Annotated in this window: 54 protein-coding genes and 1 tRNA gene (1 of these 55 running past the window's edge); 37 read left to right on the top strand and 18 right to left on the bottom strand. The window is 44.2% G+C overall.

What is annotated here, in order from left to right:
* The 10 genes from ndk to L1D50_RS01090 all read left to right on the top strand — a co-directional run.
* Positions 1-33 carry the 3' end of a nucleoside-diphosphate kinase gene (ndk, locus tag L1D50_RS01135; protein WP_010377338.1) on the top strand. It extends 399 nt beyond the left edge of the window, so the window shows 33 of its 432 coding nt (coding positions 400-432); its start codon lies off the left edge, out of view; it ends in the stop codon at positions 31-33.
* A gap of 195 nt (positions 34-228) precedes the next feature.
* Entirely contained in the window at positions 229-1,365 is a 1,137-nt protein-coding gene (locus tag L1D50_RS01130; RefSeq protein ID WP_128728682.1) for a bifunctional tRNA (adenosine(37)-C2)-methyltransferase TrmG/ribosomal RNA large subunit methyltransferase RlmN, read from the top strand.
* A 142-nt stretch (positions 1,366-1,507) separates the two neighbouring features.
* Positions 1,508-3,001: a type IV pilus biogenesis/stability protein PilW gene (pilW, locus tag L1D50_RS01125; protein WP_239965341.1), complete on the top strand. Its 1,494-nt coding sequence runs from the start codon at positions 1,508-1,510 to the stop codon at positions 2,999-3,001.
* An 8-nt stretch (positions 3,002-3,009) separates the two neighbouring features.
* Complete coding sequence (locus L1D50_RS01120) at positions 3,010-3,861, top strand: RodZ domain-containing protein (RefSeq protein ID WP_239965340.1); 852 nt, start codon at positions 3,010-3,012, stop codon at positions 3,859-3,861.
* Between the two features lie 5 nt (positions 3,862-3,866).
* Complete coding sequence (gene ispG, locus L1D50_RS01115; protein ID WP_010377346.1) at positions 3,867-4,985, top strand: flavodoxin-dependent (E)-4-hydroxy-3-methylbut-2-enyl-diphosphate synthase; 1,119 nt, start codon at positions 3,867-3,869, stop codon at positions 4,983-4,985.
* Positions 4,986-5,164: 179 nt separating this feature from the next.
* Positions 5,165-6,442 (top strand): histidine--tRNA ligase, encoded by a 1,278-nt coding sequence (gene hisS / locus L1D50_RS01110; RefSeq protein ID WP_128728679.1) that lies wholly within the window; start codon positions 5,165-5,167, stop codon positions 6,440-6,442.
* Between the two features lie 9 nt (positions 6,443-6,451).
* Positions 6,452-7,069: a tetratricopeptide repeat protein gene (locus L1D50_RS01105; RefSeq protein WP_095728661.1), complete on the top strand. Its 618-nt coding sequence runs from the start codon at positions 6,452-6,454 to the stop codon at positions 7,067-7,069.
* Positions 7,070-7,078: 9 nt separating this feature from the next.
* Positions 7,079-8,260, top strand: a complete 1,182-nt coding sequence (bamB, locus tag L1D50_RS01100; protein ID WP_239965338.1) for an outer membrane protein assembly factor BamB — start codon at positions 7,079-7,081, stop codon at positions 8,258-8,260.
* 74 nt (positions 8,261-8,334) lie between these two features.
* Positions 8,335-9,804: a ribosome biogenesis GTPase Der gene (gene der / locus L1D50_RS01095; protein WP_138581197.1), complete on the top strand. Its 1,470-nt coding sequence runs from the start codon at positions 8,335-8,337 to the stop codon at positions 9,802-9,804.
* Between the two features lie 206 nt (positions 9,805-10,010).
* Entirely contained in the window at positions 10,011-10,397 is a 387-nt protein-coding gene (locus tag L1D50_RS01090) for a VOC family protein (RefSeq protein ID WP_128728676.1), read from the top strand.
* 43 nt (positions 10,398-10,440) lie between these two features.
* Here L1D50_RS01090 and L1D50_RS01085 read toward each other — a convergent pair whose 3' ends face one another.
* The 4 genes from L1D50_RS01085 to L1D50_RS01070 form a co-directional block, all read right to left on the bottom strand.
* Entirely contained in the window at positions 10,441-10,797 is a 357-nt protein-coding gene (locus L1D50_RS01085; RefSeq protein WP_010605663.1) for a DUF2750 domain-containing protein, read from the bottom strand.
* Positions 10,798-10,808: 11 nt separating this feature from the next.
* Positions 10,809-11,387, bottom strand: coding sequence for a glutathione S-transferase family protein (locus L1D50_RS01080; RefSeq protein WP_128728675.1), 579 nt, complete (start codon positions 11,385-11,387; stop codon positions 10,809-10,811).
* A 99-nt stretch (positions 11,388-11,486) separates the two neighbouring features.
* Positions 11,487-11,768, bottom strand: coding sequence for a peptidylprolyl isomerase (locus L1D50_RS01075; RefSeq protein ID WP_010377362.1), 282 nt, complete (start codon positions 11,766-11,768; stop codon positions 11,487-11,489).
* A 64-nt stretch (positions 11,769-11,832) separates the two neighbouring features.
* Positions 11,833-12,384 carry a glutathione peroxidase gene (locus L1D50_RS01070; RefSeq protein ID WP_026000907.1) on the bottom strand — a complete coding sequence of 184 codons (552 nt, stop codon included), beginning with the start codon at positions 12,382-12,384 and terminating at the stop codon, positions 11,833-11,835.
* Between the two features lie 67 nt (positions 12,385-12,451).
* Here L1D50_RS01070 and L1D50_RS01065 point away from each other — a divergent pair, with 67 nt between their 5' ends.
* The 3 genes from L1D50_RS01065 to L1D50_RS01055 all read left to right on the top strand — a co-directional run bounded on the left by L1D50_RS01065 (position 12,452) and on the right by L1D50_RS01055 (position 16,342).
* A complete protein-coding gene (locus L1D50_RS01065; protein WP_128728674.1) occupies positions 12,452-12,940 on the top strand; it encodes a GNAT family N-acetyltransferase in 489 nt (162 codons plus the stop codon).
* A gap of 138 nt (positions 12,941-13,078) precedes the next feature.
* Positions 13,079-15,031: an ATP-binding protein gene (locus tag L1D50_RS01060; RefSeq protein ID WP_128728673.1), complete on the top strand. Its 1,953-nt coding sequence runs from the start codon at positions 13,079-13,081 to the stop codon at positions 15,029-15,031.
* Positions 15,032-15,208: 177 nt separating this feature from the next.
* Positions 15,209-16,342: a response regulator gene (locus tag L1D50_RS01055; protein ID WP_128728672.1), complete on the top strand. Its 1,134-nt coding sequence runs from the start codon at positions 15,209-15,211 to the stop codon at positions 16,340-16,342.
* A gap of 161 nt (positions 16,343-16,503) precedes the next feature.
* On the opposite strand, the gene queG is transcribed toward L1D50_RS01055, so the two are convergent.
* The gene (queG, locus tag L1D50_RS01050) at positions 16,504-17,637 is read right to left on the bottom strand and encodes a tRNA epoxyqueuosine(34) reductase QueG (protein ID WP_239965336.1); all 1,134 of its coding nucleotides are present in this window, start codon (positions 17,635-17,637) and stop codon (positions 16,504-16,506) included.
* An 11-nt stretch (positions 17,638-17,648) separates the two neighbouring features.
* Here queG and L1D50_RS01045 point away from each other — a divergent pair, with 11 nt between their 5' ends.
* The 9 genes from L1D50_RS01045 to hflC all read left to right on the top strand — a co-directional run bounded on the left by L1D50_RS01045 (position 17,649) and on the right by hflC (position 27,611).
* Positions 17,649-19,133 (top strand): NAD(P)H-hydrate dehydratase, encoded by a 1,485-nt coding sequence (locus L1D50_RS01045; RefSeq protein ID WP_239965334.1) that lies wholly within the window; start codon positions 17,649-17,651, stop codon positions 19,131-19,133.
* Positions 19,130-19,603 (top strand): tRNA (adenosine(37)-N6)-threonylcarbamoyltransferase complex ATPase subunit type 1 TsaE, encoded by a 474-nt coding sequence (gene tsaE / locus L1D50_RS01040; RefSeq protein WP_010605655.1) that lies wholly within the window; start codon positions 19,130-19,132, stop codon positions 19,601-19,603. The genes L1D50_RS01045 and tsaE overlap by 4 nt, the downstream gene beginning before the upstream one ends.
* Positions 19,596-20,939: an N-acetylmuramoyl-L-alanine amidase gene (locus L1D50_RS01035; RefSeq protein ID WP_128728669.1), complete on the top strand. Its 1,344-nt coding sequence runs from the start codon at positions 19,596-19,598 to the stop codon at positions 20,937-20,939. The genes tsaE and L1D50_RS01035 overlap by 8 nt, the downstream gene beginning before the upstream one ends.
* 3 nt (positions 20,940-20,942) lie before the next feature.
* Complete coding sequence (mutL, locus tag L1D50_RS01030; RefSeq protein ID WP_239965332.1) at positions 20,943-22,808, top strand: DNA mismatch repair endonuclease MutL; 1,866 nt, start codon at positions 20,943-20,945, stop codon at positions 22,806-22,808.
* Positions 22,809-22,914: 106 nt separating this feature from the next.
* Positions 22,915-23,805, top strand: coding sequence for a tRNA (adenosine(37)-N6)-dimethylallyltransferase MiaA (gene miaA / locus L1D50_RS01025; protein ID WP_209319078.1), 891 nt, complete (start codon positions 22,915-22,917; stop codon positions 23,803-23,805).
* Positions 23,806-23,881: 76 nt separating this feature from the next.
* Complete coding sequence (gene hfq / locus L1D50_RS01020; protein WP_128728666.1) at positions 23,882-24,145, top strand: RNA chaperone Hfq; 264 nt, start codon at positions 23,882-23,884, stop codon at positions 24,143-24,145.
* Between the two features lie 24 nt (positions 24,146-24,169).
* A complete protein-coding gene (hflX, locus tag L1D50_RS01015; RefSeq protein WP_010605651.1) occupies positions 24,170-25,459 on the top strand; it encodes a ribosome rescue GTPase HflX in 1,290 nt (429 codons plus the stop codon).
* A 92-nt stretch (positions 25,460-25,551) separates the two neighbouring features.
* Positions 25,552-26,727, top strand: a complete 1,176-nt coding sequence (hflK, locus tag L1D50_RS01010; protein WP_239965330.1) for an FtsH protease activity modulator HflK — start codon at positions 25,552-25,554, stop codon at positions 26,725-26,727.
* A 5-nt stretch (positions 26,728-26,732) separates the two neighbouring features.
* Positions 26,733-27,611 (top strand): protease modulator HflC, encoded by an 879-nt coding sequence (hflC, locus tag L1D50_RS01005; protein WP_026000905.1) that lies wholly within the window; start codon positions 26,733-26,735, stop codon positions 27,609-27,611.
* A 241-nt stretch (positions 27,612-27,852) separates the two neighbouring features.
* Here the strand turns inward: hflC and L1D50_RS01000 are convergent, their stop codons facing one another.
* On the bottom strand, positions 27,853-29,013 hold the full coding sequence (locus L1D50_RS01000; RefSeq protein ID WP_138524503.1) for a DcaP family trimeric outer membrane transporter: 1,161 nt from the start codon (positions 29,011-29,013) through the stop codon (positions 27,853-27,855).
* A 319-nt stretch (positions 29,014-29,332) separates the two neighbouring features.
* Here L1D50_RS01000 and acs point away from each other — a divergent pair, with 319 nt between their 5' ends.
* Both acs and L1D50_RS00990 read left to right on the top strand, forming a co-directional pair.
* The gene (acs, locus tag L1D50_RS00995) at positions 29,333-31,273 is read left to right on the top strand and encodes an acetate--CoA ligase (protein WP_239965329.1); all 1,941 of its coding nucleotides are present in this window, start codon (positions 29,333-29,335) and stop codon (positions 31,271-31,273) included.
* Positions 31,274-31,359: 86 nt separating this feature from the next.
* The gene (locus L1D50_RS00990; RefSeq protein WP_010377395.1) at positions 31,360-32,013 is read left to right on the top strand and encodes a response regulator transcription factor; all 654 of its coding nucleotides are present in this window, start codon (positions 31,360-31,362) and stop codon (positions 32,011-32,013) included.
* A gap of 47 nt (positions 32,014-32,060) precedes the next feature.
* Here the strand turns inward: L1D50_RS00990 and L1D50_RS00985 are convergent, their stop codons facing one another.
* The 3 genes from L1D50_RS00985 to L1D50_RS00975 are packed head-to-tail and all read right to left on the bottom strand — an operon-like array spanning position 32,061 to position 34,364.
* A complete protein-coding gene (locus tag L1D50_RS00985) occupies positions 32,061-33,245 on the bottom strand; it encodes a VWA domain-containing protein (protein ID WP_138524499.1) in 1,185 nt (394 codons plus the stop codon).
* Between the two features lie 2 nt (positions 33,246-33,247).
* Positions 33,248-34,084: a MoxR family ATPase gene (locus L1D50_RS00980; RefSeq protein WP_239965343.1), complete on the bottom strand. Its 837-nt coding sequence runs from the start codon at positions 34,082-34,084 to the stop codon at positions 33,248-33,250.
* A gap of 43 nt (positions 34,085-34,127) precedes the next feature.
* Positions 34,128-34,364: a DUF1653 domain-containing protein gene (locus tag L1D50_RS00975; RefSeq protein ID WP_239965342.1), complete on the bottom strand. Its 237-nt coding sequence runs from the start codon at positions 34,362-34,364 to the stop codon at positions 34,128-34,130.
* A gap of 84 nt (positions 34,365-34,448) precedes the next feature.
* Between L1D50_RS00975 and L1D50_RS00970 the strand changes: the two genes are divergently transcribed.
* The 10 genes from L1D50_RS00970 (at position 34,449) to rpoS (ending at position 41,573) form a co-directional block, all read left to right on the top strand.
* Positions 34,449-34,919: a DUF2947 domain-containing protein gene (locus L1D50_RS00970; RefSeq protein WP_128728660.1), complete on the top strand. Its 471-nt coding sequence runs from the start codon at positions 34,449-34,451 to the stop codon at positions 34,917-34,919.
* Between the two features lie 84 nt (positions 34,920-35,003).
* Positions 35,004-35,642 (top strand): hypothetical protein, encoded by a 639-nt coding sequence (locus tag L1D50_RS00965; RefSeq protein WP_193554591.1) that lies wholly within the window; start codon positions 35,004-35,006, stop codon positions 35,640-35,642.
* A 38-nt stretch (positions 35,643-35,680) separates the two neighbouring features.
* A complete protein-coding gene (gene ftsB, locus L1D50_RS00960) occupies positions 35,681-35,974 on the top strand; it encodes a cell division protein FtsB (RefSeq protein WP_239965328.1) in 294 nt (97 codons plus the stop codon).
* Positions 35,958-36,656: a 2-C-methyl-D-erythritol 4-phosphate cytidylyltransferase gene (gene ispD, locus L1D50_RS00955; RefSeq protein ID WP_138524493.1), complete on the top strand. Its 699-nt coding sequence runs from the start codon at positions 35,958-35,960 to the stop codon at positions 36,654-36,656. Before ftsB ends, ispD begins: the two co-directional genes overlap by 17 nt.
* Positions 36,649-37,125: a 2-C-methyl-D-erythritol 2,4-cyclodiphosphate synthase gene (gene ispF / locus L1D50_RS00950; RefSeq protein ID WP_128728657.1), complete on the top strand. Its 477-nt coding sequence runs from the start codon at positions 36,649-36,651 to the stop codon at positions 37,123-37,125. Before ispD ends, ispF begins: the two co-directional genes overlap by 8 nt.
* Complete coding sequence (locus tag L1D50_RS00945) at positions 37,122-38,159, top strand: tRNA pseudouridine(13) synthase TruD (RefSeq protein ID WP_138524491.1); 1,038 nt, start codon at positions 37,122-37,124, stop codon at positions 38,157-38,159. The genes ispF and L1D50_RS00945 overlap by 4 nt, the downstream gene beginning before the upstream one ends.
* Positions 38,160-38,194: 35 nt before the next feature.
* Positions 38,195-38,935 carry a 5'/3'-nucleotidase SurE gene (gene surE / locus L1D50_RS00940; protein ID WP_010377409.1) on the top strand — a complete coding sequence of 247 codons (741 nt, stop codon included), beginning with the start codon at positions 38,195-38,197 and terminating at the stop codon, positions 38,933-38,935.
* A 9-nt stretch (positions 38,936-38,944) separates the two neighbouring features.
* A complete protein-coding gene (locus L1D50_RS00935) occupies positions 38,945-39,583 on the top strand; it encodes a protein-L-isoaspartate(D-aspartate) O-methyltransferase (RefSeq protein ID WP_128728655.1) in 639 nt (212 codons plus the stop codon).
* A gap of 124 nt (positions 39,584-39,707) precedes the next feature.
* Complete coding sequence (locus L1D50_RS00930; protein ID WP_239965327.1) at positions 39,708-40,529, top strand: peptidoglycan DD-metalloendopeptidase family protein; 822 nt, start codon at positions 39,708-39,710, stop codon at positions 40,527-40,529.
* A gap of 63 nt (positions 40,530-40,592) precedes the next feature.
* On the top strand, positions 40,593-41,573 hold the full coding sequence (gene rpoS, locus L1D50_RS00925; protein ID WP_128728653.1) for an RNA polymerase sigma factor RpoS: 981 nt from the start codon (positions 40,593-40,595) through the stop codon (positions 41,571-41,573).
* 90 nt (positions 41,574-41,663) lie between these two features.
* Here rpoS and L1D50_RS00920 read toward each other — a convergent pair whose 3' ends face one another.
* The 3 genes from L1D50_RS00920 to pepA all read right to left on the bottom strand — a co-directional run bounded on the left by L1D50_RS00920 (position 41,664) and on the right by pepA (position 46,882).
* Positions 41,664-44,513, bottom strand: coding sequence for a valine--tRNA ligase (locus L1D50_RS00920; RefSeq protein WP_239965326.1), 2,850 nt, complete (start codon positions 44,511-44,513; stop codon positions 41,664-41,666).
* A gap of 20 nt (positions 44,514-44,533) precedes the next feature.
* Positions 44,534-44,980: a DNA polymerase III subunit chi gene (locus L1D50_RS00915; RefSeq protein ID WP_128728651.1), complete on the bottom strand. Its 447-nt coding sequence runs from the start codon at positions 44,978-44,980 to the stop codon at positions 44,534-44,536.
* Between the two features lie 390 nt (positions 44,981-45,370).
* Entirely contained in the window at positions 45,371-46,882 is a 1,512-nt protein-coding gene (gene pepA / locus L1D50_RS00910) for a leucyl aminopeptidase (protein WP_239965325.1), read from the bottom strand.
* A 196-nt stretch (positions 46,883-47,078) separates the two neighbouring features.
* Between pepA and lptF the strand changes: the two genes are divergently transcribed.
* Together lptF and lptG are read left to right on the top strand one after the other, a co-directional pair.
* Positions 47,079-48,191, top strand: a complete 1,113-nt coding sequence (gene lptF, locus L1D50_RS00905; RefSeq protein WP_239965324.1) for an LPS export ABC transporter permease LptF — start codon at positions 47,079-47,081, stop codon at positions 48,189-48,191.
* A complete protein-coding gene (gene lptG / locus L1D50_RS00900; RefSeq protein ID WP_162847799.1) occupies positions 48,188-49,255 on the top strand; it encodes an LPS export ABC transporter permease LptG in 1,068 nt (355 codons plus the stop codon). The genes lptF and lptG overlap by 4 nt, the downstream gene beginning before the upstream one ends.
* A gap of 90 nt (positions 49,256-49,345) precedes the next feature.
* Here the strand turns inward: lptG and L1D50_RS00895 are convergent, their stop codons facing one another.
* Positions 49,346-49,843 carry an RDD family protein gene (locus L1D50_RS00895; protein ID WP_128728648.1) on the bottom strand — a complete coding sequence of 166 codons (498 nt, stop codon included), beginning with the start codon at positions 49,841-49,843 and terminating at the stop codon, positions 49,346-49,348.
* 317 nt (positions 49,844-50,160) lie between these two features.
* Between L1D50_RS00895 and L1D50_RS00890 the strand changes: the two genes are divergently transcribed.
* Positions 50,161-50,245 (top strand) — tRNA-Leu (locus L1D50_RS00890).
* 761 nt (positions 50,246-51,006) lie between these two features.
* Here the strand turns inward: L1D50_RS00890 and L1D50_RS00885 are convergent.
* The 5 genes from L1D50_RS00885 to L1D50_RS00865 form a co-directional block, all read right to left on the bottom strand.
* Entirely contained in the window at positions 51,007-52,293 is a 1,287-nt protein-coding gene (locus tag L1D50_RS00885; protein ID WP_128728647.1) for an O-antigen ligase family protein, read from the bottom strand.
* A 37-nt stretch (positions 52,294-52,330) separates the two neighbouring features.
* Positions 52,331-53,722 (bottom strand): hypothetical protein, encoded by a 1,392-nt coding sequence (locus L1D50_RS00880; protein ID WP_138522123.1) that lies wholly within the window; start codon positions 53,720-53,722, stop codon positions 52,331-52,333.
* 11 nt (positions 53,723-53,733) lie between these two features.
* The gene (locus L1D50_RS00875) at positions 53,734-55,008 is read right to left on the bottom strand and encodes a polysaccharide biosynthesis/export family protein (protein WP_209319005.1); all 1,275 of its coding nucleotides are present in this window, start codon (positions 55,006-55,008) and stop codon (positions 53,734-53,736) included.
* 319 nt (positions 55,009-55,327) lie between these two features.
* Positions 55,328-56,350, bottom strand: a complete 1,023-nt coding sequence (locus L1D50_RS00870) for a glycosyltransferase family 2 protein (protein ID WP_138522120.1) — start codon at positions 56,348-56,350, stop codon at positions 55,328-55,330.
* A 19-nt stretch (positions 56,351-56,369) separates the two neighbouring features.
* Positions 56,370-57,602, bottom strand: coding sequence for an oligosaccharide flippase family protein (locus tag L1D50_RS00865; protein WP_239965322.1), 1,233 nt, complete (start codon positions 57,600-57,602; stop codon positions 56,370-56,372).
* Positions 57,603-57,671: the final 69 nt, after the last annotated feature.

Below are 57,671 nucleotides of genomic sequence, written 5' to 3'. Positions count from 1 at the left end.
GCTGAAGAAGAAATCTGCCCACGTACTCGTTAATTCGAGACTTGGTGCCAAAGAAGGGCTTTCGAGCCCTTTTTTTGTCCCGCAGCTAAGTTGCGGAATAAGCGTGCTTTGTAAAGTAATCACACTACTTCACAAAACACGTTACATTATTTGTGATGATTGCTGCTTTTTTGTACAATGCGTTGTTGGCAATTTAGCTGTTCTTACCGTCTTTAACCGAGGTTGTTCATGACCACTATTGAGAAAAAAATTAACTTACTTGATTTAAATCGCGAGGGGATGCGCGAGTTATTTGCATCATATGGCGAAAAGCCGTTTCGCGCGGATCAGGTGATGAAATGGATTTATCATTTTGGTATCGATAACTTCGATGAGATGAGTAACTTAAATAAAAAGCTTCGTGCACGTTTGCAGGCTGAGTGTGAGATTAAAGCACCTGAAATTTCAGTAAAGCAAGAGGCTTCAGATGGCACCATCAAATATGCACTGTTACTCGAAGGCGGCCAAGAAGTTGAAACCGTGTGGATCCCAGAAAAAGATCGAGCAACATTGTGTGTGTCTTCCCAAGTTGGTTGTGCGCTAGAATGTACTTTTTGCTCAACGGCGCAGCAGGGCTTTAACCGTAACTTAAAAGTGTCTGAGATCATAGGTCAGGTTTGGCGCGTGGCAACCGACATTGGTCTACATAAAGGCGATAGCACTAAACGTCCAATTACTAACATCGTGATGATGGGTATGGGTGAGCCTCTGTTAAACCTAAATAACGTTGTACCAGCGATGGAGCTGATGATGGACGATTGGGCATTTGGTTTATCCAAGCGCCGCGTCACGCTAAGTACATCAGGCGTGGTACCTGCACTTGATATCTTGAAAGAAAAAATTGATGTGGCACTGGCGATTTCACTGCATGCGCCAAACAATCCACTACGTGATGTGCTTGTACCAATCAACAAAAAGTATCCGATTGAAGAGTTCTTAGCTGCATGCCGTCGTTATATTGATGGCTCAAAAGCAAATAAAGACGTCACTATTGAGTACGTGATGCTACAAGATGTGAATGACAGTACAGATCATGCCCATGAGTTGGTGCAAGTTCTCAAAGGCACGCCGTCAAAAATTAACTTGATCCCATTTAACCCGTTCCCGGGTAATGAATATGGCCGCTCTAGTAATAGCCGTATCGATAGATTCTCGAAAGTGTTACAAGCGGCTGGGCTGACCTGTATTGTGCGTCGTACTCGTGGCGATGATATTGATGCTGCGTGCGGTCAGTTGGTTGGTGATGTTGTGGATAGAACCAAGCGTCTAGCCAAGAAAAAGCAACGTGATGACAACGCCATTGCTGTCAATGTGAGTGCACAATAACAAATAATGAGCTGGCTTGGGTCAGCTCATTTCATCTGAGCCTCAGATAAGTTCTGGTTATCTTACAAAAAATAGATGAATCTCGTAGCCTTTTGGGTAATATAGTGCAGATATAAAACCCAGTGGCATTCAAAGGTGAGTGATGCAATCGCGAAATTATCGCAAAACAGGATTGGCTGCATCCATTCTCGCAGGTGCGAGTTTAGTTTTGTCAGGTTGTGTGACGGAGAGTAGTTATCGCTCCGACGGGCGTCCTGTGGCCGAACAACAAGTCAATAACACCAATGCCGCAAGAACTCGCATTGCACTGGCACTTCAATATCTCAACTCTGGTAACACCACTTCAGCCAAATTTAATTTAGAGCGAGCATTACAGTTAGCGCCGAAACTGGCCGAAGCCCATTATACATTGGCGTATTACTATGAGCAGGTAGGTGAGCAGCAACGCGCTGATAACGCCTATCAGGCGGCTTTGGATATTGAGCCAGATAACCCTGACACGCTAAACAACTACGGTACTTTTCTTTGTCGAGTTGGTCAGTATGACAAGGCGAGCCAATATTTTTTCAAAGCGATAGAGATACCAAGTTATTTGCGGGTATCGGCAAGCTATGAAAACTTGGCGTTGTGTGCGCTGAAACAAAATGAGTATTCTCTGGCCGAGGAATATCTGCAAAGCGCGATTAAGCATAACGCGCAGCAGATGTCGTCGCAGCTTGCGCTCGCGGGCCTATATTATGCTCGCAGTGATTTCTTAAGAGCTGAAGATGTGCTTGATAATGTTGCCAAGCGTGGCTTTATTTCACCAAGAAGCTTAATGCTTGGACACTTAGTACATGTGCAAATGGGCCACCTACAGAAGGCGCAAGACATCGCCACGACCTTGGTGCAAAGTTACCCCAAATCTGCCCAAGCAGGGCTTATCTTAACTGATAACATTGCTGCAAGTGAATTTGAACGGTTGCGCAATCGCTATCGAGAAGCACAGTTAAATAAGCTTGCCGAGGCGTCGCCCAGTCATATTGTTGCGAACCCAAAAATTAAAATTAAGCGTAAGAAAACGCAATCTAATTCAACCCAATCATTCATCGTTGATTCACCCGCCGAGGCCAATAATTTCGCGCCTTCGGCAAAACCTGAAGTGGCAAAAAGCACGTCTTTAGTGAATGTTAGTCAGGACTCTGAAGCTCGGGTTGAGTTTTATCAACCGGATCCATCGGAAGTCACATTTAGTCCTCGCTCACGTGAGCCTCAAGTGCTAGCGAGTATATCGTCAAACAGTTCAAGTGTACCGTTATTAAATCGTGACGTTACGCTGCCTCAGGTGCCTTTTCATACTGTTATTGCAGGTGAAAACCTATTTAGTATTTCAGTCAAATACGACATTAAAATGGTTGAATTGATGGAATACAATCAAGTGCGGGAATCTGCAAGGTTATACGCAGGTCAAAAGGTGTATCTTAACAATCCCAATGTCGTGCATGAAATTGCGGCGGGAGATACTTTGCTCAGTATTGCCGATCGATATGGTGTGTTGATCGATGAAATTATGCGATGGAATAAACTCACTCCTGACGTGGCGCTGCAAGCAGGCCACGGATTATTAATTGTAGACCCAACAAATTACGTTTTATGAACCAAACAATGAAAGAGCAGGAAGCACCTGAACAAGAGCAGCCTTCACTCGGGCAAACTTTAGCAACGGCAAGACAAAATGCCGGGATCAGCTTTGCTGAAATTGAATCGCGTTTAAAGATGACTCATGCCCAACTTACCAAGCTCGAGCAGGATGACTATCAAGACCTAGGGCCTGAAACTTTTGTGCGTGGCTATATCAAAAATTACGCTGCGCTATTGGGGTTAAACCCTGCAGAAGTGCTGGCTAAATATCAATCTCCAGAGTTGCCGCCACAGAAAAAGCGGATGCAAAGCTTTTCTCGCCGCACTCACAAAGAAGCCCATGATAACCGCCTAATGATGGTGAGCTACATCGTACTGGCTATCGTATTGGGGTCATCGGCATTTTGGTTTTGGCAGACCAATAGTTCAGAGCAAGAAGTGGTGCCCGAAACGCCGGTCACTCAGCTTGAGACGCCAGCTGAAAATGTCACAACACCTGCGATGGGTGAGGTGGCATTACCTGCCGAGCAAGTTAATGAGATAGCCCCGCAAAGCGAGCCACAGGCGAGAGAGGCTGAGGTTTCAGTGCCTGTTGAAGCGAAACCGCAAGCGGTAAAACGAGACCCCGCACTGAGCACGGTAGTCATGCATTTCAACGAAGAAAGCTGGGTTGAAATGTTTGATGCAACACAAGAGCGTGTTGCGTTTGGTGTTAAAAAAGCGGGATATACCATGACAGTTGAAGGTAAGGCCCCTTTTTCTGTTATACTCGGCAAGCATCAGGCCGTGGAGGTCACGCTTGACGGCAAACCAGTGCCATTGCCTGCGTTTACTAAAAACCGTCTAGCTAAATTCAATTTACCGTTAACAGAGTAGTCAGCATGTTTTCAGAACCACCTATAAAGCGTAGAAAATCAACAAGGATCTATGTCGGTAATGTGCCTATTGGTGATGGCGCACCGATAGCAGTACAGTCTATGACAAACACCAATACTTTAGATGTTGATGCGACGGTGGCACAAATTAGAGCTATCCAAGACGCCGGGGCGGATATTGTCCGTGTTTCTGTGCCGACAATGGATGCAGCTGAAGCATTTAAAAGCATTAAAGAGCAAGTGGATATTCCACTCGTCACAGATATTCACTTCGATTACCGTATTGCATTACAAGTGGCTAAGTATGGTGCCGACTGCTTACGGATAAACCCAGGTAATATTGGCAGTGAAGACCGTATTCGTGCAGTGATTGATGCGGCGGGTGAGCACAACATTCCAATTCGTATTGGCGTGAATGGCGGTTCACTAGAGCGCGATTTGCAAGAAAAGTATGGTGAACCAACACCTGAAGCCTTGCTTGAGTCTGCGATGCGACATGTCGAAATTCTCCAGCGCCATAATTTTGATCAGTTTAAAGTCTCGGTAAAAGCTTCCGACGTGTTCTTAGCCGTTGGCGCTTATCGGTTACTGGCAAAAGAGATTGACCAACCTCTGCACCTTGGGATCACCGAAGCTGGTGGTTTTAGAGCCGGCTCGGTTAAATCGGCAGTTGGTCTAGGTATGCTACTTGCTGAAGGGATTGGTGATACATTACGTGTTTCACTGGCGGCTGATCCGGTGCAAGAAATCAAAGTGGGTTTTGATATTCTAAAGTCGCTGCGAATTCGTTCGCGCGGCATTAATTTTATTGCTTGCCCAAGTTGTTCCCGTCAAGAATTTGATGTAGTGAATACTATGAATCAGCTTGAGGAGCGATTAGAAGATATCGTCACACCAATTTCGGTTTCTGTGATTGGTTGCGTGGTAAATGGCCCTGGCGAAGCACTCGTCAGTGACTTGGGTCTTGCTGGCGCAAATCGCCGTTCAGGCCTTTATATCAATGGCGAGCGCCAAAAGACACGGATTGATAATGATGATATTGTCGCTCAATTAGAGTCTCAGATCCGAGAATATGTAGAGAAAAAAGAAAGCGAAGAAAAAATCGATGTAAAAATCATCGACTGATACCAGCGTAATCGTTAAGATAAGCGAATTTTCGCGCTTTCTCACGGCGTGCTAGACTGCACGACGATAAATGGCATTAAAGAAATAAAACCAATGCGATGAGACTGTTTTAGCGTATTTAGTTAAAGGGCTAAAGCAGCAGGAAATCGGTTGGTGACAAATTTAAGTTAGGGTTTTCAGTGACTAAACAACTTCAGGCAATCCGTGGAATGAATGATTGTCTGCCAGGTGACACGCAGGTCTGGCAGAAAGTAGAATCGGTGTTAAGAGACACAGTAGCGGCATTTGGTTATCAAGAGATCCGTTTTCCAGTCGTTGAGTCGACCGATCTATTTAAGCGCTCTATCGGTGAAGTAACCGATATCGTCGAAAAAGAAATGTATACCTTTGATGACCGTAATGGCGATAGCTTAACGCTACGTCCGGAAGGCACAGCAGTGTGCGTCCGTGCGGGTAATCAAAATGGTTTGCTATACAACCAAGAACAGCGCCTTTGGTATATGGGACCGATGTTCCGCCATGAAAGACCGCAAAAAGGCCGTTACCGTCAATTCCATCAATTTGGCGTTGAAACCTTTGGTATGGCAACGCCAGATATTGATGCCGAAGTGATCTTATTGACGGCGCGTCTATGGCAGCAATTTGGCATTCAAGACCATGTTACGCTTGAGCTCAACTCTTTGGGGTCAAATGAAGCGCGTGCTGAATATCGTGATGCTTTGATTGCATATCTGGAGCAACACAAAGAAGCGCTTGATGAAGATAGTCTGCGCCGTATGTATAGCAATCCACTGCGTGTGTTGGATAGCAAAAATCCAGAGGTACAAGCTGTACTTGTTGATGCGCCTAAGCTTTCTGAACACTTAGATGATGAATCACGCGAACATTTTGCTAATTTGTGTGAACGTTTAGACGCAGCTGGCGTCGAATACCAAGTTAATGAAAAGCTGGTACGTGGCCTAGATTACTACAACCGCACCGTATTTGAGTGGGTGACGACAAGCTTAGGTTCTCAAGGCACAGTATGTGCTGGCGGCCGCTACGACGGCTTAGTAGAGCAGCTTGGCGGTAAAGCAACACCAGCTGTTGGCTTTGCGATGGGTATCGAGCGTTTAGTCTTGATGCTACAGACGTTGGAGTGTGTGGGCGATATTCGTCGTAATGCAGACGTATACGTTGTTGCGATGGGTGACAAAGCGGCTATTCAAGCTCCAGTGGTTGCACAGCAATTACGAGATGATATTGCTGGCCTTCGCGTGATGGTTCATTGTGGCGGTGGCAACTTCAAGAAACAATTTAAACGTGCAGATAAAAGCGATGCTGTTATTGCGCTAGTGCTAGGCGAAGATGAACTCGCTGAAGGCAAAGTGACAGTGAAGTATCTGCGTGAACAGAAAGAACAAATCACCTTACCACTTGCAGAAGTAAAAACGCTGTTAGCAGAGCTGGTAAGCTAAGAGGTTAGAATGGAAATTTATTCAACAGAAGAACAACAAGCAGAAGCAATAAAACGATTTTTCCGTGAAAATGGCACAACGATTGTAGTCGGTGCTGTGCTTGGTTTAGGTGGTTTATATGGCTGGAAAGCGTATAACCAAAGCCAGATCGAGAGCGCAGAAGCAGCATCCGAAGCATACACCCAGGTTGTTGAAAGTGACGATGTACTAGCAAAAAGCGACGCTTTTGTTGCTGCAAATGCAGATTCTAACTACGCCGTGTTAGCAGCTTTCGTTGCTGCTAAAGAGGCAATCGACAAAGACGATCTTAAGCTAGCTGCTGAGAAGCTAACTTGGGCGGCTGATAATGTAGCCAACGCTGAGCTAAAAGCAACGGCGTTGTTAAGACTTGCACGTGTACAAGCGTCTCAGTCTCAATACGAACAAGCACTTGCAACACTGGCTAAGCCAATGCCTGAAGCGTTTAAGGCGCAGCTTGCTGAGATCCAAGGTGATATTTACCTTGCTCAAGGCGACAAAGATAAAGCACGAAGCGCTTATCAATCGGCATTAGAAGCAGCGGAAGGCAATAGCAATCCTATGCTGCAAATTAAACTGGATGATCTTGCACAAAAGACAACGGTTTAAGGAGCTGCCATGAAGAAGTTAACGATGGCCTCATTGGCTTTATGTGTTGCAGCACTCACCGCGGGTTGCTCTTCAAGTGATGATGAAGAAGAGTTAACGCTCCCTGAGATCAACAATCAATTCGACGCCGCTGTTGTATGGCAAGAGGGGATTGGTGACGGGGTTGAGCACTACTTTTCACGCTTATCTCCAGTAAGCTATCAAAGCACTGTTTTTGCAGCTGCCCGTGAAGGTTTAGTGACAGCATTTGACGCACAAACAGGTGAAGAAAAGTGGCGAGTTGATGTTCGTGAGAATAAGAGCTTTTGGCCATGGGAAGACAGTGACAGTGCGAAGCTGTCAGGTGGGATCACACAAGCTTATGGCAAACTGTATGTTGGTTCTGAGCACGGACAGGTTTTTGCGCTGGACCGTGAAACTGGCGAAATCGTTTGGCGTAAGTCAGTACCAGGTGAAGCGCTGTCTGCGCCAGCTGCAGGTGACGGTCTTCTTTACGTTAACTTAGGTTCAGGCAAGCTGGTTGCGCTGCACCCAGATACAGGTGAAGAGCGTTGGCACTATGAGCAAGAAGTTCCTGCGCTGACATTACGTGGTTTAAGCTCACCAACGAGCGCGAATGGTGGTGTATTGGTTGGCGAAGAAAGTGGCAAGTTAACCGCACTGATCGCTGAAAATGGTTTTACTGCTTGGAGCTCGGATGTTGCAATTGCAAAAGGGGCTTCTGAGTTTGAACGTTTGGTCGATGTTGATACTAAACCCGTTGTAAGCGGCGCATATGTGTATTCTATCGCCTATAATGGTAAACTAGTCGCTATTGATGTGCGCAGCGGCAATGTAGTGTGGGATCGTGAGTACAGTAGTTACCGAGACCTCACACTCGATCTTGACGTAATTTATTTGGTTGATAGCGACGGCGTACTGTACGCACTAGACAAAAACTCTGGTATTGAACGTTGGACACAACCTGCTCTGCGCGATTGGTATCTAACCGCTCCTACGGTTGCTGGCAACTACGTAGTGGTTGGCGATCAGGAAGGTAACTTACACTGGCTGGATAAGAGCTCTGGTGAGTTGGTATCGCGTACCGAGTTTGATAGTTCAGGCTTTTTTGTTGAACCGATTGTGGTTGATGGCAAAGTATTTGTTTACACGCGTGATGGTGAACTTAGCGCAGTTCAAATTCCGCAGTAACTTTCTGAATTTTTAGATATTTTATGGGGCTTCGCTTTTGCGAAGCCTTTTGTTGTTTTTAAAAGAGGTAGTCTATGCTTCCTGTGATCGCTCTGGTTGGGCGACCTAATGTGGGTAAGTCCACACTGTTTAATCGTTTAACACGTACTCGTGACGCGTTAGTTGCTGACTTTCCGGGTCTGACTCGCGACCGTAAATACGGCCAAGCAAACTATGAAGGCTACGAGTTTATTGTGGTAGACACGGGTGGTATCGATGGCTCTGAAGAAGGCATTGAAACTGAAATGGCCGAGCAGTCGCTGCTTGCAATTGAAGAAGCGGATATTGTGCTATTTTTGGTGGATGCGCGCGCAGGTATGACGGTTGCTGATCAAGCTATCGCGCAGCACCTTCGTAAACAACAGAAAAACTGCTTTGTTGTCGCCAATAAAACGGATGGCATTGATGCTGACTCCAACTGTGCTGAGTTTTACCAGTTAGCGCTCGGTGACGTTCAACAGATCGCCGCCGCGCACGGTCGTGGTGTTACTCAATTATTAGAGCTGACGCTACAACCGATTATCGCTGAGCTTACGGCTCAAGATGAAGAGCTTGAGCATGACGATGAAGATATCGCCGAGCTTTACCTTGAAGGTGAAGAAGTCGAAGACGGTAAAACGGGTTTTGAAGACAAGCCTGTTAAACTCGCGATTATCGGTCGTCCAAATGTCGGTAAGTCAACACTAACTAACCGTATTTTAGGTGAAGACCGCGTTATCGTTTACGATATGCCGGGCACAACGCGCGACTCAATTTACATTCCGATGACGCGCAATGATAAAGAATACGTGTTAATCGACACTGCCGGCGTGCGTAAACGTAAGAAAGTCAGCGATGTCGTAGAGAAATTTTCGGTTATCAAAACACTGCAAGCGATTGAAGATGCCAATGTGGTATTGCTCGTTGTAGACGCGCGAGAGGGGATCTCAGATCAAGACTTGAGTCTACTTGGTTTTGCACTAAATGCGGGTCGCTCGTTGGTTATTGCGGTAAACAAATGGGATGGCCTTGATGATTATGTCAAAGAGCGCATCAAAACTGAGCTAGACAGACGACTGGGCTTTGTGGATTTTGCTCGTTTGCACTTTATCAGCGCATTACATGGTACAGGTGTTGGTCACTTGTTTGAGTCGATTGACGAAGCTTATGAATCAGCGACTAAGCGAGTAAGTACGGCAATGTTACGTCGTATTATGGATATGGCTCAGGCGGATCATCAGCCTCCACTGGTTCGTGGACGTCGGGTGAAGCTTAAGTACGCTCACGCAGGTGGTTATAACCCGCCGCGTATTGTTATCCATGGCAATATGGTGCATGAACTGCCAGATAGCTATAAGCGCTACTTGATGAACTACTATCGTAAAGCGCTTAACGTAATGGGTACGCCGATTAAGATTGAATTCCGTGAAGGGGATAACCCTTACGCTGGTCGTTCAAACAAAATGACGCTCTCACAAAAGCGTAAGCTTCGCGCATTCGCAAAAGAAAACCGCAATAAGTCGTAAGGCTTTTTGCGTGAAGTTTAGCTCGACGCCATCTGGTTAGTGCGTCGAGCTAAACATAAGTTCCATATCTATCCAACCGATTCCTGTTTCCACATCTGACTATAATTAACGTTAACCCAGAACTCTCTCACTTTGTTTTACCTTGCCCAATATTTGTGCTTAAGTTATATATAGTTACATTAGGTTTTATTGATAGTGAGGATTAGGTGTTTGCCAAAACGGTGATTTATGTAGAATGTGTTGAGGAAGTGCTGGATTTTTACTATCAAGCATTTGGTTTGAGCACTTTTGATATGACTGATGAAGGGGATTATGGTGAGCTAGACACCGGAGAAGTGAAACTCGCCTTTGCTAGTCACCCATTAGCTCAATCACAATTTAGGCAAGACTACATTCGTTGTCATCCTAAACAGCCCGCACTTGGTTTTGAAATTAGCATCAGCTGTGAAAATGTCCCTGAATGCTATGATAAGGCAGTAGCCGCTGGGGCTGAGCCATTAAGCCCACCAAACCAAAAGGGCAGAGTAACACAAGCTTATGTAAGAGCCATTGAAGGGACTTTAGTTGCTTTGGTGTCAAAACCTGGTGAATAGCGGCACTCACAAGGGGTGAGCGCCATGTTGATGCGGTGTGCTTTTATTCGATATCGACAAGTAGTCTAGCAAGACCAACGGGCTCGATTTCAACACAAACGTTGTCATCGTTCCAGTTTAGACCAACGAGTGCATCATCTTCTTTTAGGTCGAGCACCCATTCGTCAAGAAAACTTTCAACATCAATACTCATCGGCGAGAACTCACTCCACTCGTCGCGACATTGAGCTTGCGCTTTTTCTTCACTATCCCACAGCAATAACACATCAGTCTCGTCAAACTGGTTAGAGTCAACCACAACCATGCCACCGTCATCAGAGCTAAGTGCCCAAACGCTTTCAGTATTTTTTACTTGCTCAATAAACTCACTGACTTCTGAGCCAATTTCTTCTTCATTCATCATAGGTGTTCTCAATTTCGTGGATCAGTTTGCTGGGCGATTGCTTGGCTTTGCCAACGGCTATGAAATGCCATTAGGTTGGTGTAATCGCTCAGGTCGACGAGCTCTCTAAATAGAACCCAATCAATAAGGCAGTATAAACTGATTTGGAGATAATCACAGTGTAAAAACTCTTCTGTCACACACTCTTCATTGAGATAGTGCAGGGTATGGCCAATTCGCTCCCGCTGTAGATTAAAAAATAGTTTATCTTGTTCAATGTCAAAACCAGAGCGCTTACTAAGTAACAGCTCCACCAAAGAATCATTGCAGGCATTGATAAGGACCAACCAGTTTTCTTGATCCCAACTGGGAAATGGAAGTTGATGCTTTTCGCGGAGGTAGCGAACAATCAAATTGGAATCACAAATAAGTTGTGCATCGTCTATTAAAAATGGGATCTTACGAGCAGGATTATGGCGAATAAGTTCGTCATGGCCTGCTTCAGAAAATATGTCTATATGCTGGTAGCTCATTGGGAGCTGTTTAGCCGCGGCCCACATCCTAATTCGACGGGCGTATGGACTGGTGTTCGAACCGATAAGTTTCATGCCATCATTCCTTCAACTAAGTATCTTTCGCTCATTCAGAAAATGTAGCGAGTTGGTATTACGGAATGATGGCGAAGTGATTCAATTTTCGCAAGCGAATTAATCGCTACGACTGGTTACCTCAAGCAAGTGAAAACCAAATTGCGTTTGCACTGGCCCTTGTACTTGATTGATTGGGGCTGAAAAAACCACTTTATCGAATTCAGGCACCATCATGCCCGGTCCGAACTCACCTAGCGCACCACCATCTTGGCCCGACGGGCAATTAGAGTACTGCTTTGCGATTTCTGCGAAATCTTCCCCTGCTGCAATGCGTTCTTTGAGCTCCATGCATTGCGCTTCACTATCTACTAGGATGTGTCTTGCACTAGCGATTGCCATAATTTCTCCGATGATTATTTATTATTCATACTTTATTCTAATCTAGGTACGTTAAAAAATCAGCTTATCTAGGCAAGAGTTTTTCAATTTCGCTAGTGAGCTCGTCAGACATAGGTTTAGTGCGGCTGTTAAAACGCTTAATTGTTTTACGATCAGCTGACACTAAGTATTTGTAAAAATTCCAGTTTGGAGAGCTTGTTACTTCATTCAAATGTTGGAAAATGGGGTTGGCATCAGAGCCTCTGACTTCCGAGGTAGCAAACATATTGAAGGTTACGCCGTAGTTGATAAAACAGACTTTTGCAGTTTCTTTCTCGTCGTCTTCTTCTTGGAAAAAGTCATCAGAGGGAAACCCAAGTACAACAAGGCCTTTATCTTGATATTTTTGATGTAGTTGCTCTAGGCCTTCAAACTGACCAGTAAATCCACAGTTACTGGCTGTGTTTACGATGAGGAGTGGTTTGTCTTTAAATTCACACAGGTTGAGTGAGTCGTCAGAACGCAGTTTTCGCAGCTCAACATTGGTAAAATCATCACAGCTGGATGTCTTTGCATACGCGTTACTCGAGATTAGGAAACCAAGCGCTAAGCTCAGAATCGAAAGACTTTTTATCATCAGTGCTTTCCTTTTATTTATGTTATCTCTTATGATACGAAAATATTCGTTACCTTGATCAGCCTTCATGAATATTAGACTCGCCAAACAGCATGACCTTTGTGCCATTGTAGCCATCTACAACGAAACGATACCGAGCCGCAAAGTCACGGCGGATACGGAGCCCGTAAGCGTAGCACAAAAGCAAAGTTGGTTCGCCGGACATACGCAAAATCGCCCAATTTATGTGGTAGAGCAGGCAGATGAGGTGGTTGCGTGGATAAGCTTTAGCAGCTTTTATGGACGCCCTGCCTACGATGGTACGGCTGAGGTGAGTATTTATCTTGCAAAAGCCGCACAAGGCCAAGGGTTAGGTAGTAAACTCATGGATTTTGCGGAGCAGCAAGCGCCAACCCTGTTTATAACAACGTTACTTGGCTTTATTTTTTCTCATAATCTCCCCAGTATCCGCTTGTTTGAAAAGCACGGTTATAAAAAGTGGGGAGAATTACCCAATGTCGCGGTTATGGATGGTAATCGCTATAGCTTGACGATTTTGGGTAAGTCTCTCGCTTAGTTTGATATGCCGTTGGACTATTGTTTCAAAAAGTAAGTGTAGTCGCCGCGTAGAACATATCAAAATAGTGCTATTTTTTAGCGTCTTGTGATTCTTCTACTAAACTGGATCTCAGAATTATCGGTAAAGGATCTGGTTATGACGAATCGCGTGCTGATTATTGACAGCAGCAGTGTGCAAGCGATGCGAGTAAAGGTATTATTTGAGTTACTCGGTGGTGAGGTAGAGCATGTGCATTACCGGAGTCTAGAAGCAAATCTCGATTTCGATAAATTTGATGTCATCGTTATCGCTCATGGTGTGCCCGCCAATAAGCTCCAAGCGTTATACCAATTAAGAGAACATGATAAGTTAGTTTTATTGGCTCCAAAACCCGACAATGCGGAGCACTTGAAGTCGTTTAGCGAAATTAACCGTGCCCTACCAAATGGTATTGTTATCTATCCCTTCTTTGCCAATAAAGATATTACTGGCTTGCTTGAGCGCCTACTGGAAATCGGTTCTACTAACACCTTAGTACTGCCTAAAGTATTGCTGGTCGACCATCATACTCCTCGTCTTGAAGCCTTGGCAAACGGCCTGCGTGGTGCACAATTAGCTGTCACAACCGCCACAACGCTCAATGAAGCGATGCAAGTCGTTGAACGACAGTCGGTCGACCTTTTGATCTGTGATTTTAATCTAGAGAAAGATACCGGTTTAGATGTATTTAATAAAGTTCGTCAAGTGCATCACAATTGCCGCTGCTTATTGATGACTTCTCGGGTTAATCAAGTGGATATGTTAGAAGCCGTGCGTCAAGGGGTTGAAGACATTCTGATCAAGCCGTTTGATGAGAGCGATTTATTACAAAGCTTACATAAACTATGGCAAACGGAGTTATTGAGGCGCCATAACCAAGAGCTAGTTGAGCGTTTACAGGATACGGTAGACGCATTGATAGAGCGCGATAGTCTGTTGCGAGTGATTTACAAGCATACCCCAGATCCGATTATGTTGTTCAATCGTCAAGGTCATATCATTGAAGCAAATGACGCGTGTTGCGAGTTGTTTGAACTTACACAAGAAGAATTGCAGCCGTTATCGATTTTTGAGCTATTTGATGAAATATCAGTATCGCAATTGCGCGACTTAATGAAGCATGTTGGTATGTTAAAGCACTTCAACTGTGAACTGAGTTTGCCAAAAGCTGGCGAACGCAGCATTCCTTTAATGGGAACGTTTAATGAAATTGATCATCATGGAGATATGGCATTTGCTGTCATTTTTAAAAATGTCTCAAAGCTTAAAGAGCAGCAAGAAGTGTTAGAAGAAACCAAAGAGTTGCTAGAGTTTGAAGTGCAAGCTCGAACGGCACAGTTACAAAAAGCTAAAGAGGCGGCGGAAGCGGCCAACCTATCAAAATCTGAATTTTTGGCCAATATGTCCCATGAGCTACGCACGCCAATGCACTCCATATTAAGTTTCGCTCGATTTGGTTTAGATAAACTCACGGCTCCTGAAGTACCTACAGATAAGCTCAAAAAATATTTATCTCGTATCGAAACCAGCGGTGAGCGCCTATTGGTGCTTCTTAATAACTTGCTTGATTTATCAAAACTAGATGCGGGACGTTTTCCATTTAATCCAAGTTTCCATAATTTGATTAATGTGATCCAAAGCGGTATTGAAGATGTGTCCGGCACTGCGCTTGAGAAAAAGATAAAAATTCGCTTTGAAAAGCCAGAGCAAGGCGTGATGACCTTTTGCGATCCGGAGCAAATGAACCAAGTGATCAGAAACTTATTAGGTAATGCGCTCAAGTTTAGTCCTGAAGGTAGTGAGGTGAGAGTACTGCTAAGCTGTAAAGATCAAGATATTCATATCAAGATCACCGACCAAGGAGTTGGTATTCCTGATGATGAATTGGAGCAAATTTTTGCCAAGTTTGTACAAAGTAGTAAAACAGACAGCGGTGCTGGCGGCACGGGATTAGGCCTTGCTATTTGTAAGGAGTTTATTTTATTGCACAAAGGGCAGATATACGCAGAAAACAATCCTGAGGGCGGCGCGTGTATTAATGTGAGCTTGCCTTTAATAGAGCACCTTTAAAGTAATGCGATGTAATTGGTGTGATTGGAAAGGCGTTGAGTAAGCGTCTATAAATAATAATAGAGCTTGTAAAAATACAATGTGGTTGGGAGCTGTTGAAGCATAGATCTGAAGTTACCGTATTTTCCCCGCAGTACCTTTTCCCATTGTGAACCAACGAAGGAAGGACATCCATTTATGGCTTTACGAAGAATCTTAGCTGTTGACGACGAACCATTTAATTTAGAAATCATTGAAGAGATTTTAGAAGACTTAGACTTTGAATTAAAAACCGTTGAAAGCGGTCATGAATGTCTAGCTGTAGTTGAAGACTTCGATCCTCAAGTGATTTTGCTTGATGTAAGCATGCCAAAGATGAGCGGTTATGAGGTGTGTAAGGCGATTAAAGCCAACCCAAATACACAGCATATTATTGTTATGTTTGTGTCGGCAAGAGGTTCTGTTGAAGAGCGGATGGAAGGCTATTCGGTTGGTGCTGAAGATTATATTGTTAAGCCGTTTGGCCAAGGTGAGTTAAAAGCTAAGCTCACGCACTTGAACCAAATGCTATTAGAAAAAGATATTCTGGCTCAGCAAATTGAGGATGCAACTTCCACGGCATTTAGCGCCATGGCTAATAGCAGTGAAATGGGGCAGATTGTTAACTACATTGAGCAAATTGGTGACATAGAAACGATCCCGAGACTGGCAGAAGCGCTATGTCAATGTTTAAAGGGACTGGGACTTAATTGTAATGTTGAGGTCCGGCTTGAGGGACAAAAACATCACTTCGCAACTGCGGGTATTTGTTCGCCTATCGTGATTGAATTATTTGAGATCTTACACACCAAAGGGCGATTACATGAATTTACCAATCGCATACTGGTTAACTACCCGTTTTTGAGTATTTTGATCCTCAATATGCCGGGAGATGATCCTGATAAACACGGAAGGTTACGGGATCATATTTGTTTTATTGCCAGTGTAACTGAGCAACAGTTGATTGCCATTTCTACTAAACGCAAGCTGGTACAGCAACATGAAGATTTGGAAGAAGCGATAAAAATGGTGCAGGGTAAGTTTAACAGCATGGTGTCGCTGCTTGATAAAAATCGTCAAGAAAATGAAGAAGTATTCCGCTCACTACAGGAGCTATTCGAAGAGCGCATTCCGACGATGGGCTTAGATGAAGATCAGGAGATGTTTATCTATCAAAACGTCGATAAAGCGATTCAAAGTTCAGTGGCACGAGAAGAAAGTGTGCGAGAAGTGAAAAGTGGTTTCTATGATATCGAGGAAGATTTAAAACTACTTTCCCGACGTTCAGAATAGTCTCTTTCACTTCCAATACCGCCGTAGGTCGCGCTTTAGCGCGACTTTTTTAACGCAATACTGTTCACCTATTTAGCCGTAGGTCGTGCTTTAGCGCGACTTTTTAACGCAATTCTGTTCACCTATTTGGCCGTAGGTCGTGCTTTAGCGCGACAATCCTGCTAAGCGTCTCGTGGTAAGCCCTTTTCAATAATGCGGATCAGCCTTGCTTTTTTGCGCTCATGTTGATCTGACTTTTGTCTTTGTTGCTCCAGCGCCCAGTCGATATGTTCGGTAACAAGGGGAGTGGTATTTTGACGCTTTGCTTCCAGCGCTATAACGATAGCTTCATCGTATTGCGCATTGCCAAGGCCAACGGCTAAGTTTCGTAGCCAACGTTCATGTCCAATCCGACGAATGGGGCTACCTTCGGTGTTCTTCAAAAATGTTGCTTCATCCCAAGCAAATAAGCTCAATAATTGCTGATCTTTCAGTTGAGTTCGCGGCAAAAAGTCGGTTTCTTCCGTTATTTGACCATAGCGATTCCATGGGCAAACTAACTGGCAATCATCACAACCGTATATCCGGTTGCCCATTTTTGCCCTAAACTCTTCTGGAATAGCGCCTTGAAGCTCTATGGTGAGATACGAAATACAGCGTCTTGCATCGACGACATAAGGTTCGACTATAGCGCCGGTGGGGCATAAAGTTAGGCAGGCAGTACAACGGCCGCAACCCTCTTCTTGGTTTGGTTTATCAATAGGAAGAGGAATATCAACAAACAGTTCACCCAAGAAAAACCAAGAGCCCGCCTGCTTATTAATCACTAGACTGTTTTTTCCACGCCAGCCAAGCCCTGCTTTTTCTGCAATTTGTCGCTCCAGCACTGGGGCAGAGTCAACAAAAGGACGAAACCCTAACGGCCCGACTTCTTGCTCAATTTTTTGTCCGAGCTGCTTGAGCCTGTTGCGCATCACTTTATGATAGTCTCGGCCTAATGCATAACGAGAGATGTAGGCGGTGGTTTTATTACCAAGCGCTCTGGCAAAGCTAGCATCAGGTGGCAGGTAGTTCATTTTTACCGAAATAATACGCTGAGTGCCAGGAACCAATTCAGCGGGGCGAGCACGTTTCATTCCATGCGCCGCCATATACGCCATCTCACCATGATAGCCAGCGTCTAACCAGCGCTGAAGTTGCGCTTCATGCTCACGTAAATCAATGTCGGTTATACCGACTTCTGCAAAGCCAAGTTCTTGGCCCCATTGCTTAATTTGTGCTGCAAGTTCACTATAATTGATATTATCGGTCGTCACGGGAAGAAATAATGGCTAATGAATACACGGACAATTTACCACAATTTGCTTATTCAGCCCAACAAGTGCAGCAATATGAAGCAAAAGCCGCTAAGTTATCAGGCACTGATCTAAGTACCTTAATGCAACGAGCTGGGACCGCTGCATTTCGCTTTATTGAAAACAGCCAGCCCAAATCCAGCCATATCTTAATTATCACCGGTAAAGGCAATAATGCAGGAGACGGTTTTGTCGTCGCTCAATTATGTCAACAGGCTGGGTTTTCCGTCACCGTGTTTGCGTTATTTGCACCCGAAAGCTTAACGGGTGATGCGCAGCAGGCATTCTCTCAATACCAAGGCGCATTGGTTTTTTCTTTAAACGATGCAGAGTTAAGTCAGTTTTCGGTTGTGGTTGATGGCGTGTTCGGCACTGGTTTTAGAGGTGAGTTGCCTGAGCATGTTTGCCTTTGTTATGACAGAATAAATAAACTGCCGGTTACTAGGTTGGCACTTGATGTACCGAGCGGTATAAATGCCACAACAGGAGAAGTTGCATCTAGTGCATTTTTAGCTACCGAAACCATTACCTTTATCGCGTTAAAACAGGGCTTACTTAGCGGCTCAGCTAAGCGTTTTGTGGGAACGTTATTGTTAGCCGACTTGGATGTTGGTGAAGCATTCAAAACTCTAGTAACGCCAACTTCTAATTATTTAAATCATGAAACATTAATGGCAGCAAGGCCACTGCGAGCACTAGATAGCTATAAAAATGCACATGGTCATGTGTTACTTATTGGCGGTAATCGTGGTATGGCTGGGGCAATTCGATTGGCAGCAGAAGCCGCTCTGCGAGCAGGGGCTGGCCTTGTATCGGTCGCTACTCATCCTGATAATATCGCGAGCGTCTTGCAGGGGCGCTTTGAATTAATGGTACACGGTGTTGAGAGTACGAATGAGTTATCGCCATTGATGAAAAAAGCCAGTGTGATAGTGCTTGGTCCCGGGCTTGGTCAAGACGCTTGGGCCAAAGCTCTCTTTAACTGTGCGATGGCAACTGAATTGCCGATGGTTGTGGATGCTGATGGGCTCAATTGTTTAGCGCATGCACCGAGGCAAAAATCAAACTGGGTGTTAACGCCTCACCTTGGTGAAGCAAGGCGGTTATTGAGTCACTTAGAGACATCGCTAAATGAACGCGACCGCTTCGCGGTGGCTAAAAAAATTAGCCATGAATATGGCGCTGTTACGGTACTAAAAGGGCCGGGCAGTTTGATATCTGAAGGTGAGCGGATAAATATTAATCGTTCAGGCTGTGCAGGAATGGCGAGTGCTGGGATGGGCGATGTTTTATCTGGTATCATAGGCGGTTTAATTGCCCAAGGGATGGAAGCATTTGCTGCAACAAACCTAGCCGTGTATATTCATGGTTTGGCTGCCGAGCAGGCTGCTCATGATGGCGAAAAAGGTATGTTGGCCGGGGATTTATTCGAACATATTCGAGGTATTTTAGGGTGACGACAGGTCATATGAAATTCGATTTGGCTGATGAGCCAGCAACAGTTGCCATGGGTAATAAAATTGCCAATGTTATTCGTCAAGGTGCGGTACTATTTTTACACGGTGATTTAGGCGCAGGTAAAACTACGCTCACTCGCGGGATCGTGCAAAGCCTTGGTCATTCAGGTAAGGTAAAAAGTCCAACTTATACCTTAGTTGAACCTTATGAACTGGATGATGTCTCAATATATCATTTTGATTTATATCGATTAGGTTCGCCTGAAGAGCTCGAATACATGGGGATCCGGGATTACTTTGCAAGTAATGCTATCTGTGTTGTTGAGTGGCCTGAAAAAGGTGAAGGCTTTATTCCAAACCCAGATATAGACGTCACAATGCAGTATGCTGGTGATGGCCGTCAAATTACACTTGAGGCCAAGTCTAGCCGCGGCGAGGCACTATTAAAACAATTACAAGATTATGCGTAATCAGCCGACTATTAGTTATATTTTCATTTTAATCTGCATGCTCTTAACGAGTATGCACAGCATCGCCCAAAACGCCATCGAAAGTGTGCGTGTTTGGCCCTCCCCAGAAAGCACTCGTATTGTTTTTGATATGAGTGATAAGCCAGATTACAGCTATTTTGTGCTGAAAAATCCGCTGCGCTTGGTTATCGACCTTGAAAACACCAAGCAAAAAAAAGACTTTCCGAGTGTTCCTGACGAACATCGAGTTGTCAATAAGGTGCGCCACAGCAAGCCGAAAAACAACAATTCTGCACGTATTGTTGTGGAGCTTAGCCGCAGCGCTACGCCAAAAATCTTTGCGCTAGCACCAACTGGCCCGTATAAAAACCGCTTAGTCGTTGATTTGTATGGTAAGCAGATGAGTGCTTATGACGATACAAAAACTGCCACACCACGAAAAACACTCGCGCAAGATAGAGATATAGTCATCGCCATCGATGCTGGTCATGGTGGTGAAGATCCAGGTTCTATTGGACCTTCTGGTACTTATGAAAAGCTCGTAACCATTCAAATTGCGAAGCGTTTAGCACGCTTAGTCGATAGCCAGCCGGGAATGAGCGCAAAGCTTATTCGTACTGGCGATTATTACCTTAAGTTGAATACGAGAACCGCAAGAGCACGCGAAAGAAAAGCGGATTTCTTTGTGTCTATTCACGCAGATGCCTTCACCAGCCCTCAACCACGCGGTGCGTCGGTTTGGGTGTTATCATTGCGCAGAGCAAATTCAGAAATAGGTAAATGGCTAGAAGACAAAGAAAAACACTCACAATTATTGGGAGGGGCTGCCGATTTAATTAAAGATACGGCCAACGAAAAGTATTTGGCCAAAGCGCTACTTGATATGTCGATGGAACACTCGATGAAAACTGGGTTTCAGGTCGCAGAAGAAGTCGTCAAAGAACTGAAAAAAGTGGCAAAAATGCACAAGAGCAGACCGCAAGCCGCAAACTTTGGGGTATTAAAATCACCAGATATACCTTCGATCCTGGTGGAAACTGGCTTTATTTCAAATCCCAAAGAAGAAAAGCTATTAATGTCTCCACATTATCAAGAGCGTTTAGCTCGAGCGATTTTTAGTTCGATAAAGGGCTATTATGAGAAGAACCCACCGGATAATTCGCTCTTTGCGCGAATGCAATCCAACAAGCCGGTTACGCATAAAGTAAAAAGTGGCGAGTCATTGAGTGTGCTGGCTAGCCGTTATGGTATTACGGTCAGTGAACTGAAAAAAGCAAATAACCTGAAAAGCAATACCTTGTTTATTGGGCAAGTCTTAACTATTCCAAAAGCGTAAATGATGACGATAGAAATACTTCCAGCTCGGTTGGCCAACCAAATCGCTGCCGGTGAGGTGGTGGAGCGGCCAGCGTCCGTTGTGAAAGAGCTGGTGGAAAACAGTATTGATGCTGGTGCGACGCGCATTCAAATAGATATTGAGCGTGGAGGGCACAAGCTCATTCGGATCCGTGATAACGGTATTGGTATTGTTAAAGACGAGCTGATGTTGGCGTTGTCTCGCCACGCGACAAGTAAACTGAAAAGTTTGGACGATCTGGAATGTATTGCTTCGCTTGGCTTTCGAGGTGAGGCGCTGGCATCCATCAGTTCAGTATCACGACTGACTCTGAGCTCTAAGCCTCAAGCACAAGAGACAGCTTGGCAAGCTTTCGCCGAAGGGCGAGATATGGCTGTGCAGGTTCAACCTACCGCGCATCCAGACGGTACCACCATTGAAGTCAAAGATCTGTTTTTCAACACGCCAGCGCGCAGGAAGTTTTTACGCACCGAAAAAACCGAGTTTAGCCATATCGATGAACTGGTTAAGCGCATTGCATTGAGTCGTTTTGATGTTGCTATCACGCTCACTCATAACCAAAAGGTGGTTCGTCAATATCGCCCACGCACTATTGAAAAAGGGGTTGAGCGAGTTGCGCAAGTTGGCGGTAAAGCATTTTTACAGCAAGCAAGCTTTATTGACTCAGGGCATGAGGGACTGAGGTTATTTGGTTGGGTGTTACCTGCGGGTGTGAACAACGGCACACAATATACCTACGTAAATGGTCGTATGATGCGAGATAAGCTCATCTTGCATGCGATTCGTCAAGCATTTGATGAATCAATCGGGCATGAAGAGCTCCCCGGTTTTGTCATATATCTTGAGTTAGACCCGAGACAAGTTGACGTTAACGTCCACCCAGCGAAACACGAAGTTCGTTTTCATCAAGCGCGCTTGGTTCACGATTTTATTGTACAAGCAATAAAGCAGGTCGCGACGGAACAAATTGATCTACCTTGTACAATCGAGACTGAGACTCAAGGACCTGATACCACCTCGCCATTATTTACGCCTCAAGAACAGGTAGATGAAACCTATCATCAAAGTTATCGTTCAACCCTACAGCCCGAAACACAAGCGCAGGCCTATTCGGCTCCAAGTGCCTTTGGCGAGCGTTCTGAAGCATCAAGAGCAGCCTCAAGTAGTGGTCGAAGTAATTATGGCGGTGCAACAGGCTGTGGCAAAAAGCAGGTCAATGTGAACCAGCTCTATCAAGGGCTATCACACCAACAAATGCAGCACTTCGATAAAGTTGAAGAAGGTGCATTACCGCCAAGTGAAGTAAGTAGCGTCCCGATATCCGCCAGTAAATCTAGCTGGATGTTGTTGCCACAAGGCAAAGTTATGCTTGAGCAAGACAATCAGTTGTTGTTTGGTGATTGTAGGCAGGGACTATTGCCATATTGGCAGATGCAAATTGAACAAGATGGCACACTGCAAGGCAAAGCGCTGTTGTTACCTGTGCGCATCAAGTTAGATAAAGCCGTACTGGAAGCATTACAGCAGCGTGAAACTTGGTTGGCAATTTTAGGGTTTGCGATTGAAATTTTTGATGGCCATATTTTAGTTAAAAAATTGCCTGTGTCGCTCTATAGCATAGATGTTGGTGAAATTTCTAAGCAAATGATGGAACCAAGCTCAGATGCTGAACTCCAAGATTGGTTACAGTGGTTAGAAGTCTCAACACCAAGTAGCTATTTCGATAGCCAGCATTTTGATTTAGTTAAAGAAAAATTACTTTCGAAAGCCTCATGTTTGGCTCGTATTCATAAAAGTGCAGTTACAATTGATACCCAGAAGTTGGTCAGTTTTTTAAGTTCGCAGTAATTCGTGCCTAAGTAGGTATTAATTACCATGTACTATCAGCTATAATACGAGATTAGTGCAGTTTATTAGTAGGTTAGATGTGAACAAGTTACCTGTCATTACCCTTATGGGGCCGACAGCAGCGGGTAAAACCGCATTGGCCATAGAGTTATGCCAAGCGTTAAATACCGAAATCATCAGTGTAGACTCGGCGTTAGTGTACAAAGGGATGGATATCGGTACGGCAAAGCCGAGCGCACAAGAGCAAGCAAAGGCACCACATCACCTAATTGATATTATTGACCCTGCACAAAGCTATTCGGTTGCTGAGTTTCGTGCTGATGCTATTAAACTAATTGATGATTTTCATCAGCGTGGCAAGGTGCCAATTTTAGTGGGTGGCACGATGATGTACTTTAAAGGCTTGATTGAAGGCCTGTCGCCATTACCAGAGGCTGATGTCGAAATCAGGGCGATATTGGAGCGCGAGGCTGAACAAAAGGGTTGGCCTGCATTGCATCAACAGTTAAAAGAAATTGACCCAGAAGCCGCGGCTAAAATCAGCGAAAACGACTCGCAGCGCATAAACCGCGCTTTGGAAGTTTATCGTATTAGTGGTAAAACGATGACTCAATTGCAGCAAAGCAAACAGGATGCATTGCCGTATCAATTTCATCAATTTGCGATTGCACCAAGTGACCGAAAAGTCTTGCATGAACGTATAGAGAAAAGATTTGAAATAATGTTGGATGAAGGCTTTAAAAATGAAGTTTTGGCCTTATATCAACGTAAAGATTTACACCCTGATTTGCCTTCTATTCGCTGTGTCGGATATCGGCAAATGTGGGAGTATTTAGCTGGCGAGTGCGATTATAACGAAATGGTTTTCAAAGGCGTCGCAGCGACCAGACAACTGGCGAAGCGGCAATTAACTTGGCTGAGGGGGTGGCAAGATGTGACTTGGCTTGACACCGATAGTCAAGAAAACTTGCAACGTGTTCTAACTTCGCTAAGCTAATAGTAGTTGTTAAATCAGCGTGTTCTGATTAAATCAACGACCTGACATAATAACACCTAAAACGAAGGATAAGAAAATGGCAAAAGGCCAATCTTTACAAGACCCATTTTTGAATGTCTTGCGTCGTGAGCGCATTCCTGTCTCAATTTTTTTAGTGAATGGCATTAAATTACAGGGCAAGATCCAGTCATTTGACCAATTTGTGATTTTGCTTGAAAACACAGTAAACCAAATGGTTTACAAACACGCCATCTCCACTGTGGTTCCAGCTCGTGCGGTTAACTTCCAAAATGCAACAGGAAGTGAAGCGGGCGACCAAAGTGAAGAAGGTAATTATTAATTCTTATTAGTAGGAGCTTAATGCTTGTTTGACCGTTATGAAGCCGGCGAACAGGCAGTCTTGGTTCATATAGAATTTCCACACGAAGGAGATCGCGAAGATCTACGTGAATTGGAAATGCTAGTTTCTTCTGCTGGTGTTAGTAGTGTGGCGGTTGTGCAAGGCAGCCGTCAAGCACCACATGCAAAGTTGTTTGTCGGAACGGGTAAAGCTGAAGAAATTGCCGAGATTGTCAACATCCACAACGCAGATGTCATCATATTTAACCACCAACTCAGTCCCTCACAAGAGCGCAATTTAGAACGCGTTTGTAAGTGCCGAGTGTTAGATAGGACAACGTTGATCTTAGATATTTTCGCGCAAAGAGCCCGTACCCACGAAGGTAAATTGCAGGTTGAGCTTGCTCAGCTAAGGCATATCTCTACGCGCTTAATTCGAGGATGGACGCACTTAGAAAGGCAAAAAGGGGGGATCGGCTTACGTGGTCCGGGTGAAACCCAATTAGAAACCGATAGACGGTTACTAAGAGAGCGAATTAAGAGTATTCGTAAACGATTAGACAAGGTAGCCGTTGTGCGTGAGCAAGGGCGTCGAGCGCGTAGTCGCAATGAGATCCCAACTGTTTCTCTGGTAGGTTACACTAATGCGGGGAAATCGACGCTGTTTAACAAAATTACGGATGCCGATGTTTATGCTGCGGACCAACTATTCGCAACGCTGGACCCTACGCTAAGAAAGATAGAAATTGATGATGTTGGCCCCGTTATCTTAGCAGATACAGTAGGTTTTATTCGCCATTTACCTCATGACTTGGTAGCAGCATTTAAGGCGACTTTAACAGAGACTCGTGAAGCGGATTTACAGCTTCATGTCATTGATGTTGCAGATCCGAGAAGAAAAGAAAATATAGAACAGGTACAATTGGTTCTAGAGGAAATTGAAGCCAATGACATTCCTCAACTTTTAGTCTACAACAAAATTGATCTAATGGACGAAGTTGCGCCTAGAATAGATAGGGACGATGAAGGAAAACCGATCAGAGTGTGGTTAAGTGCCCACTCTGGAGAAGGGATTTCGTTGTTATTCGACGCCGTTAAAGAGTTGTTGGCAAAAACCGTTTTCACGGCTGAGCTTGCCGTACCTCCCGCGCTTGGGCGCTTACGAGGTGCACTATTTGAGCTCAATGCCGTGGATGAAAAAGGCTACGACGAGCAAGGCAATTGGCTTGTTTCGGTAAGAATGCCAAAAATCGAATGGGAAAAGCTCAATAAGGAATTCGGGCGAAATCTCAATGATTTGGTCGTTGGTAGTTAAAAATCGTCAATTTCGAGCGTATTTTTATATGAGAGTCGCTCGAATTTTGTTAGATTTAACCTAATTCATTTAAATAACAATGGAGTATAGCTATGGCCTGGAACGAACCGGGTAATAATGGCAATGATAACGATCCGTGGAAAAACCGCGGGGGGCGGGATCAAGGCCCACCTGATCTAGATGAAGTATTCCGTAAATTTGGTAATAAATTCGGTGGTATTTTCGGCGGTAAGCCGGGGAAAGGTGGTAATGGCGGATTAGGCGGTGCTGGTTTCGTCTTTATACTTATTATCGCAGCCATCGTATGGGCGCTAAGTGGTATTTACACGGTAAAAGAGGCTGAACGCGGCATCGTGTTGCAATTTGGTAAGTTTGACCGTATTGCTGAGCCGGGTCTGCGTTGGAAAGCCACGTTCATCGAACGTGTTATTCCTGTAGATATTGAAGCGGTGCGTTCATTGTCGGCTTCAGGCTTTATGCTTACGGAAGACGAAAACGTCGTGAGCGTTGAGTTTGAAGTGCAATATCGTGTTGTAGATCCAACGCTTTATCGTTTCAGTGTGACCGATGCTGATCACAGCTTACAACAAGCGCTAGACAGTGCTCTGCGTTATGTTGTAGGTCATTCTCGCATGGACCAAGTGTTAACGACGGGTCGTGAAGTGGTTCGTCAGCGCACTTGGGAAGAGCTAAACAGTATTATTGAACCATATAACCTGGGTTTAATTGTTACTGACGTTAACTTTAAAGATTCTCGTCCGCCAGCAGAAGTAAAAGACGCATTTGATGATGCGATTGCTGCACAAGAAGATGAAGAGCGTTTCATTCGTGAAGCAGAAGCTTATGCAAGGGAAATTGAACCGCGTGCGCGTGGTCAAGTGACTCGTATGACGCAAGAAGCAGAAGCTTATCGCGAGCGTATTATCCTTGAATCTCGAGGTGAAGTAGAGCGTTTTGAGAAGTTACTGCCAGAGTATCAAGCGGCAAAAGAAGTAACGCGTAAACGTTTATATATTGATGCAATGGAGCAGATTTTGGGCCGTAGCTCAAAGGTATTGGTTGATGTTGAAGGTGGTAATAACATGCTATATCTACCACTTGATAAGATTATGCAATCCCATAACAACACTTCGTCACCAGTACGTTTGCCAAATCAGAGCGACATTGAGCAGCTTCGTAGAACGATTGAAGGTACTCAACAGCAAAATAGTTCTGTCAATTCAGGCGGCGATAGATTTAATCGCGACAGATTTGGTAACGGGAGATAATCAAGATGAAGAATTTTAGTCTACTTCTATTAGTCACTGCCGTGATCATGTCTTTCTCTGGTATCTTTGTAGTAAACGAAGGTCAAAGAGCGATTGTATTGCTATTTAGCAAGGTACAAAAAGATGAGAATGGCGATGCGTTGGTATATGAACCAGGCCTTCATCTGAAAGTTCCTTTCTTTAGCCAAGTACGTAAATTAGACGCACGTATCCAAACCTTAGATGGTCAACCTGATCGTTTCGTAACGAGCGAGAAGAAAGATCTAATCGTGGATTCTTACGTGAAGTGGCGCGTGAATGACTTTAGCGCTTATTACCTACGTGCGCGTGGTGATAAGCAGTATGCGGAAACGCTACTTAAGCAAAAGGTTAACAACGGTCTAAGAACAAACTTCGGTTCACGTACTATTAAAGAAATAGTATCTGGTGAACGTAGCGAGCTAATGGAAGAAGCGCTAGTTCAAGCGTCGGAAAGTGCGAGTGAGCTTGGGATTGAAGTGCTGGATGTCCGTGTTAAGCAGATTAACTTGCCTAACGAAGTAAGCAGCTCAATCTACCAGCGTATGCGTGCGGAGCGTCAGGCTGTGGCGAAAGAGCACCGTTCAGAAGGTCAAGAGAAGGCGGAGACCATCCGTGCTGATGTTGATCGTCGAGTGACAGTTATGCTTGCAGATGCTGAGCGTAACGCTCGTGCGGTTCGCGGTCAAGGTGATGCAACGGCGGCAAACATTTACGCTAAAGCATATAATAAAGACCCTGAGTTTTTCGGGTTTGTTCGTTCGCTTGAAGCATATAAAAATACCTTTAAAGACAAGAATGACGTTATGGTGTTATCACCGGACAGCAAGTTCTTTGATTATATGAAGGATGCAAAAGCTCAATAAGATGATGCTTTTTATATGATTGTAAAACCCCGCCAGCCAGCGGGGTTTTTTTTGGCGCAATATGGTCACAACGCTAGACGATGAAATCCCATGAGTAGCCGCGATCTTTCATACCGCAAAAAACACACCGTAGCAGCGACTTTATGCCTCGAAAAAGCACATCGCGACCAACAATAAAAAAGCGGCCAATAGGCCGCAGTTAGGAAGTGAATTGGTAGTAGCCTATTAAAATAACAAACCCTTAAAACACGTACTTCACTGAAAGTTGTAGTCTGTCTAAATCACCTTCAAGGCCACTTTCTGTTTCCCGAGTACCCATCTTATATTCAGCACCAAAAGTAAGTTTTTTCACGGGTGAATAAAGTAAATTTGCGCTGTAACTCATACTTGATTTTGTCGGGTCGCCAGTTATCGCCAACAAATCGCTTTCGTTATCAGCATTAAAGAATGAGTATAAGAATGTTGAGCGGAACTGGTCGTTCCAGCTATGTTGATAAGCGATGAAGCCCGATGTCGAATCAATTGCATGTAACGAGTTACCATCATATACCGCGCCATTAGCGACGTTTAGGCCTACGTAACGACCAAGCCCTTGACCTTGTGTCAGCATAAACTTCAAGTTATTGTCACCGAAATTAACACGGCCGGATGCACTGACCCCAAATGAGCTTTCAGACTCATCAGCTCCACCGACTTTATAGGTAATTTGGCGCGCAAGTGCCGCTACCGCAATATGACCCCAATCAGCTTTGTGTGTGTAACGTGCAGTGAAATCAGGCATGCTAGCGTCATCTGTGACGACGCGGCCACTATCTGCAGTGGTAACCGTGCTTTCTGGATTTTCAATAGAAAAAGACCAGTTTCCCTTGGTGTACTTTGCCATGGCTTGACGTACGAAAACGGTACCTTCAGCTGGGCCGACGAAGTCTAAAGTCTCTGGTAATGCACTAACATTTTGAAAGTTTGACCAAGCTTGACCAAACAAGAAGCCTTTATAGGTCACAAAAGCTTGGCGTACACGTGGCGAGTAAGAGTTACTGACACGCTCATTGCCACCGACCGAAGCGATAAAGTCCAGTTCAATCTTAGTTTTGATACTACTGCCATCATCCAGCTTAGTATCAGTGGCTAAATTAAAGCGAGATTGACGAGCATGCATATCAAATACAGCATCGCTATCGGAATTAACCCCGACAGGCGTAGTGCCTGGGACGTAAAAATCTCGGCCGATATTTTGTGCACCCAATGCGCCGTCAGAAAAGTCACTCCAAATGCCATCAAGCTTGATATAGCCACCATAATTGACTTTGGTATCGCCAATTTCAGCTGCGGTGGCAGGGAGAGCGCAGAGACTACTGATAGCAACCGCGAGCAGTTTTTTATTAATATTATTCGTTGTCATAATTCAGTTCCTCAATAGCTGTGCTTTGAAGTTGGCAGCAGCCGATATTCATTTTAATCATCACTAACTGTTGTTTAAGGTTGGTTTTTACTCAATTACCTATTGGTCTATTAGACTAAGGTGGCATACGGTAAATGAGTGGAGGATAAGGCGATCATAACGTTTGTGTTAAATTAGGTACAATCGGTAAGTTGTATGAAACTTTTACGTTTGCAGGTGTTCTACAACTAAGGTCTAATACTTAAACACCCAAGGCTGAGTGATCCTTAGGAAAAGCGTGTCTAGCAGACCTAGACCTCTAAATATAATGGAGATGACTATGTCACAGAGCATTTATCCAGTTCCTGAAAAAATCAAGAACGCAGCATTAATCAACGACGAGCAATATCAAGAACTATATCAAAAGTCGATTGATGACCCCGCAGAATTTTGGAAAGAGCACGGTCAACGTTTAGATTGGTTCAAACCCTACAGTAAAGTTAAAAATACCTCATTCGACAAAGGCCATATCAATATTAAATGGTATGAAGACGGCGTACTAAATGCCTCTTATAACTGTATCGATAGACACCTCGAAAAGCGCGCCGATAAAATCGCCTTGATTTGGGAAGGTGATAACCCAGAACAAACAGAAAATATTACCTACCAACAGCTACATGATGAAGTCGCAAAGCTTGCTAATGGCCTTAAGAGCCTAGGAGTTGCAAAGGGTGATCGCGTCGCTATTTACATGCCGATGACTCCACAAGCAATTTATGCCATGCAGGCCTGTGCAAGAATTGGTGCTATCCATTCCGTTGTGTTTGGTGGCTTTTCACCTTCAGCGATTGCAGATCGTATTAAAGATTCTGGTGCTAAAGTGGTGATCACTTCAGATGAAGGCCGTCGCGGTGGTAATTGTGTGCCGCTTAAGGCAAATGTTGATGAGGCGGTAGCGCAAGCTGGCGTCACCACTATCGAGCATGTGGTTGTGCATCAATTAACAGGTGGCGATGTTGAATGGAATACTCACGACGTATGGTGGCATGAATTAGTTGCTGATAAACCTGCTGAATGTGAACCTGAAATGATGAATGCGGAAGATCCGCTCTTTATTCTTTATACCTCGGGCTCTACCGGTCAGCCTAAAGGGGTAGTTCATACTACAGGTGGATACCTAGTGTATGCATCAATGACCCATGAGTATGTATTCGATCTGCAAGAGGATGATATTTACTGGTGTAGCGCGGATGTGGGTTGGATCACAGGTCATAGTTATATTGCCTATGGTCCACTTGTGAATGGTTGTACTCAAGTTGTATTCGAAGGCGTGCCAACCTATCCTACGTCTGGGCGTATGGGTGAAATTGTTGATAAACATGGTGTGACAATCCTTTATACTGCACCTACTGCGATCCGTGCTTTGATGGCGAAAGGTGACGAGCCGACTGCAAGTTCTAAGCGCGATAGTTTACGTATTTTGGGCTCGGTCGGTGAGCCAATTAATCCAGAGGCTTGGTCTTGGTATTACGAACAAATTGGTAATAGCGATTGTCCTATCGTCGATACTTGGTGGCAAACCGAAACTGGTGGCATCATGATCACGCCACTGCCTGGCGCTACTGCACTTAAGCCGGGTTCTGCGACCCGTCCATTCTTTGGTATTGCTCCTGCACTATTTGATGCGGAAGGTAATATGCTCACAGGCGCAACCGAAGGTAATCTGGTGATTTTGGATAGCTGGCCTTCACAAGCTCGTACGGTTTATGGCGACCATGAGCGCTTTGAACAAACGTACTTCTCGGCTTATCCGGGCGTTTATTTTACGGGCGATGGTTGTCGCCGTGATGAAGACGGTTACTACTGGATCACCGGTCGTGTGGATGATGTACTTAACGTTTCAGGCCACCGCCTCGGTACTGCTGAAATTGAAAGTGCGTTAGTCGCTCACGAAGCGGTTGCTGAAGCGGCTGTGGTGGGCTATCCACACGATATTAAAGGCCAAGGGATCTATGTCTATATCACGCCAAATGAAGGAGTAGCGGTATCAGACGAGTTAACTAAAGAGGTGAGAAATTGGGTGCGTAAAGAGCTAAGCCCAATTGCAACCCCTGACATGATCCAATGGTCTCCAGGTTTACCTAAAACCCGTTCAGGTAAAATTATGCGCCGGATTTTGCGTAAGATTGCAGCCAATGAGTATCAACAGTTAGGAGATACTTCTACACTTGCCGATCCGAGTGTGGTTGATGAATTAATCGAGAATAGATTGAATCGTTAACTGAATAACTTGAATTGCGACCTAATATAAACATACTATAACGGCTGTTATCTTTACGATAACAGCCGATTTTTTAGGAGCATAGCATGTATCAGTTTTTAATCGCGGATGATCATCCTCTATTTCGAGAGGCGCTTAAGGGGGCTCTAAAAGCGCAGTTTGAAGGATTAGAGGTATTCGAATCTGAAAACTTTGACACTACGCTCTCGGTCTTACAACAACAAGAAGAACTAGACCTACTCCTGCTCGATTTACATATGCCGGGCAATGGTGATTTATATGGACTAATTCGGATCCGTGAGGATCATCCAAGTCTTCCAGTTGTTGTGGTTTCGGGAAGCGAAGATCTTTCTATCATCTCTAAAGTGATGGGATATGGCGCGATGGGTTTTATCCCAAAAGCGGCGTCAGTAGAACAAATTACCGAAGCCATAGAGCAAGTGCTCGAAGGTGATACGTGGTTGCCAGAAGGCATGAAAGATAAAGTGGCTGAACTTGAAGGTGAAGACAAAGAACTTGCTCAGCAAGTGGCCTCGCTCACACCGCAACAATATAAAGTGCTGCAATATTTACACGAAGGCTTGCTGAATAAGCAAATTGCCTACGAGCTAAATATTTCAGAGGCAACGGTGAAAGCACATATCACTGCTATCTTCAGAAAGTTGGGTGTCTATAATCGTACTCAAGCCGTATTGATTGCTTCAAAACTACAACTAGAACCTATCGAAGCGAATGACTAACTTCGCATCATTGCTTGCAAGGTGCTTACCTTGCAAGCAGCACTGCTTTAGCTTAACTCTTTAAACGCCTGACTTAGTCCCTCTATTGTTAGCGGATACATTCGGTCTTGCATTAGTTGATTTATTAGCTCTATCGAATGGTAATAAGACCAATAGCTTTGCGGCTGAGGGTTAAGCCAAGCCACCTTACTAAAGTGATTGGTTAAACGATTCAGCCAAGTAGCACCTGCTTCTTGATTCCAATGCTCTACGCTACCGCCGGGATAGGTGATTTCATAGGGACCCATTGTCGCGTCACCAACAAATATTAGTCGATAGTCTGAGCCGTATCGGTTAATTAGCTGATAAGTATCAAGCAATTCGCTGTCACGACGGTTATTATCGTGCCAAACATGCTCGTACACACAATTATGAAAGTAAAAAAACTCAAGGTGCTTAAATTCACTGTGTGCGGCACTGAATAGTTGTTCGCAAAGCTGGATATGGTCATCCATAGAGCCGCCAATATCAAACAGCATCAATACCTTCACTGAGTTATGTCGCTCAGGAGCCATTTTCACATCTAACATGCCGCCTTGTCTTGCGGTAGCGCGAATGGTTTCATTAAGGTCGAGCTGATCACTTGCTCCGCTGCGTGCAAATTTACGCAACTGCTTGAGTGCGAGCTTAATATTACGGCTGCTGATGTCGGTATTACTGTCAAGATTACGATACTGACGTTTATCCCAGACTTTTACTGCTCTGCGATGGCGGTTTCCATCTTGGCCAATACGTATTCCTTCAGGATTATAGCCGTAAGCGCCAAAAGGCGAAGTGCCACCTGTACCAACCCACTTATTGCCGCCTGCGTGACGTTTTTGTTGTTCTGCCAAGCGTTCTTTTAGCGTTTCAAGGAGCTTATCGAGTCCTCCCATGGCGTTCAATTTGGCTTTTTCTTCTTCAGACAGCGATTTCTCAAACTCTTTACGCAACCAATCCTCTGGTAATTGCTGCTGTTGAAGTTGTGAGAAGAGGTCTATTGATTCTATTCCCTCAAAGTAATCAGCAAACGCACGGTCGAATTTATCAAACAAGGTTTCATCTTTGACGAAGATGGTTTTTGCCAAAAAGTAAAAACCGTCTAGATCGGCAAAGCAAACTTCTTTATCCAGCGCCTCTAAACAGTCTAGTAATTCGCGCAGGCTCGCTTTGATACCGTAACGCCTAAGGGTGAGCACAAAATCTATGAGCATGATCAGCGGCGGCTCATAAAGGCGAGTTTCTCAACCAAAGAAACATCTTGCTCGTTTTTAAGTAGCGCACCAAATAACGGCATTAGGCCACCTTGGTTAGATTTGTCATGCAACGTGTCAGGGGAAATATCTTCCGCTAATAATAGTTTTAACCAGTCGAGTAGCTCACTCGTACTTGGCTTTTTCTTTAGGTTTGGTGTGTCGCGTAATTGGAAAAAGCTTTCGAGTGCTCGTTGTACTAAATTCGCTTTAATATGTGGAAAATGTACGTCTACAATTTGCTGCATCTCTTCTTTGTTTGGAAAATCGATGTAGTGGAAAAAGCAGCGGCGTAAAAAGGCATCTGGTAGCTCTTTTTCATTATTTGAAGTAATAATAACGATAGGGCGCACCTTTGCCTTTACTTGCTCGTTAGTTTCGTAGACATGAAACTCCATTTTATCGAGTTCTAACAGTAGATCATTGGGAAATTCAATATCAGCTTTGTCGATTTCATCAATGAGCAAAACGGGACGTTTTGTGGCGGTAAAMGCCTGCCATAATTTTCCTTTGATGATGTAATTGCCTACGTCGTTAACGCGAGGATCGCCAAGCTGGCTGTCGCGCAAACGCGAGACCGCATCGTATTCGTACAGGCCTTGCTGGGCTTTGGTGGTTGACTTTATATGCCATTGGATTAGCTCTGTATCTAAACTTTTTGCCAGTTCTTCGGCGAGTAAGGTCTTGCCTGTGCCAGGTTCACCTTTAATTAGGAGTGGTTTTTCTAAAACGATGGCCGCATTCACGGCCTGTTGTAGTGCAGAGGTAGCAATATATTGATCAGTACCTTTAAACATAATTCAACTTCTTGTGGTCAGATGAGATAGACTCATCTTGCCACAATCAGCTTTTCGCTGCCAACCCTGCTTCGGTTTCGATTAAGGTGAAGCGAGGCACCGCTTCGCCTTCGACCAAAACGTCTTCTAAAAACATTTCAAGTGGTCGAACCCAAAAGCTCATATCTCCATATAAGGTTTGATAAACCACTTGCTTCTCTTGCGTTTCACTGTGCGTTGCCAAAGCATGCACACGATAAAGTTTTCCTTTGTAGTGGCGGTAAATTCCAGGTGTGATATCCACTAATTCAAGCTCCAAAAAATAAAAGCCGTACGTGACGGGCTGAAATGTTATAATCCGTGCCATTAAGACTGAAGGTGTTTAAAGATGAATTATATTGCGCTGGACGATTATAAGAAAGCTTGGGTTTTCAAACATAAAGATCTTCCAATCGAAGAATCTGACCTGGCATTGATAAAACCAATGTCAGCGGCGCGTGCTGCGGTGCTTTGGAGCACTATGATAAGCAACGAAAAAGATCACCCTGATTTCTTTGATAAAACCGACTGGGTTGGTAAAGCGGACTCATGGCAAGAGACCCTCAATTGGGAGCAGCCGTGGGAAGCAGGAGAAGCGTTTCCTGAAATTATCGAGCAATTTCTTGATTGGCAAGCTAATACCACCGTGTATTTTTGTCTCTCTCGAGATGATGTGATCGAGACCCGCTTTGATGTATTTAAGCGATGTTGGCAGAACTTTATGTTTTTGACTGACGGTAGTTTCTTAATAGGAAAAAAACGCAGTTCAGTAGTACAATTTATGGCTGAGGGGCAAGCAAAATTAGGAACCAAGCCGTAAGCAAGTACAACAGAGCAGTTTGCTTTGATTTGAAACATGGCTAGTGTATAAAGGATGTACACCAGTCTACTAAAGTAGATTGCATTGACGGGAGGCGTTTTGGAGCAACAGCAAAATACAATCTGGTATGACGAAGCATCTCGCCTTGTATTTGCCGAGCTTGTAAACGTATTTTATGCCAGAGAGTTGCCGAAACTTGCTGAACTCTCCGATCATACTCGCCTTCAGCGTTTGTTAAACAGCCTGCCGTATTATGTTGAGCGCGCGGCCACACATATTATTCATGGTGATGTCCCGCTTGAGCTAGATAGTTTTAATGGATGTTGGTTAGCTAAGCAAAAATCACAGCCTAAATGTGATGAGGCTGCCAACGCAGCATTTTTTACTACTAAGGTGAAAGTAGGGCTGGTGGTTCCTGTGCTATACGCAGAACCGACAGGGACAACGGTTAGGCTCGACAGTGTCGACCAAGTGGGTGAGGCTGACAAATTGCACTGCAACCAATTTGGCTGGTTTAGTGTTAATGGCAATAGCTTACAAGCAAGTGATGAAGCGCGTGTACAATTGCTCAAGCCGACTAAAGCGTTAATGGTCGCAGCCTGTTGTGGCCACTCTTGGCATTTTGGCAAAGCGGTAGTACCACGAAGGCTGACACTAAGAGAAATGCTACTTGCCAGTTCAATTAATTGGCCACAAGTACAAAAAACAAAAATGAGTCAGTGATCCTAATCGACTCAAAAAACAGAAGTTTGGATTAAGCAATGCGATTTTTTCAGTTAGCGCTGTTGGGTTTAGCGCTATTTATTCAGTACAGACTTTGGTTCGGCCACAACGGCGTGGAGGACTACACTCGGATAAAATCCGTGGTTAAATCGCACCAAGAAACCAATGCTAATCTCAGTAAACGAAATAAATTATTAAAAGCGGATATCGAAGATTTAAAGCTCGGCCTTGAAGGAGTTGAGGAGCGTGCCCGTCATGAACTTGGCATGATTAAACCTGGCGAAACTTTTATCCGTGTATTACCGAAAGTACCTCATGAAAAGAAACGATAAACTTGCAGTCGTCATCCCAGCTGCTGGGGTTGGCAGCCGTATGCAGGCGCAGATGCCTAAACAATATATTCCACTATTAGGCAAACCGATTTTAGTACACACACTGGAAAAACTAGCTGGACTTGAGTGCGTCGATCAATTTATGGTCGCCGTTTCCAAAGAAGATGGATATTTTTCATCGGCGTTACTGCCTGATAGCCGTTTTAGCCACTGTGAAGGTGGACAAGAACGTGCCGACTCCGTTTTACTGGCGCTAAAAGCGTTGGCACCAAGTCGCCCTGATTGGGTGTTAGTTCATGATGCGGCTCGACCTTTAGTAGCGCTTGAAGATATTCATCACTTGATAGCAAAGTGTGTTAATGAAGGACAAGGTGGCATACTGGCTGCCAAAGTTAAAGATACGATTAAATGTGGTACTGAATTGGTGCAAAAAACGGTGCCAAGAGAGTCTCTATGGCAGGCTTTCACACCGCAAATGTTTAAGTATGAAGAGTTATTGGCGGCATTGGAGCTTGGGTTAGCGCAAGGCGCCAATGTTACAGATGAAGCATCAGCGATGGAATTACAAAAAAAACCAGTTCAGTTGATAGCCGCACGCACAGATAATATTAAGATCACCACTCCGGAGGATTTACCTCTGGCGGAGTTTATAATTCAACAACAAGGTAAACAGCATGATTAGAATTGGCCACGGATTTGATGTTCATAAATTTGGTGGAGCCGGCCCATTGACGATTTGTGGGGAAAAAATTCCTTACGAACAGGGCTTTATTGCTCATTCCGATGGTGATGTGGCAATTCATGCTTTGTGTGACGCCTTGTTGGGTGCGCTTGCGCTGGGAGATATTGGTAAGCACTTTCCTGATACCGCGAGTGAATTTGAAAATATCGACAGTCGTATTTTATTACGCCGCGTGATGGAACAAGTGAAAGCGCTTGGCTATCAAATAGGCAATATCGACGTCACGATTGTCGCACAAGCACCAAAAATGCGACCGCATATTGATGCGATGCGCGGTAATCTTGCTGCGGATTGTGAAGCGCAGCTAGACCAAGTTAATGTTAAAGCAACCACCACCGAAAAACTGGGCTTTGAAGGACGTAAAGAAGGGATCTCAAGCCATGCCGTGGTGCTATTGGTAAAAGCATGAAGACACTCAATTATCTTTATGGCAAACCGTTATCTGACGGCGATTATAAGTCACAACCAGAAGACTTTAGAGTCGAAGAAATTTTAGATATTCCTTTTACTGGTGAAGGTGAGCACGTTTGTTTGCAGATCATTAAAAAGGGAGAAAACACCGCATTTGTCGCTAAAAAGCTTGCAGAATTTGCCCAAATTTCACCGCGAGATGTCAGCTATGCTGGGATTAAAGACAGACACGGTGTTTGTACGCAGTGGTTTAGTGTGCCGGTGCCAATTAAAAAGTCGACAGATTTTAGTGCATTAAATAGTGACTCTATTTTTGTGGTGCAACAAATACGGCACAATCGAAAGTTAAAAACAGGTTGTCATAAGGGTAATCGTTTTGCCATTACCCTCAGAAACGTGACTGCTCCACTTGATATTCTGTCGCGTATTAATGCTGTACGCCAAGGGGTTCCTAATTATTTTGGAGAACAACGTTTTGGTCATGATGGCCACAACTTAGCCATGGCAGATAGGTTATTTGACGGTGAAAAGATCCGCGATAAAAAGCTCCGAGGGCTGGTGCTTTCAGCCGCTCGCTCTCATCTGTTCAACGAAGTCGTCAGTCGCCGCGTGGCAGAGCATGGTTTGGCAACGACTTGGCACCGTGAAATCTTTTTACTGAGCGGTAGTAACGCCTTTTTTGACTCAGAGATTGATTGCGAACTCATCGAGCGGTTACTGAATGGCGATATTTTGCTTTCGGCGCCATTGGTTGGTAAAGGTGAAAGGGGCTTATTGCCGCAAGAGCGTGAATGGTTGGCACCTTTTGCTAAATGGCACGAAGGATTGGCAGAATTTGGGATGAAAAATGAGCGTAGAGCGCTTAGATTAATACCCGAAGCGCTAAAGGTGAGTATGGCTGACGACAGTACGCTAACCCTTGAATTCAGTTTACCAAAAGGAACTTTTGCCACGGCGCTGCTCAGAGAGCTTGTTAATCATAAAGATGCCAGTAAAAAGTTTAATAAACATGAAGAGTCGATACAGCAGTGAGATACTCATTGTCTAACAAGAAAAAGAGGTGAAATATGAAGATCCTATTGAGTAATGACGATGGTGTTCACGCCAAGGGCATTGCTATCTTGTATCAAGCGTTATCACAAATCGCGGACGTAACCGTCATTGGTCCAGATAGAAATTGTAGCGGTGCGAGTAACTCATTAACCTTATTAAACCCACTCAGAGCGACTACGCTAGATAATGGTTTTATCTCCGTGAATGGCACGCCAACCGACTGTGTTCACCTTGGAGTGAACAAACTGATGGATGAATTGCCGGATTTAGTCGTTGCAGGGATCAACAATGGCGCTAACCTTGGCGATGATACGCTGTATTCAGGTACTGTTGCGGCGGCCACTGAAGGTCGACATGTGGGCTTACCTGCGATTGCCGTTTCTCTTTGCTCTAAAAATGAAGCCCACTACGAAACGGCAGCACATGTCACGGTAGAGATCATTAAAAAGCTTGCAAACCACCCGCTACCAAAAGACCAAATCATTAATATCAACGTCCCTGATATTCCATTAAGTGACTTAAAAGGGATCAAAGTCACTCGATTAGGCTCACGCCATAAAGCGGATACCATGACCGAACAAATAGACCCGTGGGGTCGAAGTGTTTACTGGTATGGCACGTTAGGTCATGAAAGTGACGCTGGTGAAGGCACGGATTTTCATGCTGTAAACAACGGTTATGCCGCTATCACACCGCTCAAGGTAGATATGACGGCTTATGAGAGCTTAGATGCCGTGGCGAGCTGGTTATCTTAAGAGGCGTATGTGCTGAATAATTATCAGGGCAGTGCCAACGCGCTGGTGGAACTGCTAAAACAGCAAGGCGTAGAAGATAAAATGGTACTCAATGCCATCGCAAACACGCCTAGGCATATGTTTGTCGATGAAGTGCTTAAACATAAGTCATATGAAAATACAGCACTCCCTATCGGCCAAGGGCAAACGATATCTCAACCTTTTATCGTCGCAAAAATGACTGAAGTGTTAAAGCAAGTGGGTGTTAAGGGGCGCATATTGGAAGTGGGTACGGGCTCTGGTTATCAGACCGCCGTGCTTGCGCAAGTGTTTGAGCAGGTCTTTAGCATTGAACGGATCAAGTCGCTGCAGTGGCAAGCGCGCAGAAGGCTGCATTTGCTGGACTTATACAATGTTACGATGAGACATGGAGACGGTTGGAAAGGCTGGGCTTCAAAAGCGCCCTTTGCTGGGATCATTGTTACAGCCGCTGCACAATCAGTTCCAGATGAGTTGTTGGCGCAACTAGAAGAAGGCGGTGCCATGGTCATTCCCATCGGGGTTGAAGCACAAACACTCACCTTGTTTGTTAAACAGGGCGAGCAGTTTATTCGCCACGCCCTAGCACCGGTACGCTTTGTGCCTTTAGTTGCTGGCGAAGTCGGTTAATTTACAGGCTTTAAAAACAACTCCATAAAATATAACTATTTTTTCCAGTAAAATGTGAAAACCAAGCAAAATTAAGTTAGATTGATATGATAGTCGTTGATAGTAGCACTGGAAAATATAAGTAATGCACAAGTCTCAGGTCATCATATCGATTTGTTTAAGCGGCCTGCTTGTTGCCTGCTCGTCAAATCATACGCCTGCACCTGTAACAACTTTATACTCTGGTAAGACCAGTTCGACACATAAAATTAATATTAACGGGAGCAGTTACAAAGTAAAAAAAGGCGATACTTTATTTGCAATTGCTTTTAGCGCTAATAAAGATGTAAGAACACTCGCGAAAATCAATAAAATTAAGCCTCCGTACACTATTTACCCGGATCAGGTTATACGCTTAGAGTATCCCAGAAATAAAAACAAAAAGAACACAAAATACACGAAAGTAAACCACAAGTCTCAGTCTTTAAAACAAAAAAGTAACAAAACATCCAAAAAAGAGCTTGATAAGCCAAATCAACGAGAGTATGTTCAAAGGCAAGCCACACAAAAATCTAGTAGTACCAAGGCTTTGTATAATAATAAGGTACTATGGAAATGGCCTGCTGAAGGCAAGGTGACTCGTCAGTTTTCCATTAAAGAAAATGGTTATAAGGGATTGGAGATCTCTAATAAGCCGGGTACTTCAGTTAAGGCTGCTGCTGGCGGTGTAGTGGTATATGCAGGGAGTGCGTTGCGTGGGTATGGTAATTTAATCATTTTGAAACATACAGATGATTATCTAAGTGCATATGCCCACAACGCTAAGTTACTCGTCAGAGAACAGCAAAAAGTTAAAGTTGGGGATAAAATTGCCGAAATGGGTAGTACAGATGCTTCTAAAACGGCACTTAGGTTTGAGATCCGTTTTAAAGGTCAAGCTGTAAACCCGGCAAAATACTTGCCATAAAGTAATGCGAGTACATCGATTGGTTCGAGTACCCTTACTTTTATTCGCTTGGGGAGAATACTTATGGCTCACACTGCAAAATTACCTACGAAATCAACTCCAGAGTTAGACACGCTCGACGACGAAAATATTGACGAGCCGAAAGACGAACTACTTGAAGATCTTGAAGAAAATGAAGAAGTTTTTGCCAAAGATGAGGTGGTTAAAAACTTAGACGCCACTCAACTCTATTTAGGTGAAATTGGATTTTCCCCACTGCTTAGTGCAGAAGAAGAAGTTTACTTCGCGCGCAAAGCATTAAAAGGTTGTGAAGCCTCTCGTAAACGGATGATAGAGAGTAACTTGAGATTAGTGGTTAAAATCGCTCGACGTTATAACAACCGCGGCTTGGCATTACTTGACCTTATTGAAGAAGGTAATTTAGGTCTCATCCGAGCGGTGGAAAAGTTTGATCCGGAACGTGGATTTAGATTTTCTACTTATGCAACTTGGTGGATCCGCCAAACCATCGAACGCGCGATCATGAACCAAACTCGTACCATTCGTTTGCCTATTCATGTTGTCAAAGAGCTTAACGTTTACCTGCGTACCGCACGTGAATTGACACAAAAGCTAGATCATGAACCTACCGCAGAAGAAATCGCTGAATGTCTCGACAGACCCGTCGAAGAAGTCAGTAAGATGCTCCGTCTAAATGAAAAGATCACTTCGGTTGATACGCCTATTGGTGGTGAAAACGACAAAGCACTGCTGGATATTATCGCGGATGAAAAAGGCGGTGGTCCAGAAACCGAAGTGCAGAGCAACGATATTAACAAACACATTGTTGATTGGTTGGGAGAATTAAATCCAAAACAGCGAGAAGTGCTAGCGCGACGCTTTGGCTTGCTTGGTTATGAACCGTCTACGCTTGAGGATGTTGGTCGCGAAATCGGGCTAACGAGAGAGCGTGTAAGACAAATTCAAGTTGAGGCGTTGAGACGCTTAAAAGACATTTTACAACACGAAGGGTTAAGTACCGATAGCCTATTTGAGCAACAGTAAATCTCATACCAATTTACTCATTAAAAAAGCCGCAATATGCGGCTTTTTTAATTTTCGAAATGGTATAAAACCAGCCAAGATAGAAAGCGATTATAAGCTTTCTATCTTGGCTTTTTGTTCAAGTAGCTTCGTTTTTGCATCGCTAAACTCAGCTAACTTTGCTTTCTCTTTAGCAAGTACTGCTTCAGGTGCATTGCTTACAAACTTTTCGTTCGCAAGTTTTTTCTCAACCTGCTCAAGACCTTTTTCTGCTTTTTCAAGCTGCTTAGCAATACGCGCAAGTTCTGCTTCAACATCAATCAGGCCTGCCATTGGGATCATAATCTCAAGGTCGCCAATAAATGCAGTTGCACAAGCTGGTGCTTCGTCCTTGCTTGCGAGTAAGTCTACCGTTTCCAGTTTCGCTAATGCGCTTAAGAAAGCTTGGTTTTCTTCTAGACGACGTTTGTCATCTTCGCTTGCACCAGTAAGTAGCACGTTTAACGGCTTACTTGGGCTGATATCCATTTCACCACGAATGTTACGGATAGCGATAATAAATTGCTTCACCCACTCAAGGTCAGCCATCGCTTGCGCATCAACTTTGCTTTCGTCGAATACAGGGAACGCTTCAAGCATAATTGTCTTCGCTTCGACACCTGCGATTGGTGCTACACGTTGCCAAATGGTCTCTGTGATATAAGGCATTAGTGGGTGCATCAAACGAAGTAAGCCTTCCAACACGGTGATAAGCGTATGGCGTGTACCCCGCTGCTGCGCTTCATTGCCTTTAAATAGAATTGGTTTAGTTAGCTCTAGATACCAGTCGCAGAATTGGTTCCATGTGAACTCATAAATGGTGTTTGCCGCAAGGTCAAAACGATAGTTGTCCAAGTGCTCAGAGAACACCTTAACCGTATTTTGGAATTGGCCTAAAATCCAACGATCCGCTAGAGAATACACTTTTTCGTTATCGTTGAAGCCACAGTCTTGTTCTTCTGTGTTCATCAATACATAACGGCTAGCATTCCAAAGCTTGTTGCAGAAGTTACGGTAACCTTCAAGACGGTTCATATCCCAGTTGATATCACGTCCCGTTGACGCCATTGCTGCAAGAGTGAAACGCAACGCGTCAGTACCGTGTGCTTCAATACCATCGGCAAATGTTTTGCGCGTGTTTTTCTCAATTTTTGCAGCAAGTTGTGGCTGCATCATGTTGCCAGTACGTTTAGTCACTAGGCTCTCAAGATCGATACCGTCAATCATGTCTAGTGGGTCTAACACGTTACCCTTTGACTTAGACATCTTATCGCCATTTTCATCGCGAATAAGGCCAGTCACATAAACGGTCTTAAATGGAACTTGAGGTTTACCATCTTCATCTTTGATGAAGTGCATGGTCATCATGATCATGCGAGCTACCCAGAAGAAGATAATGTCGAAACCAGTAACCAAGGTATCTGAAGGGTGGAATACCTTTAGATCTTCTGTGTTTTCAGGCCAACCTAATGTTGAGAAAGTCCACAGTGCTGAAGAGAACCAAGTGTCTAGTACGTCTTCATCTTGTGTAAGTACTACGCTTGCATCAAGGTTATGGTTTTGACGAACTTCTGCTTCGTCACGGCCAACATATACATTACCTTCATTATCATACCAAGCTGGGATCCTGTGGCCCCACCAAAGCTGACGGGAAATACACCAGTCTTGAACATCACGCATCCAAGAGAAGTACATGTTCTCGTATTGCTTAGGTACGAATTGAATATCACCATCTTCTACCGCTTTTACCGCAGGCTCTGCAAGAGGAGCTACGCGAACATACCACTGATCGGTAAGTAGTGGCTCGATAACTACGCCAGAGCGGTCACCGTAAGGAACGGTTAGACTGTGATCGTCGATTTTCTCAAGTAGACCAAGCTGCTCAAACTCGTCAACGATTTGCTTACGCGCATCGAAACGGTCAAGGCCGTGGAAACGCTCTGGAATTGGGGCATCCATCGCTTCAAGTGGCTTACCATCAAAAGTAAAGCACTCACCCGTATTCAGAACAGCTGCGTCTTTGTTGAACACGTTGATCATTGGCAGCTCATGACGCTTACCAACTTCGTTATCGTTAAAGTCGTGTGCTGGCGTGATTTTTACGCAGCCCGTGCCTTTTTCCATATCTGCATGTTCATCAGCAACGATAGGAATGCGACGGTTGACGATAGGAAGTAGAATTTCTTTACCAATTAAGTCTTGGTAACGTTCATCGTCCGGGTTTACCGCAACGCCAGTATCACCAAGCATGGTTTCTGGACGAGTGGTTGCTACGATAATGTAGTCTTTACCATCTTTGGTGGTTACGCCATCCGCAAGTGGATAGCGCAAATTCCACATGTGGCCCTGCTTGTCTTTATTCTCAACTTCTAAATCAGAAATCGCAGTGTGTAATTTAGGATCCCAGTTAACTAGGCGCTTACCACGGTAGATTAAGTCATCTTGATATAGGCGAACGAATACTTCTTTTACCGCTTCAGACAGGCCGTCATCCATCGTAAAACGTTCTCTATCCCAATCTACAGATGCACCTAAGCGGCGTAACTGTTTAGTAATTGTGCCACCTGATTGGTCTTTCCATTCCCATATTTTATTGATGAACTCGTCACGGCCTAAATCATGGCGTGATTTACCTTCTTCGGCTGCAAGCTTACGTTCAACCACCATCTGAGTTGCAATACCTGCGTGGTCGGTGCCCACTTGCCATAGCGTGTTCTTACCTTTCATACGCTGGTAGCGGATCAAAGTGTCCATGATAGTGTCTTGGAACGCGTGGCCCATGTGTAGACTACCTGTGACATTCGGCGGTGGGATCATAATCGAGTATGCGTCACCATTGCCTGATGGCTTAAAGTAGCCATTTGACTCCCAGTCTTGATACAAAGACTGTTCAATATCTTGTGGATTGTAGGTTTTATCCATTACACAGAACCCTAAAAATGCTATTTCTCAATGTCTTCAGTGGAAATTGTTGCGCCAAGTGCACGAAGTTGCTTAAAGCGTTCTCGCGCGGCTTGCTTAGCGCTGGCTTCAACAGGCACAAAATCTATCACCTGTTCAAAGCGACGAATAAAGTCAGGGACGACCCGAGCCAGATTAATGAGCACGGGGCGACGAGCAGCAGGAGGCATAGTGCCAATTTCCACTGGTGCGCCGCCTTTGGGGCCTTCGCCTTGTAAGTTGTGGGGCACAAATCTGTCTGCGTCAAAACACCAAAGGTGCTCATCGAATAAATGAGCGTCGTCAGTATTATCGACGTTAACAAAGATACGGTGTCCAGCTTGATATAAGCTCGCCGCAGTTTGTGCTGCCAGATCAAAATGAGCCGGAACGCTAATCTCCGGCTCATCGTTTTGTTTTAACACGTAAAAGCGCGCTTTGATAGTCATGATAATAATACCAATTGCGAGGAGTACCGAGGTTTGCCTCAGGCTCCACAGCTGCTCAATATCTGTAATCTTATTTACCGTGATAGCGTAAACGAAGAAAATCAGTATGCGCGGCTTAGTTTAAAACTAAATATAGCGCCACTTAAATGCACATAAATAAGCCTGTATTCTGCCATATAAAGGCAATACCATCAATCAAGAAGCAAGAGAAGAAGAATAAAATATGGCAAGTGGTAGGAAGCGCTTGCTGAGGTGGTTTAGTTGTTTTGTCGTCTTAATTTGGCGCTGAATATAGTCGTGTGAAAAACCCGCTGCTACAGTTTGGGTTAACCTTGTGTAGCAGCGACTTTATGTCACGACCTATACTTATTATGAGTCGCGACTGGACTATTAATCTTGCTGTGTGTCCGTGATATTGGCGCGGTTAAGTAAATATTGCATCAGCATAGGAACAGGACGACCTGTAGCGCCTTTGTTCTTACCGCTGCGCCATGCAGTACCTGCAATGTCTAAATGCGCCCAGTTGTACTTTTTCGTAAACTTGGACAAGAAACATGCGGCTGTAATTGTGCCAGCTGCGCGACCACCTAAGTTCGTAAAGTCAGCAAATGGGCTCTCAAGTTGTTCTTGATAATCATCCCAAAGTGGCAGTTGCCACGCTCTGTCGCCACTTTGTTCTGACGCTTTTAGCAAATCATGGGCAAGCGGGTTATGGTTGGATAATAAACCTGTCGCATGGCTACCAAGCGCAACAATACATGCCCCAGTTAGTGTCGCAACATCGACAACGGTTTCTGGCTCGAATGCTTCAACGTAAGTGAGTGCATCACACAGTACTAAGCGTCCTTCGGCATCCGTATTGAGTACTTCAACGGTTTGACCTGACATAGTGGTTAAAATATCGCCCGGACGGTAAGCATCGCCCCCAGGCATATTTTCGCAGCCAGCTAAAACACCAATCACATTAAGTGGTAGTTGCATTTGTACGATGGCTCGCATTAAGCCAAGTACACCCGCGGCTCCGCCCATGTCGTATTTCATTTCATCCATCGCTTCGCCAGGCTTGATAGAAATACCACCCGAGTCAAATGTTAAGCCTTTACCTACGAATACGATTGGTGCTTGGCCTTCATCACCACCGTTATAGTGGATAACCGACATCACTGACTCGTTGCGACTACCACGACCAACCGCTAGGTATGAGTGCATACCTAACTCTTCCATTTCTTGTTCACCAACAAGATTAACCGTAACGTTATCAAAGTCTTCAGCCAGCTGTTGTGCTTGCTCGCCCAGATAACGAGGGTTGCAGATATTTGGTGGCATATTCGCAACGTCTTTACACAGTTTACTGCCTGCTGCGATAGCAAGACCGTGCTCAATCGCGCTCTCACCTATTGTTAATTCACGACGCGTTGGTACGTTAAAGACGATTTTACGTAGCGGGCGTCTAGCCTCGCTCTTTTTGCTTTTTAGTTGATTAAAAGTATATAGGCAATCTTGTGTGGTCTCGACCGCTTGGCGAACTTTCCAGTAAGTATCACGACCTTTAACATGTTGCTCAGTCAGGAAACATACCGCTTCCATTGAGCCAGTTTCATTTAACGTATTGATGGTCTTGGAGATAATTTGTTTGTATTGTTTATCGTCGAGCTCTCTTTCCTTACCACAACCCACTAACAAAACGCGTTCGCTTAATACATTTGGTACATGGTGAAGAAGTAGAACTTGTCCTGGTTTGCCTTCAAGATCACCACGTCTAAGTAAATTTGAGATATAGCCTTCGCTTATTTTATCCAGCTGTTCACCAATTGGTGAGAGACGGCGTGGCTCGTATACACCTACAACAATACATGCGCTACGCTGTTTCTCTGGACTACCACTTTTAACGCTGAATTCCATTGCGACTCCTGAGTCTTTGTCATGTCATTTTGAACTTTTTATGCCAGCACACTTTCCTACATTAAAGTCATGAATATACTTTAACCTTAGGTAGGATATTCCGGCGCATTGACATATAATAAAGTGACTAAAATAATCAGTTTACTCAATTTTTCCCACTATTCCAGTGAAACAAGACGTTTTATAGGGACGAACATTGCTTATTTTCCGCTATTTAACGGGTGAAGTACTAAAATCTCAGGTTGCGGTTTTTCTCACCTTAATGACAATATTTTTGTCACAAAAATTTGTACTCATTCTGAGCTCTGCGTCTGAAGGGAGTATACCGGGTAAGTTAGTACTTGCTATGCTTGCGTTGAAACTGCCACAGTTGGCCGGATATATTTTACCGCTTAGTCTCTTTCTTGGGATCATCTTAGCCTATAGTCGCATCTACGCCGACAGTGAAATGACGGTGCTGCGCGCTTGCGGGGTCAGCGAGTGGTATGTCGTTAGGGTGACTTTAGTCTCTAGTGTATTTTTTGCATTACTGGCCGCTTGCGTGAGTATGTATATTGCACCTTGGGCGAGCGAAAAAGAGTACCAACTAAGAGAGCAAGCCGATGCGGAATCGGGGCTATCTACTCTTAGAGCCGGTAGATTTCAGCAAACGGGCAATGAAAAAGCGGTGGTATTTGTTCACGGTATTAGCGAACAAGGCCGCGAATTAGACAAAGTGTTTGTGGCGCAATTGCCCGAGAAGGACTCAAATCAAGCCGCTCGTTTAGTGTATGCGCAAAAAGGTGAAGTGATTGAGCTTGATAGTGGTGAGCAGCAACTACTCCTTCATGAAGGTAAGCGTTACGAGACTGATGGCTTCAGCCAAGCACTTAATCGCACTGAATTTGGTACTTATCAAGTGCAAATTAAAGAACAAGAAATTGAACATCAGCGCCGTAAATTAGAGGCCATTCCAAGCTTACAGTTACTTGAAATGAATACACCAGAGGCCAGAGCACAATTTCAGTTGCGATTATCGGTGCCTATCTCCATTTTACTACTCACTTTACTTGCAGTTCCTTTGAGTGTGGTTAACCCAAGACAAGGCAAGTTTGCCAAGCTCGTGCCAGCGATTACCCTGTATTTGGGCTATTTTATTTTACTTAATGCAGGCAAGTTCTTGCTAGCCGAGGAAAAAGTGCCAGCCTCAGTCGGCCTCTGGTGGATCCACTTAAGTGTGCTCTTTATTGGCGTTTATTTAATTGCGAAAGGAAGACCTTTTGGAGTATGGGTTCGCTCGGTATTTATGAAACGGGAGACGACGGTATGATGAAGACGCTAGATTGGTACTTAGGGCGTAGCATCTTACAAACCACAGGTTTCGCGCTATTAGTTTTTGTTGGGATCAATACGCTTATTAAATTTATTGAGCAGCTGCGTTCGGTTGGTCGTGGCAGCTATGATTTACTCGGTGCTATGCTCTATACCATATACAGCATGCCAAGCGATATCGTCGTGTTTTTCCCTATGGCTGCGCTGATAGGCGGCTTGATCGGCTTGGGTGCACTTGCTTCAAGCAGTGAGCTTATTGTGATGCAAGCGGCAGGGTGGTCACGTCTTCAAATCATTATGTCGGTGATGAAAACGGCAGTGGTACTGGCGTTACTGATGATGGCGCTTGGAGAGTGGGGCGCACCAAAAGCGGAGCAAACCGCAAAACGGTTAAAAAACGAAGCAATTTATGGTGGTGAAGTCTACAGCGCTCAGCGTGGTGTTTGGGCGAAAGATGGCGGCAATTTTATTAACATTGGTAATGTTGAAAAAAACGGTAAGCTTAAAGATATCGCAATTTATTATTTCGATGACTCACTAACTCTAGCAAAAATCGTACGCGCTCAGTCGGCGCAAAGCATATCTAACGGTTGGCAATTACAAGACGTGGAAGAAGTGCATATCGATCAACAGCAAATTACAACGCATTATTCAAAATCAATGCTCTACGAGTCTGAATTAAGTGAAGACAGGCTAGGTGTTGTATCGATAGAGCCCGATGCTTTGTCTTTTACAGGGTTATGGTCATTTCTCGCTTATCTAAAGCAAAATGAGCAAGATTCAAGTAGCTATGAACTCGCGCTGTGGCGTAAGGTGATGCAGCCGCTGACGATTGGGGTAATGCTGCTGGTGGCTTTGTCATTTATCTTCGGGCCACTGAGGACGGTGAGCATGGGCGCGCGGATTATTATGGGCGTGGTAACAGGCTTAGCTTTCCATCTGAGTAATGAAATTTTTGGCCCTATCGTGATGGTATATCAAGTGCCACCGGTGGTTGGCGCGTTAATGCCAAGCTTGTTATTTATTGGGCTGGCTATCCATCTGTTGAAGAAGCAAAATTAACGTTATGAACTAAGTAAAAATGGGCCTCGTATTGAGGCCTATATTTTTTATGAATATGGGTAGTCAATAAGCTGCTATTTGAAGCTTAGATTAGTCTAAGCTGTTATACACCTTTTTATTTTCCTCTTTGCTTAGTACTACCACTTCAGTGCCACACAGCATGTCTTGGAGCGCTCTTTTCTTTTTAAAGTCTAACAACACAATTAGGTTACCCAGTCCTAGTAGCGCGCATAGGCTACGAGCGATTGCTTTTGGCCAGGTTAACAATGCTCCATCGGGGGTTTGCACTTTTAAACGCCACGCGCGCATACCGATAGTTTGGCCGCTCTTAGTCCAAAAATAAGCAAAAAATAACACCGAAACCAACACCAATAACGTGGCTCGGAGTGTATATAAGATAGGATCCGCTTGGATAAGCGCCGATACGTCTTCATGATTGCCGAGCGCGAGCACGTTAACTGAAATTAAGGCATTGATGGTTAGTAAAAATAACACGGTAGTCAGCATTGCGAACGCGATGACCACTAAGCTGTCGTAGATAAGTGAAGCCAAGCGACGGCTGAAATTCGCTGGAGCAAAATGTGACATAACAACTCTCATAATTACAAGGTTGCGGAGTATTTTACACATAAACCGATAAAACGTTTACTGAATTACGTTAACTAATGGATTAGCAACATCTTATCGTCGTCGTTTTAGCAGGAATAAAGTTGACTTTAGGGCAATATTTAACAACGTGTGCGCAAATAACAAGCAGTTAACGCCTTATTGCAAAAAAATTACTTGCCGTTCTTAATCGCCTTTGTATAATGCAAAGCATAGAGACGAAGGCAAATAAAAAAAGCCTGAGCTCAAAGTGGTTTTTCTTTATTTTCTCTTGTTTTAGAAGATGAAAGAAAAATTATGCCAGTGTGATGGAATTGGTAGACATGACGGATTCAAAATCCGTTGCCTTCGGGCGTGGCGGTTCAAGTCCGCCCACTGGTACCACTTTTTATAACCCTAACCGATTGGTTGGGGTTTTTTTATGCCTCGAATTGTAGGTCGAGATTTATCTCGACGAATGAATTGGCCTTATCTCAATGGATTGGTTTATCTCGATAGACCGTCTTTGCGGTACTGGACTTGGTCGCCACGCGGGTGGCGCTAATACAGGTTAAGAGTCCGCCCACTGGTACCACTTTTTATAACCCTTGCTTTTTAGCAAGGGTTTTTTTATGCCTCGAATTGTAGGTCGAGATTTATCTCGACGAATGAATTGGCCTTATCTCAATGGATTGGTTTATCTCGATAGACCGTCTTTGCGGTACTGGACTTGGTCGCCACGCGGGTGGCGCTAATACAGGTTAAGAGTCCGCCCACTGGTACCACTTTTTATAACCCTTGCTTTTTAGCAAGGGTTTTTTTATACCTCAAATTTATGCTTTGAAATTATGGCATCGGACTTGGGTGCCACGCGGGTGGCGCTAATAAAGGTTAAGAGTCCGCCCACTGGTACCACTTTTTATAACCCTTGCTTTTTAGCAAGGGTTTTTTTACGCCTCAAATTGTAGGTCGAGATTTATCTCGACGAACGAATTGGTCTTATCTCAAAGGGTTGTTTTCTCTCTACAGACCAGCCTTTTGGAGCTGGACTTGGTCGCCACGCGGGTTGCGCTAATACAAGTTAAGAGTCCGCCCACTGGTACCACTTTTTATAACTCTAACCGATTGGTTGGGGTTTTTTTATACCTCGAATTGTAGGTCGAGATTTATCTCGACGAATTGGATTTATCTTTCTCAGAAAACGCAAAGCCAAACCATAGTAGGGCTGGCCAAAACAAATAAGAAAGAATTTCTAAATTTTCGAAAAAACTGTAGCAGATGAATACGGTTAGCAGGCAAAAAGCGATTTGAGAAGTCTTTGACGTTTGTGCATGCCATAAAAAATAAAGTGCGGAAATGATCATTGGAATCGCAAGCGCAAGCGCCCCGACAATCCCTTTAACAAATAGTAAGCCATACCAGCTATGGTGAGATCCTATAGGCATAAACTCAACCATTTTGGGCCCTCGTTCGACAATCCCATGTCCCCAGATGGGAGCTTCCATCTGCCAGCGTTGAACGGCAATATTAGCGAGAGCTTGCCTAACGCGCGTAGAACCTGGTCTTTGTTGTTTTACGGCTTCATAAGAGTCCATGACTGCATTATAAATTGGTTCTCCCAACAATAACGCAGTCGGAACAATTACTCCGAGGCAAATCAGAAGCCAAGGCTCCTTTAATTTATCACTAAAAATAACAAGTGGAAAAAGCATTATGAAAATAGCCATACCAGCTCTAGATTGTGAAAGCAGTAACATTGCCCAACATCCAGCAATCGCCCATCGGCGTATTTTGGTGTTTTTTTCCTGTAAGCAAAAAACCAAATAAATACATGCCATAAAGCCAGCAGCAGGAGCCCACGGGGTGAAAAAACGCCACCGTCCAGCTCCTGTTTCCGGGTTAATACCATAAAAGCTCACCATAAAAAAACTTTCACCAGGGCCACCAATCACTTTCAATGGAGAGAGAAAAATATCTCCCGGTAGCTTCACTACATAGAAAGCGATAGAAACGATGGCGAAAATAAATGTGTGAATAGCAACAATACAAACACCGCGAATGACAACTTCTTTACGGATCTTCGCTAAGTTGGCGATTAAAGGAAAAATAGCGAGAAGAGCCCAGCCTTTCATCCACCCTATGGAGGATTTTATTGTTTGTGGCAAACCTAATGACCACTCACTGTGAGCGATAAGCAAAGCGATTAGCATTACTGCCATCGCGCATACCCAAATCCATACTAGGGGGGCTACAGGAGGATATTTTCGATTAGTTTGTACGTACATACGCAAGATAATAACTAAAATAATTATCCACCCGATAACAGATCCCATAACGTATAACATGCCTAGCAAGAACATTGGATAAGTAAGTACCAGTCCTGCCCAAACAAGCATTTCTTCTGTGCTGATGAAATGTTTGTCCTTACCCGGTAGAGCCGTTTTCAATAACATCGGAAGCTCCTTTTGTTGTTATTGGGGAAAGCGTGAACTATTCCGGTTTTTGTAGAATAGCCGACACTATCTCTCTGCGCTTGTTGACCATTAGCATACCCATCGTTAAGAAGATCATCGCGGCTAAAGCTGCAGCTATCGCTAAGCTTTTTTTGGGACTGCTGGCATTGATGGAAACTGATGGTGGCGTCATTAACTGGATGACAGGATAAGAAGCAAATACATCGGCTTTACTTGCTTCTAAACGTGCAGCTGCTGACGTAAATACTGCTTCCGCTAAGTCAAATTCTCGTTCTAGACGATCAAGCTCCGCAGCTTCTCTGGCATAAACTTTTATTTTCTCACTAAGTATCTGTACTGAGTTTTTTAAATCCGCTTGCTTTGCTTCAATGCCTTTTTTTGCAGCAAATGCGCCAATCAGATCTGCGAATAGCTGCGCGCGGTTAGGATTACTTTCTAAGTCCATTGTCTGAAAAGCATGAGCTGCATGAGGTCCAACTAAACCTTCAGAGCGGATCCGCAAGGCTTGCTTTGATTGCTCGAATCTTGCGAGCTCAGCTTTTACTTTAGGATGTCCTTCGTCCCACCGAGAGCGATACTCACTCAGTTGCGCTGAGGATTCAGTTAGCTCGGATAAGTAGGCCCGAAACTCGCCATCAGATTGCAGCGCAAATGCTTGTCCTGCCATTGAGGGTGAAACACCTAGGTCTACACTAAGTTGAGATACATAGTATTCTGAGCGGCCAATTTCGGCGTTCATCATTACAATTTGCTCTTTTAAATTAGCAAGTGTAGCTATGTGTTGAGTTAGTTGATCTGTGGATACCAACAAAGAGCGTTGCTGGAAATCGGTGATATTGTTTCTGGCGATGTTTAGGCGCTCGCGATACTGGTCGAGCACTGCTTTTATGCTGTCATCTCTACGTGCGACTTCATCCGCCCTTAAAAACTCGAGTTGGTTTTGGAGCGCATTAAATAGTGCCCAAGCTTTTTGTTCTGCGAGTTTAGCTGAGCTGGCGCTGATCTCGACATTGAGAATAGAAGTTTGCTCGGTCAGTCTTACTTTTGGACGACCAAAAGTTTTAATATCCAGTTCCACAGCAGTAGCTGCACTTTCAAGTAAATTTCTGCTCATTAACATTTCTTTGTAGTTTACTCTTGGGTTATAACCTTTCCCAAATGGCGCGCTAGTTGATGATACGACTTGACCAACGTCATCCAATGAAACATTGCTGTTGGCGCCAGTTCCAGGCAACACCATATCAAAATCGCTGCTGTACTTTGGAGGCAGTTGCAAATAGAAAACCACCATTAATGCGATCACACAGTAGCTTATTAAACAAGTTGCTAGGTAAGGTCTATGAAGAGTTCGATAAACCAAAGCTCTAAAGCGACTATACGAGGTTGTTGTTTGTACATAATTACCCATCACAAACCCTCCTAATTTAGCGCCGAAAATGGAGCGACTAAGTCCAGTAAGGTGCCTGCGATGTCTCTCAGGTTTGTGATGTCAGAGTCATAACAGGCAATAGCATCGTTAGGCATGACGTAGGGATTGATCAGATCCCGATAGGGCATTCTCATTAACTGTTCAACGGAGCGCTCTATAACTTGCGTCTGGCCAGTAATTGGATTGTTACTTACCAAAGCAACGCGTCTAGGTGCATTGGTGTACGCCTTGCCACCTACGCAGTTAGCAGAAATAGCGGCTTGTAGAAGACGTGTACCATAAGGTAAGTTGCTAGAAAATCGCCCGATCGCAGCATTTGAGTTACTCATAGCTGAGTCGATTAGATTAGACATAAAAACCCTAAAGCCCTTTGGCGTTATTTGCGAAGGTCTTACTAAATGAGGTTGGAAACAGCCTGTACTAGGCACTATCACTTGGTCGCCTGCCATTAATGCGTAATCCGTAACAGGCTGTCCGGTGAGAATTCCGCTGAGATCAGCTTCGATTTGCCAACCTTGTCTGATCAGAATAACTTGATCCAGTTTTGCATCGGGTCGTATGCCTGCAGCGGCTCTTATAGCTTCCGATAATAGACGCTGATTTGAGTAGTCGCCTGACGCATCTATCCGCTCTTCCATTACTTGCTCGGGTAGCGCTGAATTGATGGTGACTCGTCCTGGTTGAAAAACAGCGCCAGAAACAGGTACCTCTATCGCAGCCCAATTGAGCACTTTGACACTTACATCAATAGTGTAGGCTTTGAATATTTTGGCCTTAGTCAATGCTAGCTCTAACTTTTGCGCAAGTTGGTTGCTAGTTAAACCCGAAGCTTTTATCGCCCCTGCAACGGGTAGAAAAATAGAGCCTGTGGTGTCAAGAATATAGCGGCCATTGAAGCCCTCACCGTACTCCATATGTAATTCAATTAAATCTCCAGGGCTTAGTGGCAAAGAGTGTAATGAGAATGAAGTTGTTACTGCGCCTACCGTTTGTTGTGGTCCCTGCAAAGTCAATGGTTTATCTACTCGGAAGTTTGCTGGGGCTGCGAATTGTTGTAGAGCTGTACAGTCGATGTTGGTCGCAAACACTGAGCTGGCCTTTTGGTGCTTGATTGCCTTGCCAGAAGCATTGGGATAGCCATAAAATTGCATGTCCTCATCTTCTAGCTCTATCAATGCTGCGTTATTTGCACATCCTAACAATGCCCCACCCATGACGGATGTAATTAAAACTCTAAGCCAAGCTGGTTTATATACATGTTTCATAGTGGGCTCCTTGTGGATTCGGTCACTTACTAGACTGCATTAGTCAGGCCAAGTTGTTTTTTACACACCATAAGAAAGAGTATAGGTAATGAAAACTATATTAAGCTATGCAAGCACGTGATTTTAAATCAATATAAATCAGTAGGTTGTATATCAATCTGTATTTAACTAGTGCTCTAATCATGCTGCTTGAAGTTCAAGTTGATATTCACACTATTATGCTTAACATGAGATCTATATTAGTAACTATATGCGGAATTTAGAGATTTGCATTGCAAAATGAAAAAGGCCAGCGACGCTGGCCATAGAGTCGTGGAGGTTAAGCTGTCGTGCGTTTTTGAAGTAGACCTATAGCGCGCATAGTTAGTCGTTCGATAGCAGAGTACAACGTGTTTGGTAAAATACATAACAGTGAGCAACACCAAGTTAATACTGTTCTGCTCGGTTCTTCAGAAAGTATTCTCCAGTTGGTCCATAGGGCTTGGTGGATTAACTTCAATGCCTGAACCTTGTTTCTTGATTGTAATGCTCTTCGACTCAAATATCTCAACTGATAGGCTTGGGCTAATGAACCAAATTTTTTAAAGAATGAAGGGTGCTTTTGACTATTTTTTTCAATCGCATATTGCCAACTAGCAAATTGCTTAGTTAGATTGGCTGATAAACCAGACGCATTTACTCGATAGAAAGTCAGCGGCTCTTTAATTCCCTCAAATTTCCACTGTGTGTTGAGTGCAATTCGTAGCCATGTCTCGATATCTTCCGACTGCTTTAAGCTCTCATCGAAATACTGACGCCAACTTTTAGTGCCGTCATTGAATGCGATTTGCTCTAATACATCCTTACGAATGACTGGTGCAGAGCCATTTCCAATGGGGTTTCTGCACAATATCGTTTTGGCGCTAATATTTTTGAGTGAGGGAAACTGACCAATGCCTAAAAGGGCACTTTGCTCGTCAACGAATAAAGAAGAAGAGTAACTGACACCAAGGTCGAAGTCTCGATCTAAATGACGTACGTGCTTTTCAAGCTTTCTGTGATCCCAAAAATCGTCAGCATCAAGAAAGGCGATGTATTTTCCCTTTGCAACCCTTATACCTGTATTTCTAGCGCCTGATAAGCCTCTGTTTTGTTGGCGCACTATATGAATACGCGAGTCTTTGTAGTCTTTTAAGTAGTTTAACGTATTGTCAGTACAGCCATCATCGACGCAAATAACCTCAAAGTTCTTGAATGTCTGATTTAAAACAGAGCAAATACACTCGTCAATGTACTTTTCAACATTGAACATAGGAATGATAACGCTTACTTTTGGGCATGCTTTCTTTTTTGAACTTTTCATAGAAATCTCCGGTAAGGTTTTAAGCTGGGTTAGGCTGTAGATATCTTGATGTGATATCAGCTAAAGGAAATAGTAACCAAACTACGCTGCCAGTTAACAAGGTTGCAGCAAGTTGAGTGGGTGAATTGGGCATGACAATCGCAATACTAAGTAGTGACACGAATAGTGCGTATCCACAAAAGTGGCAATCTCGTTTGTATTGTGCTTCGCTTCTTAAAAATGTGGTGTAGGTATCGACCCATACTGAGCTTACAGCAACAAGACACAGTAACGATGTGGTATCAAAACTATTTTGCCATTGTGATGAAAATAAAATTGGTACATATACAGGTACGGCCAATGCTTGAAGCATGAATATGGACGACACTGCAAACGTTGTAATAAAAATAACCTTGTGGCCATTACTATTTTTTAGTGTGCGGCGACATATTATTGGATACAGTGCACTGGTGTATGCTTGACTTATAGACATAGCCAGTCCGATCCCTGCGCTCTTTGCAAAGCTGTAGATCCCAAATAGCTCTGGTGTTAATAGCCGTGCAGCGATAAAGGTGTCCATATTTATTCTCAATGACCGTAAAATCTCACTGATAGCGAGTTGTGATGAAGACTTAAGTAACAAACAAAACGTATCTTTGTGATAACTCAATTTGTGCGAGACGCTTGGGACCAGAGAAAAACAAATAAACCACAGTAGGGCAAAACACCATTTGGCTATAACAATAGCCATCATATGCGCATCAAAATACAGTGCGATCGCGATAGTGATGTTTTCAACGATAATGCAAATGCTACTTATCAAGCTGAATAAGCCCATTCTGTGACTACGTTGCAAAAGAAAAACACGTGTACTTACTGCTGGAAAAGCAAGATAGGTGAGTGCCATTAGGGCAACCAAAGCAAAAATGTCGTGCTCCGGAAAGGCCCATTGCGCACTCCATCCTATTACGATTTGAATAAGGCACAGTAAGCTGCAAAGTAGCCACTGTATTAACAAGCCATTTCCTAGGAATAAAGGTAGTGCTTCATCGGAAGCGCGAATGATCTGAACGCCAGCGCCAGACCTAAGAAGTAAACGAAGTACCTCATGAATGGTTAGCGCTAACATCACTGCACCATACTCGGTGGGGGTGAAATAAACCGCCATTGCCATAATACTGAAAAGCCGAGAACCTTTAGCAACGATTTCAGCACCAACCAAATATGAGGTGTTGGATACGAGTATGGTTGATGTGCTTGTTTGGTTGCTCATAACTGTCAGCCTTTAGAAATGATATTTATACAGTTCCAAGAAGCATGCCAAACAGAGTCTAAATAATAT

Source organism: Pseudoalteromonas sp. Isolate6 (assembly GCF_022398435.1).
GTDB lineage: Bacteria > Pseudomonadota > Gammaproteobacteria > Enterobacterales > Alteromonadaceae > Pseudoalteromonas > Pseudoalteromonas galatheae.
Note: the sequence above shows the minus strand (reverse complement) of the source record. Positions and strands in the feature narration are given on the sequence as shown.

What these genes read in the sequence shown, in the direction of transcription:
- L1D50_RS01130 (WP_128728682.1), top strand. Translation starts at nt 229, where the DNA reads ATGACCACTATTGAGAAAAAAATTAACTTACTTGATTTAAATCGCGAG.
- pilW (WP_239965341.1), top strand. Translation starts at nt 1,508, where the DNA reads ATGCAATCGCGAAATTATCGCAAAACAGGATTGGCTGCATCCATTCTC.
- L1D50_RS01120 (WP_239965340.1), top strand. Translation starts at nt 3,010, where the DNA reads ATGAAAGAGCAGGAAGCACCTGAACAAGAGCAGCCTTCACTCGGGCAA.
- ispG (WP_010377346.1), top strand. Translation starts at nt 3,867, where the DNA reads ATGTTTTCAGAACCACCTATAAAGCGTAGAAAATCAACAAGGATCTAT.
- L1D50_RS01105 (WP_095728661.1), top strand. Translation starts at nt 6,452, where the DNA reads ATGGAAATTTATTCAACAGAAGAACAACAAGCAGAAGCAATAAAACGA.
- bamB (WP_239965338.1), top strand. Translation starts at nt 7,079, where the DNA reads ATGAAGAAGTTAACGATGGCCTCATTGGCTTTATGTGTTGCAGCACTC.
- der (WP_138581197.1), top strand. Translation starts at nt 8,335, where the DNA reads ATGCTTCCTGTGATCGCTCTGGTTGGGCGACCTAATGTGGGTAAGTCC.
- L1D50_RS01085 (WP_010605663.1), bottom strand. Translation starts at nt 10,797, where the DNA reads ATGAATGAAGAAGAAATTGGCTCAGAAGTCAGTGAGTTTATTGAGCAA.
- L1D50_RS01080 (WP_128728675.1), bottom strand. Translation starts at nt 11,387, where the DNA reads ATGAAACTTATCGGTTCGAACACCAGTCCATACGCCCGTCGAATTAGG.
- L1D50_RS01075 (WP_010377362.1), bottom strand. Translation starts at nt 11,768, where the DNA reads ATGGCAATCGCTAGTGCAAGACACATCCTAGTAGATAGTGAAGCGCAA.
- L1D50_RS01070 (WP_026000907.1), bottom strand. Translation starts at nt 12,384, where the DNA reads ATGATAAAAAGTCTTTCGATTCTGAGCTTAGCGCTTGGTTTCCTAATC.
- L1D50_RS01065 (WP_128728674.1), top strand. Translation starts at nt 12,452, where the DNA reads ATGAATATTAGACTCGCCAAACAGCATGACCTTTGTGCCATTGTAGCC.
- L1D50_RS01060 (WP_128728673.1), top strand. Translation starts at nt 13,079, where the DNA reads ATGACGAATCGCGTGCTGATTATTGACAGCAGCAGTGTGCAAGCGATG.
- L1D50_RS01055 (WP_128728672.1), top strand. Translation starts at nt 15,209, where the DNA reads ATGGCTTTACGAAGAATCTTAGCTGTTGACGACGAACCATTTAATTTA.
- L1D50_RS01045 (WP_239965334.1), top strand. Translation starts at nt 17,649, where the DNA reads ATGGCTAATGAATACACGGACAATTTACCACAATTTGCTTATTCAGCC.
- L1D50_RS01035 (WP_128728669.1), top strand. Translation starts at nt 19,596, where the DNA reads ATGCGTAATCAGCCGACTATTAGTTATATTTTCATTTTAATCTGCATG.
- mutL (WP_239965332.1), top strand. Translation starts at nt 20,943, where the DNA reads ATGACGATAGAAATACTTCCAGCTCGGTTGGCCAACCAAATCGCTGCC.
- miaA (WP_209319078.1), top strand. Translation starts at nt 22,915, where the DNA reads ATGGGGCCGACAGCAGCGGGTAAAACCGCATTGGCCATAGAGTTATGC.
- hfq (WP_128728666.1), top strand. Translation starts at nt 23,882, where the DNA reads ATGGCAAAAGGCCAATCTTTACAAGACCCATTTTTGAATGTCTTGCGT.
- hflK (WP_239965330.1), top strand. Translation starts at nt 25,552, where the DNA reads ATGGCCTGGAACGAACCGGGTAATAATGGCAATGATAACGATCCGTGG.
- hflC (WP_026000905.1), top strand. Translation starts at nt 26,733, where the DNA reads ATGAAGAATTTTAGTCTACTTCTATTAGTCACTGCCGTGATCATGTCT.
- L1D50_RS01000 (WP_138524503.1), bottom strand. Translation starts at nt 29,013, where the DNA reads ATGACAACGAATAATATTAATAAAAAACTGCTCGCGGTTGCTATCAGT.
- acs (WP_239965329.1), top strand. Translation starts at nt 29,333, where the DNA reads ATGTCACAGAGCATTTATCCAGTTCCTGAAAAAATCAAGAACGCAGCA.
- L1D50_RS00990 (WP_010377395.1), top strand. Translation starts at nt 31,360, where the DNA reads ATGTATCAGTTTTTAATCGCGGATGATCATCCTCTATTTCGAGAGGCG.
- L1D50_RS00985 (WP_138524499.1), bottom strand. Translation starts at nt 33,245, where the DNA reads ATGCTCATAGATTTTGTGCTCACCCTTAGGCGTTACGGTATCAAAGCG.
- L1D50_RS00970 (WP_128728660.1), top strand. Translation starts at nt 34,449, where the DNA reads ATGAATTATATTGCGCTGGACGATTATAAGAAAGCTTGGGTTTTCAAA.
- ftsB (WP_239965328.1), top strand. Translation starts at nt 35,681, where the DNA reads ATGCGATTTTTTCAGTTAGCGCTGTTGGGTTTAGCGCTATTTATTCAG.
- ispD (WP_138524493.1), top strand. Translation starts at nt 35,958, where the DNA reads ATGAAAAGAAACGATAAACTTGCAGTCGTCATCCCAGCTGCTGGGGTT.
- ispF (WP_128728657.1), top strand. Translation starts at nt 36,649, where the DNA reads ATGATTAGAATTGGCCACGGATTTGATGTTCATAAATTTGGTGGAGCC.
- L1D50_RS00945 (WP_138524491.1), top strand. Translation starts at nt 37,122, where the DNA reads ATGAAGACACTCAATTATCTTTATGGCAAACCGTTATCTGACGGCGAT.
- surE (WP_010377409.1), top strand. Translation starts at nt 38,195, where the DNA reads ATGAAGATCCTATTGAGTAATGACGATGGTGTTCACGCCAAGGGCATT.
- L1D50_RS00930 (WP_239965327.1), top strand. Translation starts at nt 39,708, where the DNA reads ATGCACAAGTCTCAGGTCATCATATCGATTTGTTTAAGCGGCCTGCTT.
- rpoS (WP_128728653.1), top strand. Translation starts at nt 40,593, where the DNA reads ATGGCTCACACTGCAAAATTACCTACGAAATCAACTCCAGAGTTAGAC.
- L1D50_RS00920 (WP_239965326.1), bottom strand. Translation starts at nt 44,513, where the DNA reads ATGGATAAAACCTACAATCCACAAGATATTGAACAGTCTTTGTATCAA.
- L1D50_RS00915 (WP_128728651.1), bottom strand. Translation starts at nt 44,980, where the DNA reads ATGACTATCAAAGCGCGCTTTTACGTGTTAAAACAAAACGATGAGCCG.
- pepA (WP_239965325.1), bottom strand. Translation starts at nt 46,882, where the DNA reads ATGGAATTCAGCGTTAAAAGTGGTAGTCCAGAGAAACAGCGTAGCGCA.
- lptG (WP_162847799.1), top strand. Translation starts at nt 48,188, where the DNA reads ATGATGAAGACGCTAGATTGGTACTTAGGGCGTAGCATCTTACAAACC.
- L1D50_RS00895 (WP_128728648.1), bottom strand. Translation starts at nt 49,843, where the DNA reads ATGTCACATTTTGCTCCAGCGAATTTCAGCCGTCGCTTGGCTTCACTT.
- L1D50_RS00885 (WP_128728647.1), bottom strand. Translation starts at nt 52,293, where the DNA reads ATGTTATTGAAAACGGCTCTACCGGGTAAGGACAAACATTTCATCAGC.
- L1D50_RS00880 (WP_138522123.1), bottom strand. Translation starts at nt 53,722, where the DNA reads ATGGGTAATTATGTACAAACAACAACCTCGTATAGTCGCTTTAGAGCT.
- L1D50_RS00875 (WP_209319005.1), bottom strand. Translation starts at nt 55,008, where the DNA reads ATGAAACATGTATATAAACCAGCTTGGCTTAGAGTTTTAATTACATCC.
- L1D50_RS00870 (WP_138522120.1), bottom strand. Translation starts at nt 56,350, where the DNA reads ATGAAAAGTTCAAAAAAGAAAGCATGCCCAAAAGTAAGCGTTATCATT.
- L1D50_RS00865 (WP_239965322.1), bottom strand. Translation starts at nt 57,602, where the DNA reads ATGAGCAACCAAACAAGCACATCAACCATACTCGTATCCAACACCTCA.